Origin of the sequence: Nannocystis pusilla (assembly GCF_026626665.1) — a bacterium.
GTDB classification, from domain to species: Bacteria; Myxococcota_A; Polyangia; order Nannocystales; family Nannocystaceae; genus Nannocystis; species Nannocystis pusilla.
The window spans coordinates 6,460,990-6,517,610 of the sequence record NZ_JAPNKE010000002.1 but is presented as its reverse complement, the minus strand read 5'-3'; the positions used below and the strand labels follow the sequence as shown (position 1 = coordinate 6,517,610).

The 56,621-nt window shown below is 72.3% G+C and carries 55 protein-coding genes and 1 pseudogene (2 of these 56 only partly in view); 29 read left to right on the top strand and 27 right to left on the bottom strand.

Going from position 1 to position 56,621, the window contains the following annotated elements:
• Both OV079_RS28775 and OV079_RS28770 read left to right on the top strand, forming a co-directional pair.
• Positions 1–376, top strand: the 3' portion of a protein-coding gene (locus OV079_RS28775) for a hypothetical protein (protein ID WP_267772156.1). It extends 158 nt beyond the left edge of the window; only the last 376 of its 534 coding nucleotides appear in the window; the start codon falls outside the window, past its left edge; it ends in the stop codon at positions 374–376.
• Positions 373–942, top strand: coding sequence for a hypothetical protein (locus OV079_RS28770; protein ID WP_267772155.1), 570 nt, complete (start codon positions 373–375; stop codon positions 940–942). The genes OV079_RS28775 and OV079_RS28770 overlap by 4 nt, the downstream gene beginning before the upstream one ends.
• A 903-nt stretch (positions 943–1,845) precedes the next feature.
• Here the strand turns inward: OV079_RS28770 and OV079_RS28765 are convergent.
• Complete coding sequence (locus OV079_RS28765) at positions 1,846–2,085, bottom strand: hypothetical protein (RefSeq protein WP_267772154.1); 240 nt, start codon at positions 2,083–2,085, stop codon at positions 1,846–1,848.
• Positions 2,086–2,336: 251 nt separating this feature from the next.
• Between OV079_RS28765 and OV079_RS28760 the strand changes: the two genes are divergently transcribed.
• Positions 2,337–3,071, top strand: coding sequence for a zinc ribbon domain-containing protein (locus tag OV079_RS28760; RefSeq protein WP_267772153.1), 735 nt, complete (start codon positions 2,337–2,339; stop codon positions 3,069–3,071).
• A gap of 133 nt (positions 3,072–3,204) precedes the next feature.
• Here OV079_RS28760 and OV079_RS28755 read toward each other — a convergent pair whose 3' ends face one another.
• The gene (locus OV079_RS28755; protein ID WP_267772152.1) at positions 3,205–3,492 is read right to left on the bottom strand and encodes a hypothetical protein; all 288 of its coding nucleotides are present in this window, start codon (positions 3,490–3,492) and stop codon (positions 3,205–3,207) included.
• A gap of 29 nt (positions 3,493–3,521) precedes the next feature.
• Between OV079_RS28755 and OV079_RS28750 the strand changes: the two genes are divergently transcribed.
• From OV079_RS28750 to OV079_RS28735, 4 genes are all read left to right on the top strand, one after another.
• Complete coding sequence (locus OV079_RS28750) at positions 3,522–4,250, top strand: M23 family metallopeptidase (RefSeq protein ID WP_267772151.1); 729 nt, start codon at positions 3,522–3,524, stop codon at positions 4,248–4,250.
• A gap of 492 nt (positions 4,251–4,742) precedes the next feature.
• Positions 4,743–5,483, top strand: coding sequence for a hypothetical protein (locus OV079_RS28745; RefSeq protein WP_267772150.1), 741 nt, complete (start codon positions 4,743–4,745; stop codon positions 5,481–5,483).
• Between the two features lie 26 nt (positions 5,484–5,509).
• On the top strand, positions 5,510–5,758 hold the full coding sequence (locus tag OV079_RS28740) for a hypothetical protein (protein ID WP_267772149.1): 249 nt from the start codon (positions 5,510–5,512) through the stop codon (positions 5,756–5,758).
• 414 nt (positions 5,759–6,172) lie between these two features.
• Positions 6,173–8,824: a hybrid sensor histidine kinase/response regulator gene (locus OV079_RS28735; RefSeq protein WP_267772148.1), complete on the top strand. Its 2,652-nt coding sequence runs from the start codon at positions 6,173–6,175 to the stop codon at positions 8,822–8,824.
• A gap of 85 nt (positions 8,825–8,909) precedes the next feature.
• Here the strand turns inward: OV079_RS28735 and OV079_RS28730 are convergent, their stop codons facing one another.
• Complete coding sequence (locus OV079_RS28730) at positions 8,910–9,539, bottom strand: hypothetical protein (protein WP_267772147.1); 630 nt, start codon at positions 9,537–9,539, stop codon at positions 8,910–8,912.
• An 80-nt stretch (positions 9,540–9,619) separates the two neighbouring features.
• Entirely contained in the window at positions 9,620–10,807 is a 1,188-nt protein-coding gene (locus tag OV079_RS28725; RefSeq protein ID WP_267772146.1) for a helix-turn-helix domain-containing protein, read from the bottom strand.
• Between the two features lie 252 nt (positions 10,808–11,059).
• Between OV079_RS28725 and OV079_RS28720 the strand changes: the two genes are divergently transcribed.
• The 3 genes from OV079_RS28720 (at position 11,060) to OV079_RS28710 (ending at position 13,310) form a co-directional block, all read left to right on the top strand.
• Complete coding sequence (locus OV079_RS28720) at positions 11,060–11,971, top strand: GAF domain-containing protein (protein ID WP_267772145.1); 912 nt, start codon at positions 11,060–11,062, stop codon at positions 11,969–11,971.
• A gap of 199 nt (positions 11,972–12,170) precedes the next feature.
• Positions 12,171–13,055, top strand: coding sequence for a hypothetical protein (locus OV079_RS28715; protein WP_267772144.1), 885 nt, complete (start codon positions 12,171–12,173; stop codon positions 13,053–13,055).
• A gap of 33 nt (positions 13,056–13,088) precedes the next feature.
• Positions 13,089–13,310 (top strand): hypothetical protein, encoded by a 222-nt coding sequence (locus tag OV079_RS28710; protein ID WP_267772143.1) that lies wholly within the window; start codon positions 13,089–13,091, stop codon positions 13,308–13,310.
• A 34-nt stretch (positions 13,311–13,344) separates the two neighbouring features.
• Here OV079_RS28710 and ggt read toward each other — a convergent pair whose 3' ends face one another.
• Positions 13,345–15,045 carry a gamma-glutamyltransferase gene (ggt, locus tag OV079_RS28705; RefSeq protein ID WP_267772142.1) on the bottom strand — a complete coding sequence of 567 codons (1,701 nt, stop codon included), beginning with the start codon at positions 15,043–15,045 and terminating at the stop codon, positions 13,345–13,347.
• Positions 15,046–15,496: 451 nt separating this feature from the next.
• Complete coding sequence (locus OV079_RS28700; RefSeq protein ID WP_267772141.1) at positions 15,497–17,074, bottom strand: MYXO-CTERM sorting domain-containing protein; 1,578 nt, start codon at positions 17,072–17,074, stop codon at positions 15,497–15,499.
• Between the two features lie 210 nt (positions 17,075–17,284).
• Between OV079_RS28700 and OV079_RS28695 the strand changes: the two genes are divergently transcribed.
• From OV079_RS28695 to OV079_RS28685, 3 genes and pseudogenes are all read left to right on the top strand, one after another.
• Positions 17,285–18,391, top strand: coding sequence for an RNA repair domain-containing protein (locus tag OV079_RS28695; protein ID WP_267772140.1), 1,107 nt, complete (start codon positions 17,285–17,287; stop codon positions 18,389–18,391).
• 34 nt (positions 18,392–18,425) lie between these two features.
• Positions 18,426–19,478, top strand: a pseudogene (locus OV079_RS58780) (2'-5' RNA ligase family protein); the annotation flags it as partial.
• A gap of 178 nt (positions 19,479–19,656) precedes the next feature.
• Positions 19,657–20,259, top strand: coding sequence for a hypothetical protein (locus OV079_RS28685; protein ID WP_267772138.1), 603 nt, complete (start codon positions 19,657–19,659; stop codon positions 20,257–20,259).
• 361 nt (positions 20,260–20,620) lie between these two features.
• Here OV079_RS28685 and OV079_RS28680 read toward each other — a convergent pair whose 3' ends face one another.
• Positions 20,621–21,253: a glutathione S-transferase family protein gene (locus OV079_RS28680; RefSeq protein ID WP_267772137.1), complete on the bottom strand. Its 633-nt coding sequence runs from the start codon at positions 21,251–21,253 to the stop codon at positions 20,621–20,623.
• 82 nt (positions 21,254–21,335) lie between these two features.
• Between OV079_RS28680 and OV079_RS28675 the strand changes: the two genes are divergently transcribed.
• Positions 21,336–22,355: a helix-turn-helix transcriptional regulator gene (locus OV079_RS28675; protein ID WP_267772136.1), complete on the top strand. Its 1,020-nt coding sequence runs from the start codon at positions 21,336–21,338 to the stop codon at positions 22,353–22,355.
• A gap of 289 nt (positions 22,356–22,644) precedes the next feature.
• Here OV079_RS28675 and OV079_RS28670 read toward each other — a convergent pair whose 3' ends face one another.
• Positions 22,645–25,143, bottom strand: a complete 2,499-nt coding sequence (locus OV079_RS28670; protein ID WP_267772135.1) for a DUF4215 domain-containing protein — start codon at positions 25,141–25,143, stop codon at positions 22,645–22,647.
• Positions 25,144–26,245: 1,102 nt separating this feature from the next.
• On the opposite strand from OV079_RS28670, the gene OV079_RS28665 reads away from it, so the two are divergent.
• Positions 26,246–26,704, top strand: a complete 459-nt coding sequence (locus OV079_RS28665; protein WP_267772134.1) for a GlcG/HbpS family heme-binding protein — start codon at positions 26,246–26,248, stop codon at positions 26,702–26,704.
• Positions 26,705–26,728: 24 nt separating this feature from the next.
• On the opposite strand, the gene OV079_RS28660 is transcribed toward OV079_RS28665, so the two are convergent.
• Complete coding sequence (locus OV079_RS28660) at positions 26,729–27,286, bottom strand: NUDIX hydrolase (RefSeq protein WP_267772133.1); 558 nt, start codon at positions 27,284–27,286, stop codon at positions 26,729–26,731.
• Between the two features lie 58 nt (positions 27,287–27,344).
• Positions 27,345–27,866 carry an EXPERA domain-containing protein gene (locus OV079_RS28655; protein ID WP_267772132.1) on the bottom strand — a complete coding sequence of 174 codons (522 nt, stop codon included), beginning with the start codon at positions 27,864–27,866 and terminating at the stop codon, positions 27,345–27,347.
• A gap of 320 nt (positions 27,867–28,186) precedes the next feature.
• Between OV079_RS28655 and OV079_RS28650 the strand changes: the two genes are divergently transcribed.
• Positions 28,187–28,870 (top strand): trimeric intracellular cation channel family protein, encoded by a 684-nt coding sequence (locus tag OV079_RS28650; RefSeq protein WP_267772131.1) that lies wholly within the window; start codon positions 28,187–28,189, stop codon positions 28,868–28,870.
• Positions 28,871–28,873: 3 nt separating this feature from the next.
• Here the strand turns inward: OV079_RS28650 and OV079_RS28645 are convergent, their stop codons facing one another.
• From OV079_RS28645 to OV079_RS28635, 3 genes are all read right to left on the bottom strand, one after another.
• Entirely contained in the window at positions 28,874–29,548 is a 675-nt protein-coding gene (locus OV079_RS28645; protein ID WP_267772129.1) for a glycoside hydrolase domain-containing protein, read from the bottom strand.
• A gap of 148 nt (positions 29,549–29,696) precedes the next feature.
• Entirely contained in the window at positions 29,697–30,431 is a 735-nt protein-coding gene (locus OV079_RS28640; RefSeq protein ID WP_267772128.1) for a hypothetical protein, read from the bottom strand.
• Positions 30,428–30,907, bottom strand: a complete 480-nt coding sequence (locus tag OV079_RS28635; protein WP_267772127.1) for a hypothetical protein — start codon at positions 30,905–30,907, stop codon at positions 30,428–30,430. The genes OV079_RS28640 and OV079_RS28635 overlap by 4 nt, the downstream gene beginning before the upstream one ends.
• Before the next feature lie 678 nt (positions 30,908–31,585).
• On the opposite strand from OV079_RS28635, the gene OV079_RS28630 reads away from it, so the two are divergent.
• From OV079_RS28630 to OV079_RS28620, 3 genes are all read left to right on the top strand, one after another.
• A complete protein-coding gene (locus tag OV079_RS28630) occupies positions 31,586–32,653 on the top strand; it encodes a tetratricopeptide repeat protein (protein ID WP_267772126.1) in 1,068 nt (355 codons plus the stop codon).
• An 88-nt stretch (positions 32,654–32,741) separates the two neighbouring features.
• Positions 32,742–33,254, top strand: coding sequence for a hypothetical protein (locus OV079_RS28625; RefSeq protein WP_267772125.1), 513 nt, complete (start codon positions 32,742–32,744; stop codon positions 33,252–33,254).
• A 65-nt stretch (positions 33,255–33,319) separates the two neighbouring features.
• Positions 33,320–33,739: a hypothetical protein gene (locus OV079_RS28620; RefSeq protein WP_267772124.1), complete on the top strand. Its 420-nt coding sequence runs from the start codon at positions 33,320–33,322 to the stop codon at positions 33,737–33,739.
• 130 nt (positions 33,740–33,869) lie between these two features.
• Here the strand turns inward: OV079_RS28620 and OV079_RS28615 are convergent, their stop codons facing one another.
• The 3 genes from OV079_RS28615 to OV079_RS28605 form a co-directional block, all read right to left on the bottom strand.
• The gene (locus OV079_RS28615; RefSeq protein ID WP_267772122.1) at positions 33,870–35,378 is read right to left on the bottom strand and encodes a right-handed parallel beta-helix repeat-containing protein; all 1,509 of its coding nucleotides are present in this window, start codon (positions 35,376–35,378) and stop codon (positions 33,870–33,872) included.
• Between the two features lie 209 nt (positions 35,379–35,587).
• Positions 35,588–36,733, bottom strand: a complete 1,146-nt coding sequence (locus OV079_RS28610; protein ID WP_267772121.1) for a BPSS1187 family protein — start codon at positions 36,731–36,733, stop codon at positions 35,588–35,590.
• Positions 36,734–36,813: 80 nt separating this feature from the next.
• Positions 36,814–37,512: a glutathione S-transferase family protein gene (locus OV079_RS28605; protein WP_267772120.1), complete on the bottom strand. Its 699-nt coding sequence runs from the start codon at positions 37,510–37,512 to the stop codon at positions 36,814–36,816.
• Between the two features lie 172 nt (positions 37,513–37,684).
• On the opposite strand from OV079_RS28605, the gene OV079_RS28600 reads away from it, so the two are divergent.
• Genes OV079_RS28600 through OV079_RS28590 form a run of 3 tightly spaced genes read left to right on the top strand, consistent with a single transcriptional unit; the run spans position 37,685 to position 39,879 of the window.
• Positions 37,685–37,960, top strand: coding sequence for an RsbRD N-terminal domain-containing protein (locus OV079_RS28600; protein ID WP_267772119.1), 276 nt, complete (start codon positions 37,685–37,687; stop codon positions 37,958–37,960).
• Positions 37,961–37,970: 10 nt separating this feature from the next.
• The gene (locus OV079_RS28595) at positions 37,971–38,858 is read left to right on the top strand and encodes a sensor histidine kinase (RefSeq protein WP_267772118.1); all 888 of its coding nucleotides are present in this window, start codon (positions 37,971–37,973) and stop codon (positions 38,856–38,858) included.
• A 28-nt stretch (positions 38,859–38,886) separates the two neighbouring features.
• Positions 38,887–39,879 carry a hypothetical protein gene (locus OV079_RS28590; protein WP_267772117.1) on the top strand — a complete coding sequence of 331 codons (993 nt, stop codon included), beginning with the start codon at positions 38,887–38,889 and terminating at the stop codon, positions 39,877–39,879.
• Between the two features lie 4 nt (positions 39,880–39,883).
• On the opposite strand, the gene OV079_RS28585 is transcribed toward OV079_RS28590, so the two are convergent.
• The 3 genes from OV079_RS28585 to OV079_RS28575 form a co-directional block, all read right to left on the bottom strand.
• Positions 39,884–41,329 carry a DUF1552 domain-containing protein gene (locus OV079_RS28585; RefSeq protein WP_267772116.1) on the bottom strand — a complete coding sequence of 482 codons (1,446 nt, stop codon included), beginning with the start codon at positions 41,327–41,329 and terminating at the stop codon, positions 39,884–39,886.
• Positions 41,330–41,354: 25 nt separating this feature from the next.
• The gene (locus OV079_RS28580) at positions 41,355–43,442 is read right to left on the bottom strand and encodes a DUF1588 domain-containing protein (RefSeq protein WP_267778666.1); all 2,088 of its coding nucleotides are present in this window, start codon (positions 43,440–43,442) and stop codon (positions 41,355–41,357) included.
• A 317-nt stretch (positions 43,443–43,759) separates the two neighbouring features.
• Positions 43,760–44,137, bottom strand: coding sequence for a hypothetical protein (locus tag OV079_RS28575; protein ID WP_267772115.1), 378 nt, complete (start codon positions 44,135–44,137; stop codon positions 43,760–43,762).
• On the opposite strand from OV079_RS28575, the gene OV079_RS28570 reads away from it, so the two are divergent.
• From OV079_RS28570 to OV079_RS28545, 6 genes are all read left to right on the top strand, one after another.
• Positions 44,112–44,846 (top strand): STAS domain-containing protein, encoded by a 735-nt coding sequence (locus OV079_RS28570; RefSeq protein WP_267772114.1) that lies wholly within the window; start codon positions 44,112–44,114, stop codon positions 44,844–44,846. The genes OV079_RS28575 and OV079_RS28570 overlap by 26 nt on opposite strands.
• Positions 44,847–45,215: 369 nt before the next feature.
• Entirely contained in the window at positions 45,216–45,989 is a 774-nt protein-coding gene (locus OV079_RS56315) for a hypothetical protein (protein WP_267772113.1), read from the top strand.
• Between the two features lie 2 nt (positions 45,990–45,991).
• The gene (locus OV079_RS28560) at positions 45,992–46,429 is read left to right on the top strand and encodes a hypothetical protein (protein ID WP_267772112.1); all 438 of its coding nucleotides are present in this window, start codon (positions 45,992–45,994) and stop codon (positions 46,427–46,429) included.
• A gap of 208 nt (positions 46,430–46,637) precedes the next feature.
• Positions 46,638–47,675 (top strand): serine/threonine-protein kinase, encoded by a 1,038-nt coding sequence (locus tag OV079_RS28555; protein WP_267772111.1) that lies wholly within the window; start codon positions 46,638–46,640, stop codon positions 47,673–47,675.
• 336 nt (positions 47,676–48,011) lie between these two features.
• Complete coding sequence (locus tag OV079_RS28550; RefSeq protein WP_267772109.1) at positions 48,012–48,944, top strand: peptidase associated/transthyretin-like domain-containing protein; 933 nt, start codon at positions 48,012–48,014, stop codon at positions 48,942–48,944.
• 2 nt (positions 48,945–48,946) lie between these two features.
• Positions 48,947–50,155, top strand: a complete 1,209-nt coding sequence (locus tag OV079_RS28545) for a formylglycine-generating enzyme family protein (protein WP_267772108.1) — start codon at positions 48,947–48,949, stop codon at positions 50,153–50,155.
• Here the strand turns inward: OV079_RS28545 and OV079_RS28540 are convergent.
• The 8 genes from OV079_RS28540 to OV079_RS28505 all read right to left on the bottom strand — a co-directional run bounded on the left by OV079_RS28540 (position 50,124) and on the right by OV079_RS28505 (position 56,004).
• A complete protein-coding gene (locus OV079_RS28540; RefSeq protein WP_267772107.1) occupies positions 50,124–50,483 on the bottom strand; it encodes a hypothetical protein in 360 nt (119 codons plus the stop codon). The genes OV079_RS28545 and OV079_RS28540 overlap by 32 nt on opposite strands.
• 630 nt (positions 50,484–51,113) lie before the next feature.
• On the bottom strand, positions 51,114–51,932 hold the full coding sequence (locus OV079_RS28535) for a serine/threonine-protein kinase (RefSeq protein WP_267772106.1): 819 nt from the start codon (positions 51,930–51,932) through the stop codon (positions 51,114–51,116).
• Positions 51,929–52,672: an SMI1/KNR4 family protein gene (locus OV079_RS28530; protein ID WP_267772105.1), complete on the bottom strand. Its 744-nt coding sequence runs from the start codon at positions 52,670–52,672 to the stop codon at positions 51,929–51,931. The genes OV079_RS28535 and OV079_RS28530 overlap by 4 nt, the downstream gene beginning before the upstream one ends.
• A gap of 12 nt (positions 52,673–52,684) precedes the next feature.
• Positions 52,685–52,834, bottom strand: a complete 150-nt coding sequence (locus OV079_RS28525) for a hypothetical protein (RefSeq protein ID WP_267772104.1) — start codon at positions 52,832–52,834, stop codon at positions 52,685–52,687.
• Complete coding sequence (locus OV079_RS28520) at positions 52,816–54,066, bottom strand: DUF4150 domain-containing protein (RefSeq protein ID WP_267772103.1); 1,251 nt, start codon at positions 54,064–54,066, stop codon at positions 52,816–52,818. The genes OV079_RS28525 and OV079_RS28520 overlap by 19 nt, the downstream gene beginning before the upstream one ends.
• A complete protein-coding gene (locus OV079_RS28515) occupies positions 54,063–54,635 on the bottom strand; it encodes a hypothetical protein (protein ID WP_267772102.1) in 573 nt (190 codons plus the stop codon). Before OV079_RS28515 ends, OV079_RS28520 begins: the two co-directional genes overlap by 4 nt.
• Complete coding sequence (locus OV079_RS28510; protein WP_267772101.1) at positions 54,596–55,075, bottom strand: hypothetical protein; 480 nt, start codon at positions 55,073–55,075, stop codon at positions 54,596–54,598. The genes OV079_RS28515 and OV079_RS28510 overlap by 40 nt, the downstream gene beginning before the upstream one ends.
• Positions 55,072–56,004: a DUF2169 family type VI secretion system accessory protein gene (locus tag OV079_RS28505; RefSeq protein WP_267772100.1), complete on the bottom strand. Its 933-nt coding sequence runs from the start codon at positions 56,002–56,004 to the stop codon at positions 55,072–55,074. The genes OV079_RS28510 and OV079_RS28505 overlap by 4 nt, the downstream gene beginning before the upstream one ends.
• A 376-nt stretch (positions 56,005–56,380) precedes the next feature.
• On the opposite strand from OV079_RS28505, the gene OV079_RS28500 reads away from it, so the two are divergent.
• Positions 56,381–56,621, top strand: the start of a protein-coding gene (locus OV079_RS28500; protein WP_267772099.1) for a type VI secretion system Vgr family protein. 1,931 nt of this gene lie beyond the right edge of the window; only the first 241 of its 2,172 coding nucleotides appear in the window; it begins with the start codon at positions 56,381–56,383; the stop codon falls past the right edge of the window.

Sequence of the window (56,621 nt, the reverse complement as noted above, 5' to 3'; positions counted from 1 at the left end):
CGCGGAGCTCGGCGGGAAGTGCTCGCGCCCGGGGGCGGCGCTGCGCGTCGAGACGTATCGCCTGCACGCGGCGGCCGACCGCCCCGGCCTCGCTCCGCGGGCATTGCGGCGGTCCAGCCGGGACCGGGATCGACGGAGTGAGGGCGGCGCATCGCGCCCGCTTCCGCGGGCGACCGACGGCGCGCTCGACCTCGAGGTCCTGGTGGCGCAGGCCGAGTTCACCGCGCAGATGAAGGGCGAGCCGTTCGACGCCGCCGGCTTCCGCGCGTCTCGCGGCCGAGCGCCCGCTGCGGCGGAAAAGGATGACGCCGCGCGAGCCGGCGCGCGGGTCTCCTTGAGAGGGGCGTCGCCATCGCCAATACTGACAGTCGCATGAGCGAAGCGCGACGCAGGGCCGAGACGATCGCCGCGAGGATCCGCGCCGGCAGTCAGTTCTCGATCGAGGGGCGCGAGGTGCGGATCCGCAACGCCGACGGCTCGTCGTCGTGGACGGTCCTGAACATCCAGGAGCTCGCCGAGCTCGAGACGATCCTCGCCGAAGGGTCGCGCGCGGTCGATGTCGCGGGCGTGGGCCGACTGACCGCGAGCTCGCTCGGCTGGCAGGGGACCGACGACGGCGGGGTCCGCGTGCTCGTCGTCGATGTCGAGGACGCGGACCTGGTGTCGACGGTGCAAGCGGCGATGGCTCAGGTCCGCGCGCACCTGGAGGCGGCGAAGCAGCAGCTCGCCGACTGGATGACCCGCAAGGTGCCGCTGTGGCGCGCGGGCGAGGCGCGCTCCGAGGCGAAGGTGCGCGAGTCGCTGCGGCTCGACGCGGTGACCGTGTACGCAGCGGGCGAGGCGACCTTGCTGTTCTCGGCGGGCGACCTGGTCGCGGGACACACCGCGGCGATCGACCTCGACCCGAAGGGCACGCCGGAGTGGCCGCGGCTCGAAGGTTGACGGCGGGTCGCGAGTGATCCGCCGGAAGATCGGTCGGGTCGGCTGACGCTCGCGCGCATCGGTGCGCAGCGGTGAACGCGGCGATGTCGTCGTCGGGCGGACGCAGCCGCCGATGGTGTCACCCACGACCCGTCGGCAGCAGGATGGTCGGCGCGCCCGTGCGCCGAATCGAGCGGTCCGGCTGATTCGTGCGCGCTTCGCTGCAGTCGTGCGTGGACGCGGAAATCGTCGTCGTCGCGGCCGCGGGACGACGGACTTGTGGCACGATCGCGGCCCGATCGTGAGCGAGGTCGTCGAATTCGCGTGCGGGTCGTGCGGCTCGCAGATCCAGGTCGAGGCCCACCTGCGGACCGCGACCTGCCCGTACTGCGCGTCGCCGGCGGTGGTCGAGCGGCCGCGGGAGCCCGGGCGACCGCAGCCGGACTTCGTGCTCGCGTTCATCGTCCCGCACGAGCAGGCGCTGACGGCGGCCCGACGCTGGGTGAGGCGGGCGTGGTTCGCCCCGGAGGCGTTCCGCAAGGCCACGGTCGAGGCCATCCGCGGGATCTACGTGCCCTCGTACCTGTTCTCGGCCGCGGCCCACGCGGAGTACACCGCCCGGATCGGCGAGAACTACACGGTGACCTACACGACCACGGACTCGAAGGGCCGCACGGTCACGCGCACGCGCACGGAGACCGAGTGGCACACGCTCGCGGGCAACTACTCGGCCTACGTCAGCGACGTCGTGGTCACGGCCTCGCGGGGGATCGGCAACCACGAGCTCGAGGGGGTCGAGCCGTTCGACCTGCGCGCGCTCCACCGCTATTCGCCGCGCCTGCTGTCCGGGTGGATCGCCGAGGAGGCGTCGATGACGGCCGAGGTGTGCCGCGAGCTCGCGGTCGCCGAGGCGATGGCCGAGGTTCAGCGGCGCATCACGAAGATCTTGCCCGGCGACCGGCAGTCGGACCTCGAGGTCAGCGCTCGCCTCGCCGACATCGCCCAGATCCTGATGCTCGCGCCGGTGTGGGTGCTGCCGGTCCGCTTCGCCGACGACCGCGTGGTCCGCCTGCTGGTCAATGGCCAGACCGGCAAGGTGTTCGGCCGACCGCCGCGCTCGTGGGCGAAGATCGGCGGGCTTATCGCCCTGATCGTCGGCCTCATCGTCGGGGGGTGGTGCTTGCCAAGCACTGATATCTCCGCGACGTCGGTCGACGCCGCCTGCGGCCGCTGCGAGTCGCCGCTCGAGACCGGCGATCTGCGGTGTGCGGTGTGCGGGCTGCCGACGCCGGGTGAGGTGCTCGTCGGCGCCGTGACGCGCATCGAGCTCCTCCGCTGCGAGGGCTGCGGCGCGGCGGTGTCCTACGATGTCGAGGCGCGCGCCGAAGTGCTCGTTCTGCGGCTCGCAGATGCACGTGGAGCGTCCCGAGGACCCGGTCGAGGAGGCGTCCGCCTACTTGCCGTTCGCGGTCGACCCCGCGGCGGCGGCCGAGGGGTTGCGGCGCTGGCTCGGCACCCTCGGCTTCTTCCGCCCGAGCGACCTCCAGGCGGCGGCGACGATCGGCGAGTTGAAGCCGCTGTGGTGGGTCGGCTGGGTGTTCGACGCCGAGGTGCTGGTCAGTTGGGCCGCCGACTCCGAGGTCGGGTCCCGGCGCGCGTCGTGGGCCCCACACGCGGGGCAGCAGTCGCTCCACCTGCGAAACGTGCTGGTGCCGGCGTCGCGCGGCCTGAGCGCCGCGGAGTGCCGGGCGATCGCCCGCGGTTACCGCGTCGACTCGGGCGGGCCGCCGCCGGAGGCCCGCGCGGGCGTGTTGATCGAGCGCTTCGACGTCCAGCGGTCGGCGGCCCGCCGGGCGATCGCCGAGGGGCTCGAGCGGGCCGCGCTGGGGCACGCGAGCACGTGGGTCCCCGGCAGCCGCCAGCGCAAGCTCTCGGTCGCGGTGCTGCCCAGGCGCCTCAGCTCGGAGCGCCTCGCCTTCCCCGCCTACGTGCTCGCTTACCGCTACCGCGACAAGCTCTACCGCGCGGTGGTCAACGGCCAGGACATGGCGGTGGTCACCGGCAAGGCGCCGCTCTCGATCGCGAAGATCGTCCTCGTGATCGTCGGGGTGCTCGCCGCGGCCGCGCTGATCGTGGTCCTGGCCAGGTGACGCGACGAGACGACCTGCGACAGCGAGTTCGTGGCCCGGTTCTCGCCGCGACAGACATGTCTCAAAGGCCATCTCCGACGCGCCGGCACCTGCAGGGGTTGAACGGGTGTGCGAGATCCGGTAGGTCCGGGCTTCATGCGCCGCGGTCTTCACTTGCTGCTCGTCCTCCTCGCTCCCGCCTGTTATTCGCCGGACCAGGGGGGCGACACCGCGACGTGGTCCACCTCGGCGCGGAGCCGACGAGCGATGGCAGTTCGGACACCACCGCGCCGGGCAGCACCACCGACGCGCCGGAGCCGACGACCGCGTCGACCTCCGGCTGGACGACCGACGCGAGCAGCACGAGCGGTCCGGACTCGACCGGTCCCGATACGTCCGACCTGACGACCACCACCGAGCCCGGCACGACGACGACCACCACCGGCGTGCCCCGGATCCTCGTGTCCGCGCGTGCGCGTGGTGGTGCCGCCGGGCCAGGTCTTGAACGTGCGGCCGCAGCCGTCGACCGCGATGGAGCCGGTGGGGTCGCTGGCCAACGGGGCCATCGTCGACGTGTTGGCGATCGTGCAAGGTGAGGCGATCGACGCCGTCGACACGTGGTATCAGGTCGCCGGCAATTGGCCCGAGGGCTATGTATTCGCCGCATGGGTCGAGTGCACGCTCGACGAGCCGTCGGAGGCCGGGTTCTTCCTGCCGCTCGAGTGCGGCAGCACGGCCACGGTCACGCAGGGCAACTTCGGCCCCTTCAGCCATCAGGGCAAGTCCGCCTACGCCTTCGACTTCGGCCTCACGCTGGGCACGCCGCTGGTGGCGATCGAGGAGGGCACGGTGTCGCACGCCTACGCTGGCACGATGCCGGGCGACCCCTGCTACGACGGCGGCGGCATGGAGTGCATCAACTCGGCCAATTACGTCACCTTGCAGCACCCTGACGGCACCGCCTCGAACTATGCGCACCTGAGCCAAGTCTCGGTGACGGTCGGTCAATACGTCCCGCGCGGCGCCATCGTCGGGCTCACCGGCTCGACCGGCTGGTCGACCGGCCCCCACGCCCACGTCGCCCGCCAGGAGGGCTGCGGTCAGGCGTTCTGCCAGTCGATCGCCGTCCAGTTCGTCGACGTCGTCCCCGACGGTGTCCCCGACGGCGGAGAAGTCGTCACCTCGCAGAACTGTCCCTGATCAATCGGGCCACGACCCGCGAGGCCGGGGTCCCGCATCGACCACCAGCGCCAACCGCTCCGCATCTCTGACGAGAACAGGTCAAGAGCCGTGGGGCGCGGCGCGGGCTCGGATCGAGCTGCCGACACCGCGGTCTCGAAGGGACGGTCGAGCATCACCACCGCGCGCCCTCCGGTGCGAGCGGCACGGCCTCCATCCCTGCGAAGGGACCACCCTGGACGGACCCTTCGAGCCTCCGGCCTGGTCATGAACGAGGCGCCGGGCGCCAGGCCTCCGACCCGATTCATTCGCCGCAGGACATAGTCCCTGTCCGCGCGACCCGCTACTTCGCGGCGCCGCGACGAACTACCTTCTCCTCGGGCTCCGCTGCGAAAGCCAGCACCGCGGGCGCAATCATCCCCTGCCGGATGAACGCCCGGATGCTCTTCGCATCGGTGCTCGTGATGCCCACCGACGCGGCGCCTGCCGCTCTGCTCGAAAAGGAGAACTGAGATGACCACGCAGTACACTATCTACCTCGTCAATAACTCCGCCCAGACCCAGCAGTTCTGGTGCTTCCTGGCTACCCCCGACGAGCTAGCGGGCGATCCGGGAGTCTTCGCCAACTCCAGCATGAGCCTCGCGCTGAGCTCCGGGCAGCCGGGTATCAATACGTTCACGATCCCGGTCCAGTACGTCGTCAGCGCCGGCGCGAGCAACCAGGCCGTCGGCTTCGGCGTCGAGATCGACTCCAGCATCACGAGCAACGCGGCGCTGGGCCAGCTGTGGGAGGCCGACTACGCGAACGCGCCGCCCGACATGGGACCGAAGCTGAAGCTCCTCGATTCCGCGGGGGCCCCGGCGACTGCGATCGCGCTCAAGTCGAACGCGTTCGACGAAGTCACCAACGAGGCGAATGGTTGGTTCAGCAACATGAGCTTCGGGATCGAGACCGCGCGCGGCTTCATCGGCATGACTTGGTCGCCCTCTCCGCAGCAGACGCGGACGCTCACGCCGCTCCTGAAGTTCTACGTGGCCGTCGGCAGCTACGGCAGCAACCAGCTGGCCCGCTGGACCGATATTTCCAACAAGTCCGCGATGTTGCAGGTGCCTGAAAGCTTCCAGCTCAACGAGGCCACCGTGACGTACGGGGCGGACGGCGGCTGGTCCGTGACCCCGGAGCGCCGCCTGCTTCGCCGCCGCGCCGTAGCGTGCATGACGACGCGGCGCGCGACGCCGCGACCCCGCGCGTGAGCCAGGCACCCAGCCAGGAGGACGCGGTGGCCGCGATCCAGTGGAACACGTCATCCGCCGTCGCCGAGACCGGCCCGCTGACGATGTCGGGGACGCTGACGGTGAAGGTCGCGCTCGCCGCGAGTTTCACGGCGTTCGTGCTGGGCGGCATCGTGTTCAAGATCAGTCGGGCGGCGGCGGGTGGCACCACCGTGGAGTTCTCGTACTCCGGCCGGGAGAGCGTCGATGCCGTCAAGTCGCTGTTCACGGTCGGCGCGAAGCTGTTGTTCTCCTGACACGCGCAGATCGGTCCTCGCCCTGACGTATGGAATGCGGCATGGCCCGCACGGACTCCTCCGGCGCGTCGAAACGCCGCCGTGAGCCCGCGCCGCGGGGCGCTCGCGCTGCAGCGAACGCTCGGCGCTGCGGTCTCCTTGCGGTGCGCCCGGCCCGGCCGTGGTTCGCGCGGCGGACACGACCTCGCGCGAGTCCGCGGCCCGGCCGCCCGGGTGCGCGCGGATGAGGTCGCTGTCGGGCGCCGCCACGGCCGCACCGTCGGCGACGCCTGAGCTCGTCGCGGCCCGGGCACGGAGGTTGCCGCTCGCGGACCGAATTTGCCCCCGCTGTGCGTGGCCCGCCGGCCGAATGCCCACACAGTCGTTCGAGGTGATGCGGCAGGAGGAGAAGTCCTGGAAGGCCCCCGCCCATGGATGCTGTACGCTCTGGCGAGCGGCGCGGCCGCGTGGGCCGTGATCGGCTGGCTGGCCCTGTCATCCTCGGGTTCGGGACGCGCGGCGCTGATGCCGTTCGTGCCCGCAGTGCTCGTCTCGGCCGTCGTCGGCGGCCTGTGGCCCGGTCTGCTGACGACGCTCCTGTGCACCGCGGCCGGGGTGGTCTGGCTGCTCTCGGCGGAGACGACGGCCCGCGCCGCCGAGTGGTCGCAGCTGGCCATCTTCGCGGCCACTGCCGTGGGCATCTGTGCCGCGTGCGAGCGTCGACGAGCGACTCGCCGGGGCTCCTCGCTGCAGACGACGGAGGCGCTGCGGCAGCGCGGCGAGGAGATCGAGCGATTGATGGAGCTGGTGCCGGCGGTGGCCTGGCTGGCGCGCGATCCGGAGTGTCGGGAGGTGGTCGGCAACCAGGCGGGCTGCCGCTTGCTGAAGTTGCCGCCCGGCTCGAACATCTCGGCCCGACTCCCGCCCGAGCAGCGCGGGTGGCTCCGCTTCGAACGCGAGGGCCGGGAGCTGCCGCTGGAACGGACGCCGCTGCGCCTGGCCATCGCCACCCGAGCGCCGGTCACCGACGTGGAGGTCGACCTGGTCCTCCCCGATCGGTCGGTGTTCACGCTGCTGGGCAACGCCGCGCCGCTGTTCGACGCCGCCGGCGCGGTGCGAGGCGCGGTCGGGGCCTGCCTCGACGTCAGCGAGCGCCAGCGGCTGCGCGAGCAGCTGCAGCACAAGGAGGAGCGGCTGCGGCTGGCGATGGAGGGCGCCGAGCTCGGCGAGTGGGAGATGGATCTACGGACCCAGCGCGCCGTCTGGTCGCCGCTGACGCGCGAGCTGCTCGGCGTCGCCCCGGACACGCCGATCACGTTCGAGCTGTACGAATCGCGGCTCCACCCCGACGACCTGGCGCGCGATCGCTGCGCCGTGGCGGAGTGCCTCGCCACCGGCAAGTATCAGAACGAGTACCGCATCCCGCTGGCCGGCGGCGGCTGGCGCTGGATCGACTCGCGCGCGAAGCTGGTGCGGGACACGCAGGGGCAGATCGTCCGCCTGTTCGGCGTCGTCAGCGACATCACCGCCCGCAAGGAGGCCGCGGAGGCGCGAGCGCGCAGCGAGGAGCGGCTCCGGCTGATCCTCGAGAGCGCCACGGACTACGCGATCTTCACCGTCGACGCGCGAGGGATCGTGACCAGCTGGAACGCGGGGGCGAAGAACGTGTTCGGCCACGAGGAGCACGAGATCGTCGGCAAGGACGGCGCCGTCCTGTTCACGCCCGAGGACCGGGCGCGCGGGGTGCCGGAGAAGGAGATCCGCGCGGCGCGGCGAGACGGCCGGGCCCACAGCGAGCGCTGGCACCTGCGCAAGGACGGCACCCGCTTCTGGGGCAGCGGCCTGATGATGCCGCTGCGCGACGGCGGCGAGTACCACGGGTTCCTCAAGATCATGCGCGACTGGACGGAGGCGCGGCGGTCCAAGGAGCTGCTGGAACGGCAGGCGGAGGCGCTGCGGCAGGCCGATCGCCGCAAGGACGAGTTCCTGGCGACGCTCGCCCACGAGCTGCGCAACCCGCTGGCGCCGCTGCGCAACGGGCTTGCGATCCTCCGCCGCGCGGGCGTCGACGAGGAGATGGCCGAGCGGGCGCGAGAGATGATGGAGCGGCAGCTCGGGCAGATGGTGCACCTCATCGACGACCTGCTCGACGTGAGCCGGATCAGCCGCGGCAAGATCGAGCTGCGAAAAGATCGCGTCGCGCTGGGGCAGGTGCTGCAGAGCGCGATCGAGACGGTCCAGCCGCTGATCGAGCGCCATGGCCACGAGCTCACGGTCGAGTCGCTGCCGGAGCCGGTGTTCGTCGAGGCCGACGCGGTTCGCCTGGCGCAGGTGTTCGCCAACCTGCTCGGCAACGCCGCCAAGTTCACGCCGCCCGGCGGTCACATCTGTTTGGCGATCGAGCGGCGAGCCGGGGCGGTCGCGGTCCGCGTCAAGGACGACGGCATCGGCATCGAGCCGGAGATGCTGCCGCGCGTGTTCGACCTGTTCGCGCAGGTCACCGACACCTACGAGCGGTCGCAAGGCGGGCTGGGCATCGGCCTGTCGCTGGTCAAACAATTGGTGGAGATGCACGGCGGTACGGTCGAGGCCAGGAGCGGCGGCCTCGACATGGGCAGCGAGTTCACGGTCTGCTTGCCGATCGCCCCGTCGAGCTCGCGGCCCGCAGAGCCGCCGGCGTCGGCCTGCGAGGCGGTGCAGGGCGCCGGTCGCCGCGTGCTGGTCGTCGACGACAACCGCGACGCCGCGCTCAGCCTGGCAGACTTCCTCGAGCTGATCGGCTGCGACACGCGCGTGGCCCACGACGGGTTCGAGGGGCTGCGCCTGGCCGCCGAATTCAGCCCCGAGGTGGTGTTCCTCGACATCGGCATGCCGACGATGAACGGCTACGAGACGGCCCGCCGGATGCGCGCAGAGCCGTGGGGCGAGAAGCCGGTCCTCGTCGCGCTCACCGGCTGGGGCCAGGAGGAGGACAAGGCCCGCGCGCAGGAGGCCGGCTTCGATCGCCACATCGTCAAGCCCGCCGCGCCGGAGGTGCTCGAGGCCTTGCTGGCGGAGCTGCCGGCATCGCCCGTGAACGCGGCCTGATGCGAGACGGGCCCGCGCACGATCGGCGGGAGCGCTGCCCGCCCACGCGGTGCGCCTTCACCCGTGAACGCGAGGGGGCACGCACTCAGGGGCGGGGCGCGGGTGACCAGAGCCGGTCGCGCGAAAGTCCGAGCACCGAGGCGGCCGCGGAGTGAAGCGAGTCGGGGGCCAGCCGCCCGTCGTGTGCGGCGTTGCCCAGCCAAGCCTGGATGGCTCCGCCAGTGCGCTCGAAGCCGTCGGCCTTGAGCAGGCCGTAGAGGCCGGCGGCCAGCACGTGCATGCCGTCGTCGGCGCCTCGCCAGCGCTCGCCGGCGGGCCGGGCGACGCCGATCCGCTCACTGATGAGCTGATCCAGCGCCTCCGCCGTGTCCTCGTCGAAGAGCCCGTCGAGCGTGGTGTACCCGAAGCTGGGGTCGTGCTCGGCGACGATCCGGGTGAGCAGGGGATCGCGGCGCAGCACCTCCAGCGCGTCGCGAATCGCGGGGCTCTCGCCGTCGAAGGGGGGATGGAGGATCTCGTGCGCGGCGATGCGGAGGACCGTCTCGTCGGGATAGTCGAGATGGGAGATGAAGCGCTGGCCGATGATCTTGATGCCGTGCGGCTTGGAGAAGTGCAGCAGGTGAATGGTGATGTCCGGCTGCAATCGACGGCCCAGCAGCCGCTCCTGCTCGGCGATGATGTCCACTCCCGTCAGTCGCTGGCGCAGCGCCGCCACGCGCCGTTCCACCCGGTCGCCGAGGACGCGCCGGCGGAGCGCCGGAAAGTCGGCGGCCGCCAGCGCATCGAACAGGCGTGTCAGCGCCGGCCGTGCGGCGACGAACCAGGCCCACGCCTCGTCGTCCCAGTAGGGGCTGGCGCGGTAGCGAGGAGCAGCTGCTGCTCGGCCTCCGCGAGCGAGCCGCGCAGGTCGGCGAGCGTGTCGCCGGGCCCGGCGGAGAACACCAGGCAGAGGAAAGGGCCCAGCAGGTCGCCGTGCTCCTTCGCGGAGGCCTTGAGCTGCTGGACGATGCCGACGGCCTCGGCGCTGAATCCGGGCAGGAACTGCGCGAGCTCTTCGCGATAGTGGTCGGTGTAGAACGGGTCCCCGGACAGCGGGCCGAGGAAGCAGAGCGCGTCCAGGGCTTCGGAGGCGGTGACGTTCCAGCGGGTGCGTGGGGCCGGGGCAGCGGGGACGAGCGAGCCGCGGGTGGCACAGCCGACCGCCGCGACGAGCGGGAGTCGGCCCAGGGCGAAGAGGCAGTCGCGTCGATTCATTCCTCCCCGAATAGTCGTTCGCGGCCGAGCGTTCTTGAATCCAATTGATCCTCCGGCCTCGGCGTGCGCCGCAGCGACGCCGGCGTCCGGCCCGTCAGCGCGGCCACGTCGCGAGTCATGTGAGCCTGGTCGGCGAAGCCGAGATTCAGGGCGAGCTGCGCCAGCGGCAGCGACGAGCCGGGGATCGTCCGCCATGCACGGAGCGCGCGCGTCGGCCCGGTAGCGCTTGGGTGAGACGCCGTACGCGCGCTTGAAGCCGCGGGCGACCGCCTCCAGCGTGAGACCCGCGGCCTCTGCCCATTGCGTGAGGCGCAGCGACGGGTCCTCGCGCAGCGCCGCGGCGAGCAAGTCCTGCCAGTCTTCGGGCCCATCCGTGGCGGCCACGCATGAGGCGGACAGGAGGCTGGACGCGGCGAGCCGGTCCCGCTCGGCCGTCCGCACCACGGCATCGAGGTCGCGCAGCACGGCGACCGGCACATCCGGTGCATCGATCGGAAGCGGCAGGTTCAGCACCTCGGCCCCGGCGGCGCCAAACTGGTCGGCGTGCGCCTCGAAGGCGCGGTGGAACACCACGGCGCCGGCGCCGAGCCGGAATCGACCCGAGTCTCCCGCTTCGACGTAGCCCCCGGCGACGACGACCGCGGCGTACCCGATCCCGTGACGGTGGCGCTCCAACCGCGTCGATGCCAGGAATCGCTGGGCCACGGCGACGTCGCTGCGTCTCGGCACGGCCTGGGATGATACCGGAGCTCGTTCGACAAGGGGCGCGATCGACGAGCTGGATGAAGCGCGGGCTTCTGCAGCGTGGAGAGCCCTCGAACCCGAGCGAGACGGAGGAGCCTACCGCCTGTCACCAGCGACGACGTCGTCAACGTGGTCCGCGTCTCCCGCTCCGGGCGCAGCACGCGATCGACGCTCGCGCGGCCGCCCGCGAGGCGCCGCCGGCGGATCGCCGGAGGTGATAGGCTCGTGTCGGCCCGCATGTCTCGCGCCGACTCGCTCGACCTCCTGCCGCTGCTCGATCGCTCGGCCGCCGCGCTCGCCGCGGTGCGCGACGAGGCGATGCTCGTCGCGGCCATGGACGATGTGATGACGCGGATCGTCGACTGCGAGTACATCGGCCTGTTCTTCCTCGAGCGCCGGACGGGCCGGCTGCGCCACGCGTTCACGCGCGGCTTCACCGAGGAAGAGCGCCGCGCCGCCGAGCTCACCGCGATGAATCGACACGTCGGCGAGGTGTTCCGCACGCGCACCGTGCTGCACCTGCCCGACGTGCAAGTCGAGGCCGACCCCTCGGCGCGGGTCAATCCGCGGCGGCACCCGGTCCGCTCGCGCCTCACGGTGCCGGTCGTCGGCCGCGGCGAGAGCGTCGGCGTCATCTCGCTCGGCAACGTCCGACCGGCCGCCTTCTCGGACGTCCAGATCGCGCTCGTCAACTTCGTCGCCTCGCTCGCGGGCGTCGTGTACTGGAACCTCGAGGACCTGCGAGCGCTCGACGAGCAGTACTCTCTGGTGAAGACGCAGAAGGAGGAGCTGCTCGAGCTCTCGGCGCCGATCCTCGAGGCCGCGCCGGGCGTGCTCCTGCTGCCGGTCGTCGGGCGCCTCGACGGCGAGCGCTGCGCCCTCGTCGCCCAGCGGCTGCTGCATGCGATCGCGTGCCGCGCCACCCGCGCCGTGGTGTTCGACCTGACCGGCATGGAGGAGACCGGCAGCGCGTCGATCGCCGCGCTCCTCGACGTCTTTCGCGCCACCCGTTTGATGGGCGCAGCGTGCCTGCTCTCGGGCGTGACACCGGCCAGCGCCCGCCGGATCGTCGGGCTCGACCTGCCGCTGCCGACCGAACGGATCTTCCCGACGGTCCACCTCGCGCTCGCGGCTGCGCTGGCGCTGTGAGCCGCACCTCGACGACCCCTCGGTGCGTCGATTCGCAGCCGCGACGTCGCTGCTCACCTGCGCCGCCGGTCCGACGCTCACGGCTCGGCGGCCGCGCGGGGTCGCCGTGCCGCGAGTGATTCGCCGGATGGCGGGTCGAGGCTCGCGCTCGCGCCTGCATGCAGTCGCCGTGCGGCGCGCTCCGTAGTACCGTCGAGCGATGGCTCGTGCCCGACAGCGCGCCGAGTTCGCCCGCCTGGTCGAGGTCCTGGCGCCCGTGGGGTGGCAGGGCGACGAGCGCAGCGTCGAGGCGTGGGTGCTGCGGCTGCGCGAGCTCCCGGACGACGAGGGCGCGCAGCTCGCTCGCAACCTGCTGCGGGCCTATCGCCACGGCCTCTTGCTGCCGGAGCGGTGGGCCGAGCTCACCGGGGCGCCGCCGCAGCGCGCGAGCGACATCGACGACGCGGTGCGGCGATTGTGGGACGCGTTCGCGGCGGCCGGGCTGGCCAAGCCCTACCGGACGGAGGAGAACCTCGGCCGCATCCGCGCGGGCCTGGCCCGGCGCTGGGCCTGGCAGCCGCGCTGGTCCTTGATGAGCCAGGACGAAGATCTGCTGCTGATGGACGACGCGCTGGTGCCGACGCTGCTCGCGGCCGCCGCGGAGCCGGGCGTGCCCAAGCGGCAGTACCTGCTCGAGATCGTCGCCCACCACGCGCGCGACAGCTGCTGCCAGGCGGCCTATCACGGCCAGGAGCTCGAGGCGACGCTGCGACGCGCGGCCGGGTGGGCGCCGCAGGCCCGGGAGGTCGGGGCGCCCGAGCTCGCGGCGTACCTGGAGCGCCTCGGCAGCCACGCGGTCGGCGGACCGGTCGATCGCGCCGGCGCCGAGCAGCGCTTGCTCGACCTCGGCCGCTGCCAGGAGCCGCCGCGCAGCGCCCTCGACCTGCGCACGGTCGAGGGCGGCTGGGATGGCTGGCTCATCCTCTCGGGGCGCAATCGTCGGCTCCGCATCGACGCCGCGACGGGGCGCATGACATCGATCTCGCCGGAGCCCGCACGCAAGCGCCGGGCGCGACGTCCGGGCAAGACGGCGGAGGAATCATGACCGGCCGAGGCCGCGGCGCGAAGGTGGAGAGCGATGAGCGATCCGGAGGACGAGGCGCGGAGGGTCTGCGGCTGCCAATTCGTCGGGCTGCCCGGCCGCTGCCGCGAGCAGGTCTTCGAGGCAGGCCTGTGCCCGTATTGTGACGATGCGCCGCTCCACCGCCATTGTGCGGGGCGCGGGTCGAACGCGGTGGCGTTCACGCTCGAGCCGATCGAGGTGTATTGTTCGGCGTGCGAGCGGGGCCGGGTGGCATGATCGACGGTGACTCGCACGATACGTCGCATGCGCCTCAATCGTCTTCGGCGCGGGTGAGGCCGACGGCGACGCCGTCGCGGCGGGGGTCGGCGACGCCGACGTAGGTCCCGCCGTCGACCGCGATCACGCTGACGTCGCCGACCTCGAGCGGTTTGTCGCGGAAGCGGTGGCCGAGCGCCTCGAGCTCGTCGCGCACGGTCCGGGGGAGGTCGCTCTCCCAGCGGGCCTTCTCGTTGCAGAGGGCGCTGTAGATCCGCGGCTTGGCGATCGCCTGCTCGATGTCGAGGCCGTACTCGAGCAGGTCGAGCAAGACCTGGGCGACGGCGCTGATGATGCGCGGACCGCCGGGCGAGCCGAGGACGTAGACGGGCTCGCCGCCCTGGAACACCAGGGTCGGGGCCATGCTGCTGAGCGGCCGCTTGTCCGGCGCCGGCGAGTTGGGGCGGCCCGGCAGCGGGTCGAAGTCGGTCAGCTCGTTGTTGAGGAAGAAGCCGTAGCCCGGCAGCAGGCGACCTGTCCCGTAGTGCTGCTCGATGGTGACGGTGAAGGCGACGAGGTTGCCCCAGCGGTCGGCGACGTTGACGTGGGTGGTCTGCGGGTCGCCGTTCATCAGCTCGACGGGCGCGAGCGCCGGCGCGGCCCCGGCGATGGCGCCCGGCGGCACCGGGCAGGTGTTCTCGGTCAGGTCGACCATGGCGGCGCGCTTCTGGATGTACTTGGGGGCGAGCCAGCCGGTGAGGGGGATGTCGACGAACTCGGGGTCGCCGAGGTACGCGTTGCGATCGGCGAAGGCGAGGTGCATCGCCTTCATCACCAGGTGGTAGCGCAGGCTGGAGTCGAACGGGTACTGGCCGATGTCGAGCCGCTCGAGGATGTCGAGGAATTGCAGCACCGTGAGCCCGCCGGAGCTGGGCGGCGCGGCGGTGACGATCTCGTAGTCGCCGTATCGGCCCTGCACCGGGTCGTCGACGGTGATCTGATAATGGTCGAGGTCGGACATCGTCATGCCGCCGCCGGCGGCCTGGACCGCGGCGACGAAGGCCTCGCCGATCGGCCCGCGGTAGAAGGCGTCGATGCCCTCGGCGGCGATGAGCCGCAGGGTGTCGGCGAGCTCGGGCTGGACCAGCAGCTGGCCGATCTTCAGTGGTTTGCCTCCGGGCAGGAAGAGCGCGCTGGCGGCCGGGTTGGCGGCCAGGAAGGGCTGATGCTCGACGAGGCTGGCGGCCATGAGCCGGCTGACGATCACGCCGTGATCGGCCAGCGCGATCGAGGGCGCGAGCAGGTCGGCGAGCGAGCGGGTGCCGAACTCGGCCCGCGCGTACTCGGCCCCGGCCAGGGCGCCCGGGACGCCGATGGCGACGCCGAGAGTGCGCCGCTCGGCGAACGGGATCGGCTCGCCGTTCTCGTTCAAGAACATCTTGGGCTCGGCGCTGGCGGGGGCGCGCTCGCGGCTGTCGACGACCGTGACCACGTCGTCCTCGGCGTCGTAGATCATCATGAAGCCGCCGCCGCCGATGCCGGAGAAGCCGGGCTCGGCGACGCCGAGCGCGAACTGAATGGCGACCGCGGCGTCGACCGCGTTGCCGCCCTCGGCCAGGATCTGCGCGCCCACCCGCGCGGCCTCGTTGCTCGACGCGACGACCATGCCGTCCTCGCCGCCGACGATCGGGCCGATCGCGGTGGCGACCTCCGCGGCCGCGGCGTCGGCGGCAAACAACACGAGAGCGGCGGTCACCCCGGAGGTCATTTTAAAAAAGAACGTGCGCGCATGCGGGCTCCTGCCGGCCGTCCGCCGGCGACTGGGAAGATTGCGGAGCGCAGGAGCATGGCACTCGGCAGATCGACAGCAACCCGAGCACGACGCGAGGGCGGGTCGCCGATGGACGCGAGCGACCCGCGGGCGGGCGGATGCGCGAGCGGACGGCCCAGGACGCGTGAGTCTCGAGAGCGAGCGACTGCGATGAATGGGCCGCGACGAGAGCCGGGTGGAGGTCGCTCGCCGCGCCGCGACTCCGAGGATTCACGAGGGCCGGGTCGTGAGGGTCGCGGGCGAGCGACCGCGACGCGTGGCGATCGCGCGAGCGCGGCGCTGTGACGGCGAGCCGCGCTCGTGAATGGTGCGGATGAGCCGCGCGGCGGTCGTCTGTTGCCGCGCGGATTCGCGGAGGCCGAGTCGCGAGCGACTGCTACGATTGGCGGCGACGGCGACGCAGGGCGATCAGAGCGAGCAGCGCGAGCGGGCCGCCGGCGGTGGCGTCGCTGCGGCAGCCGCAGCCGCCGTCGTCGTCGGTCGCGGGCGAGGTGTCGCCGGCGGTGGCGCTGCTGCCGTCGGTGGCGGATTGCGTGGTGTTGCCGGTCGACTCGCCGAGCGACGTCTCGCCGTCGGTCCCGCCCGGGTCGGTGGTGGTCGGGCCGTCGGAGCCGCCGGAGGTGGGCACGCCGGAATCACCGGAGGTGGGCTCGCCGGAATCGCCGGAGGTGGGCTCGCCGGTCGTGTCGCCGGTCGTGGTGGTGTCGCCGCCGCTGCCGCCGGGGACCGGCAGGCCGCCGTTGCAGCCCTCGCCGTCGTACTCGATCGCGCCGATGTCGATCGCGCCGTCGTTGCGATCGTTGCCGCAGTAATCGTCGGTGACCTCGGGCACGGCCAGGCCGAGGTCGACGAACGCGGCGCCGTCGACCAGCGTGAAGTCCTGCGCGGCCGGGTCGGCGAACCACGCGGCGAATTGCTCGAGGGTGGCCTCGACGACGTTGTTCTGCTTGTCGGTGACGGCGCCGTCGCGGTCGCGGATCTTGCCCATCAACAGGTTGTTGTGGACGACGCCGGTGGTCTCGGCGAAGCGCATGTCGATGCCGGCGGTGTTGTAGAGGGTGTTATTGAAGATCTTCGAGTCGGCGCCGGCGTTGACGTAGATCCCGACGTCGGAGCAGTTGAGGATCAGGTTGTTGCGCACGACGCCGCGCTCGTGCTCCGGCTTGCACGCGCCGTCCTCGCAGATCATGTCGGGGCCCGAGCCGCCGCCGCCGAGCGACAGGCCGAGCCGGACCTGGCCGCTGTGGAGCAGCTCGCACACGACCAGGTTGCGCTCGATGACGCCGTCCTTGGCGTGGCCCTTGAGGAAGGCGGCGTAGCTGATGTTGTCGCCGCCGCCCTTGGCGTGGTCGTGGATGAAGTTGCCGCGGAGGATCCACCGCTGGCCGCCGACGACGTCGATCGGGGTGACCGGGTTGGAGGTGTCGCGCGGGGCCTCGTTGAAGAACTCGTTGTACTCGACGACGACGTCGTCGGGGTGCTCGTAGGCCATGTTGGGCCCGATCGGCTCGCCGTTGCCCTTGATCATGGCGTTGAAGCCGTGCAGGCGGTTGCCGACGATGTGGGTGTTGCTGGCGGCGCCGGTGATGTGAAAGGCGTGCTCGCAGTCGCTGTCGGCGGCGCAGATGCCCTCGATGTCGAGGCCCTCGAAGCGCCAGTACGGGGCGCGCACGTGGAAGCCCTCGAGCGAGTCGAGGCGCAGCTTGGCCGCGCCCTGCTCGGCGGCGCGGACGACGATCGGGGCGTCGGCGGTGCCGGCCGTCTCGCAGGCGATCTTGCCCTGATGCACCTCGTAGTCGCCGGCGGCGAGGACGATGGTGTCACCGGGCTGAGCGGCGGCGATGGCGGCGAGGAGAGCGTCGACATCGGCCACCGGCACCTCGGCGGCGTGGGCCGTGGCGCTGGCGAGGGCGAGGACGAGAGACGAGGTCGCAATAAGCGGCGAGCGAAGCATGCGGCGACGGTAACACCGCCGGCCGGGGCGCTGCTGCGCGCACGCCGAGGCGCGCGAACTGCAGCGCGGAGCATGCACGCGCGCACATCGGCGCGCGTGCGCGCGGCCGGCCCCTTGCGCGGGCCGGCGTCCCTGCCTAGCCTCGGGTCCCCGCGCTCTCGCGGCGAATCGGTCATGGCGAAGCAGCGCGACAGACAGGGGCTCCGGCCGGTGCAGGACGTGGTCGGGCGGCTCCGCTTCGACGCGACGTTCGACGTGCGCCGGTTCGTGGTCGGGTACGAGGAGCGCTTCGCCGGGGTGCGCGAGGCGCCGCTCGCCGAGTTCCTGGCCGGCGACAACGAGATCCCGTGGCACCGGATCTTCTTCATCAAGGCCGGCGAGCTGATCGTGTGGGACCGCCGGGCGCGCATCGACCTGGTCTTCGGGTCAGGTGACAGCCCGGCCGCCGATCACGCGGCGATCGCCCGCGCGTGCGCGCCGGCCCCGGTGGCCGCGCCGGCGCCGACGCGGCGCGGCAAGCTTCGCGCGGGCCCGGCGGTGTTCGAGGCGCGGCCGTGCTTCCGCTTCGATCCGTCGCGCGGGGCCTGGCTGCCGGTCGCGGCGACGGGGCTCCACGAGGCGCGGGCGGAGGCGCTGCAGGTCGCGACCTACAACGTGCTGTTCGACCTCTACGAGCCGGAGCAGCTGTACAGCGAGGCACGCGGGCCGGCGTGCGCCGAGCTGCTGCGCGAGCGCGAGGCCGACATCGTCGCGCTGCAGGAGGTGACGCCGCGGCTGTGGGCCGAGCTGCTGGCGGCGCCGTGGCTGCGCGAGGGTTATTACGTGTCCGAAGGGCCAGACGCGGCGGGGCTGCAGCCGTACGGGCAGGTGCTGCTGTCGCGCTGGCCGCTGGCGCTCGAGCTGCACGAGTTCTCGGCGCGCAAGCGGCTGGTGGTCGGGCGCCTGTCGCTGGCGGGCCGGCGGCTGGCGGTCGCGGCGGTGCACCTGACGAGCAACCGCAAGGCCGACGCCGACGACCGCCGCGCCGAACAGCTGGCGGTGCTGGTCGAGCGGCTCGCCCGCGCCGACGTCGACGACGCGCTGGTCCTCGGCGACCTCAACTTCGGCGACGGCGAGGAGGACCAGCAGCTCGCGCGCGCGGGCCTGGTCGATGTGTGGCGCGAGGTCCACCCGCACCACCCGGGCTTCACCTTCGACCCCGAGGCGAACCCGCTGGCGCGGCTGGCCAGCCGCACCGGCAAGGCGGCCCGCTTCGACCGGGCCGCTGCGCTCGCCGGCGGGGGCGCTGGCGCCGATCGAGGCCACGCTGTTCGGTGACAAGCCCTTCGGGACAGGTCCCGAAGGACAGGAGATGTTCGCGTCGGATCACTTCGGCGTGTGCGCGCTGCTGCAGGTGGTCGCCGACGCCGACATGGCCGCGCGCCGGGCCCGGCTGGCCGCGGCGAGCCCGGTGCACCGCAGCGCGCTGGTGGTGATCCCGCCGGCGGCGGCGTGGCCGGCGATCCAGGCGATCCGCGTCGACCACGACCCGAGCCACGGGCGCTGGATGCCGCACATCAACCTGGTGTACGGGTTCGTGCCGGAGGCGCTGTTCGCCGACGCGGCCGCGGCGTTGACCGCGGCGCTGCGCGGGCTGTTGCCGCTGCGAATCGCGCTCAAGGAGGTGCGCCGGTTCGACCACCGCGGCAGCACGACGGTGTGGTTGGAGCCGGTCAGCGATCCGCCCGGGGCGCTGTCGGCCCTGCAGGCGGCCGCGGCGGCGCTGTTCCCCCTGTGCGACGAGCAGTCGGCGCGCGGGCCGGGCTTCGTGCCGCACCTGACGATCGCCAAGCTGACCGGCAGCGAGGCGGAGATCGCGGCCGCGATCAAAGGCTGGCGGGCGAGCTGGCATCCGCTGGCGTTCACGGTCGAGGCGGTGCACCTGATCAGCCGCCGCGAGGACGAGCCGTTCGCGATCCGGGCGACGGTGCGGACCTGTCCCGAGGAACAGGATGATGTGAAGGAGCGGTCGGGGAGCTTGCCGCCGTTCGGCCGCTGGCCGTCGCCGACGCACGAGCGGGTGACCGCGGCGTTCGAGCGGGCGACGGCGGCGGTGCAGGCGGGGTCGCAGCTGCAGGTGGTCGGGTCGGCGCGGCTCGGGGTGGCCGGGCCCGACGGCGACCTCGATCTGGTGTGGGCCGGCGCGGACGGGGTCGACCGCGCGGAGCTGTTCGCGGCGGTGACGCAGCGGCTGGCGGCGGCCGGCGAGCTGCTCGCGGTGCGCACGGTGAAGAGCGCGGGGCTGCCTGTCCTGAAGTGCAGGTTCGAGGGGATCGCGGTCGACCTGCAGTACGCCGGGCTGCCGCCGCCGCTGCAGGGGCGCGCGCTCGGGTCGCTCGAGCCGGGCGAGCTGGCGACGCTCGACGAGGCCAGCCGCCGCGCGGCGCTCGGCTGCGTCGACGCCGACGCGCTGGTGACCCTGGTCGGCGAGTACTACGATTCGAGCGTGTTCCGCGAGACGCTGGCGCGGGTGCGCGGGTGGGCGCGCGCGCCAGCTCGACGCGGGGGCGTGGGGGCTGCTCGGCGGCTACACGTGGGCGCTGGTGACGGCGTGGGCGGTGCGCGCGGCCGGCGAGGCGGGCGTGGCCGCGGAGCCGGAGGCGCTGCTGCGCCACTTCTTCGTGCTGCTGGCCGCGCGCACGCCGGGGGCGGCGATCGCGTTCGGACCGCCGCCGGAGCCGAGGGGCGGGCGCAAGCCGCTGTGGCCGATCTGGACGCCCACGCCGCCGTCATTCAACTCGGCGCGCCACGTGACCCGCTCGACGCTGGTGCTGCTGCACGCGGAGCTGCGCCGCGGGCAGGCGCTGCTCGCCGCGGGCGATCCGGCCTGGACGGCGGCGACCGATCCGTCGGCGCATCCGCGGCGCGTCGAGCTGACGCTGCAGGGTCGCGGCGCGGCGCAGGCGGCGTGCGTCGGCTGGCTCGAAGGACATGTGATGGGATTGCTGCTGGCGCTCGAGGACGCGGGTGCGCGGGTGCGGCCGTACCCGCGGCCGCTGCGGGCCGGCGAGGCGACGTGGGCGATCGGGCTCGAGGGCGGGGAGCCGCCGGCGATCGCGGCGGCGGCGGCCGCGTTCGCGGGGGCGTTCGCGGGCTGGGCGGACCGGCCCGAGGGCGCGGAGCTGCGGGTGCGGCCGGTCGAGTGACGGCACGTTTCACGCGGGCTGATGCGAGCGGTCGCTCGCGTCAGAGGCCACGCGATCCGAGCGACGCTCGCTTGCCCACCATCCCGACTCAAGCCGACCCGCACGTGCTGTGAGGCTCGGCACGCGAGCGCAGAGACCCGATTCGCGCGAGCTGTGAAGCTCGGGTTCAGGGGCGTCTCGGGTCCCCGCGTCGGCTGAACTGCCGGCGCTGCGCCTCGCCGGCGAACGAGGCGGCGGCCGGGGTTCCGCTGCGCCGCATCGGCGGCGCCGAGCCCGAGCGCGCTGGTCACCGCCCGCGGGGTCGGGCGTGGCACTGACGACGGTCGCGCCCTGCTCGCGCGGGCGGGAAGAGGCCGTGGGTCTACTTACCCGCGGCTCCCGCGAGCAATCCCGCGTCCAGCTCGGCGGCCCGCGCGAAGGCCGGATGGGCGCAGGCGCGATCGATGTAGGCGCGGATCGCCGGCAGCTCGGGCACGATGCCGAAACCCGTGGTCCAGCGCAGCGCGGTGCCCCACAGCACGTCGGCGGCGCTGAAGCGTTCGCCGAGCAGGTAGTCGCCGCGTCCGAGCTGTTCGACCAGCGTCTGCAGCATGGCGTCGTAGCTGCCGTAGGCCGAGGTCGAGGCTTCCATCTCGGGGCGTTTCGTCGCGCGGTCGACCACCGCGGGCTCGAAGCTCGCGCCGTAGAACGCGATCCAGCGCAGATAGGTGCCGCGACGCGGATCGTCGAGGGCCGGCGCCAGTCCGGCCGCGGGGAACAGGTCGGCCAGGTAGATGAAGATCGCGACCTGCTCGGTCACCACCGTATCGCGGTGGCGGATGGTCGGCAGCTTGCCCAGCGGATTGAGCGCGAGGAACTCCGGCGTGCGGTTCGCACCGGCCTTGAAGTCGATGAACCTGACTTCGTACGGGGCTCCGAGGGCTTCGAGCAGCACTCGCACGCCGGCCGAACGCGACTGCGGATTGTGGAAGAAGGTGATGATGGACTCGGTCATGATGGGCCTTCCAGGTGGCTGGGGGACGGCAGAGAGACTAGCGCCCATTGCGGACATGTTCTGTCCGCGATAGCTTCGCGGCGTGCTGTCCACCTCGGCCCGCCTGCTGCGCCTCGCCAGTCTGCTGCAATCGCGCCGCCATTGGTCGGGAGCGGCGCTGGCGGAGACTCTGGAGGTGGACACGCGGACCGTGCGGCGCGACGTCGACCGTCTGCGCGAGCTCGGTTACCCGGTCGAGGCCTCGGCCGGCATCGGTGGCGGCTACTCGCTCGGCCGAGGCGCCGATCTGCCGCCGCTGGTGCTCGACGACGACGAGGCGGTGGCGCTGGCGATGGCGCTGCGGGTCGCCACCGCGTCCATCGGCGGCATCGAGGACACCGCGCTGCGCCTGCTTGCGAAGCTCGACCAGATGTTGCCGGCGCGACTGCGGCGGCGCGCATCGGCGTTGCATGCGGTGACGATTGCGCTGCGCATGGGCGAACCGCTGGCGAATGCGGACATCCTGACCGGCATCGCCACCGCGTGTCGCGATTGCCTGACGCTGGAGTTCACCTACCGCGATCATCACGGCGCCGCGAGTCGTCGGCGGGTGGAACCCCTGCGCGTCGCGAGCTACGGCCGGCGCTGGTACCTGATCGCCTGGGATCTGTCGCGCAGCGACTGGCGCACGTTCCGGATCGACCGCATCGTGGCCCGGCCGAGCACCGGCGCCGTCTTCGCCGCGCGCACGCAACCGGCCGATGTCGCCGCGTACCTCGAACGCGGCATCGCCTATGCGCCGTTCGCCTGCCGGGTGACGCTGCGGCTGAGAGGGAGCGCGACCACGCTCGCGTCCCGCATTCCCACCTGGTGCGGGATCCTCGAACCGGACGGCGCAAGCCACAGCCTGCTGCGAGTCGGGGCCGACAGCATCGAAACGCTGGTCGCTCAGCTCGCGATGGTGGGGCAGGATGCGGAGCTGATCGAAGGGCAGGAATTGGTGCCCCAGATGGAATCGGTGCTGAGCCGGCTCGGTACGACGCTCGTGCCGGGCGTCGGACGCACCCAGCCGACGACGACGGCTCGGCGGTCGAAGCCGCGGAGCCGGGCGAAGCGACGCTGACGATGTCCGCGGCGTGATGTGCCGCCCGCGCCGCTTCGCTACCGCTCGTCGGGCCGGCATCGGCTCGACACTCGACGCGTTGCCGCGCGGGTTCTGGAAGGGGCCGGGACGCGCTTGGCTCGGGCCGCGAGCCGGCCAGAAACCGCCTGTCCGCGGGGACATGGCCCACGCGGGCGGCGGCGATGATGTTTTTGGAACATGCCCATGCGGACATGTTCGTTGGGTCATCTATGAAGAGCGAGGGCTTCGCGCGGCTGCGCCGGTGCAGGGCAGCCGCGCGCTTCGCGGCTCAGGGCACGTTGGCGGCGCCCGGGGTCAGAGTGTTCGTGAACTTCCAGTCGACGCCCATCTGGTTGGTGTCGATGCCGTTGGGGATCCGGCTCAGCGAGCCCGCGTTGTTGGCGGAGTCGACGAGGTTGGCGGGGGTGCCCTCGACCAGGTTGAAGGGGCCGACGCCCATGAAGGTCACGCCGTTGATCTCGCCGGCGTAGGACAGGGCGTCGATGTACTGCTTGCTCGGCACGTGCACGAGCGCGACGCCGTCGGGCGAGCCGTTTTGAAGGATGACGCTCATCATGTTGGCGACCAGCTTGAGTTGACCGTTGGGGACGGTGACGTTGCCCCACACCACGACCAGGTACTGGCCCGCGGCGAGGGTGGGGAACGACGCGCCGAGGTCCACCGCCGAGTAGGCCTGGTTGTTGCTTCCGTTGACCGGCACCAGCCAGTGGCCGGCGAGGCTCACCGGTCCGCTCGAGACGTTCAAGATCTCCACGAACTCGGCGTTGTCGGTGCCGGGCTGGTCGTAGTCGACCTCGTTGATCACCAGGCATTGCTTGGGGCAGGGGCCGCCGCAGTCGACGCCGAGCTCGCCGGCGTTCTGGACGCCGTTGACGCACAGGCCGAGGGTGCAGGCGTTGGTGCAGGCGTCGTCGTTGTTGGCGTTGGCGTCGTCGCACTGCTCCTGGCCGGCCCAGACGATGCCGTCGCCGCAGGTCGCGGGCTTGCAGGCGTTGGTGCAGGCGTCGGTGGCGACGGTGTTGGCGTCGTCGCACTGCTCGACGCCGGCGTGGAGCAGGCCGTCGCCGCAGGTGGCGTCGACGCACTCGAGCACGCAGGCGTCGGTGTCGTCGGTGTTGCCGTCGTCGCACTGCTCGACGCCGACGTGGAGGACGTCGTCGTGGCAGGCGGCCGGTTGGCAGGTGGCGAGGCAGGCGTCGCTGCTCGACAGGTTGCCGTCGTCGCAGACCTCGCCGGCGCCGGCCTGGACGAAGCCGTCGCCGCAGGCGGGCAGGGTGCACCCGAGGGTGCAGGCGCCGGTGTTGCTGTTGGCGTCGCCGAGGTCGCACGCCTCGCCGGGTTGCTTGATGCCGTCGCCGCAGCTCGCGGGCTTGCAGGCGCTGGTGCAGGCGTCGTCGTCGCTGGTGTTGCCGTCGTCGCAGCCCTCGCCGGGGCCCTGGTCGCCGTCGCCGCAGACGTTGGCGAGGCAGCCGGCCCTGCAGGCCTTGCCGGGGCCGTTGTTGGGGCCGTCGTCGCACTGCTCGACGCCGGCGTGGACGAGTCCGTCGCCGCAGGTCGCGTCGGCGCAGGCGAGGGTGCAGGCGCCGGTGTCGCTGTTCTGCGGGCCGAGGTCGCAGCCCTCGCCCTCGCTGGCCTGCTCGAAGCCGTCGCCGCAGGCGGGCAGCTTGCACAGGTCGGTGCAGCCGTCGTCGTTGTCGCCGTTCTGGCCGTCGTCGCAGGCCTCGCCCGGGTCGAGGACGGCGTTGCCGCAGGCCTCGAGCTTGCACGCGGCGGAGCAGCCGTCGCCGGGGTCCTGATTGCCGTCGTCGCAGGCCTCGTCGGGGCTCTGGTCGCCGTCGCCGCAGACGTTGAGGGTGCAGTCGGCCTTGCAGGCCTTGCCGGGGCCGTTGTCGCCGCCGTTGTCGCACTCCTCGAGGCCGTCGCCGGTGCTGAAGACGTGGCCGTCGCCGCACACGGCGAGCGTGCATTCGCTGGTGCAGGCGGCGGCGTCGGCGTTGTCGGGGCCGTCGTCGCACTCCTCGCCGGCGCCGGACTGCAGGAAGCCGTCGCTGCAGGTGGCGAGGGTGCAGGTCTCGGTGCATTCGTCGGTGTTGTCGGTGTCGCCGTCGTCGCACTCCTCGGTCGGGCCGACGACCGCGTCGCCGCACGAGGCGAGGGCGCAGGCGTTGCTGCACTCGTCGTCGTCGACGTCGTTGCCGTCGTCGCAGCCCTCGCCCGGGCCCTTGGCCCCGTCGCCGCAGACGTTGTCGGTGCAGTCGGCCTTGCAGCTGTTGCCGTCGGCGTTGTCGGCCCCGTCGTCGCACTCCTCGTCCGGACCGGCGTCGCCGTCGCCGCACACGTTGAGGCCGCAGGTCGCGTTGCACGACTTGCCCGGGCCGTTGTCGGCCCCGTCGTCGCACGCCTCGCCAGCGTCGAGCATGCCGTCGCCGCACACGCCGTCGCCGCCGGTCTCGGTGTCGCCGGTGGTCGTGGTGGTCGTGGTGGTCGTGTCGGTCGTCGTCGCGGTCTCGGTGGTGGTGCTGGTCGGGCCGGTCGTCGAGGTGGTGGGGACCGTGGTCGTCGGCGGGGCCGTGGTCTGGGCGTCGGTGGTGGTATCGGTGCCGCTGCTGCTGGTGTCGGTGTCGGTGCCGCTGGCGGAGGGGTTATTCGGGCAGGCCGTCAGCCACAGGCTTCCGAGCAGGCCGAGGCTCCAGCGCCGGGGCGCCGAGGGACGAGAAACGCTGCCAGCTATGATTCTGAACGCGATGCATCGCGCGGACGCTACCACAGCGACGCTCGCGGCCGGCGACGCTCGCAGGACGGCGATCGCAGGTGTTGGCTCCGCCGCGTCGGCGCCACGCTGTCGTCGCGACGCATTCGCGAGCCGTGGCTGCGGCGCGGTGCAACGGCGGGATCTTCGAGGTGCGGCGCGTGAGGTCGCGGGCCGCCGACAGGCGAGATCGATCTGCGGCCGGCGATAGTCATTCGCTCGCCGGGGATCCGTTGCAGACGCTACACGCCGGGGGGCGAGACGAGGACCTCGGCGGGGGACCCGGTTGACGACGTCGGCGCGTTCCGGCGTGGAGGTCGGGCCGGGGGCGGCGGGGAGAGGCTCGGGGGCGCTGTTCACCCGACGCGTGAGTCGAGGTCGTGCTCGCAGGCGGCCCCGGTCGCGCGACTGTCAGTCAGCTCGACGTCGGGGCGGCCTTGCATCATTGCAGTCAATAATCGTGAGCGAACTCAGGACGAGTCGAAGGCATGTGTGGCCTTTGAGTCAGGCGCCGTAAAATGCGACCGCGGATCGAGGATGACGAATGGTGGTAGTGGGGATTGGGGCGTGAGCGCTCCGGCGACGATTGCGAGGAGTCCGGCGCCGGCCGTCCGGCCGCGGGTGCGCTGCGCAGGTGGGTACGCGGGTCGCCGGCGCTCGGTCGCCGCTCGAGGTGACGGAAGGCCGGGGTGCCGGAGACGAACCAGCAGGGCATGCGAGTCCCGGCGACCGACCACGAGTTCGTGTGGGTGTTCCTGTCGACGGCGCCGGGGCCCCGTCGGCCGGCGGCCTCACTGTTGCTCGCAGACCGCGAGGGGCAGGCGCGATCCGCACGGGCCGGCGCGGTCGCAATCGCGGACCGTCGGGCGGGGGCACCGCCTGGAAACAGTGATAGTCGACGTATTCGCGGGGGGCGGCGCGGGGGCGAGCCGACGGCGCCGCGGCCGGTTCACATCACCGTGTCGAAGGTCGCGCCGGCCCCGCGTGACCCGAGTATGATTCGCCGCGGTTGCGGTGGCGGTGCGCTGACGCGTCGTGAGCGTCGTTTCGGCAGAAGGATCTGCGGGCATGCGGCCAATGGGCGTTACGAATTCGAGTGGCGGCAAGCGGAAGGACGACCATGGAATCGAGCGACGTCAAGTTCAGCGTCTCGCACCTCGCGGCCCAGGCGATCGTGTTCGCAGTGGTCGAGCGGGCGCGGGCGCTCGGGGTGCCGCGATCGGTGGCGGTGCTCGACGCGAGCGGGGTGGTGATGGCGCTGTGTCGCATGGGCGGGGCGCCGCTCGTCAGCTCGGAGGTGGCGCAGAGCAAGGCCTTCACCGCCCTGTTCGGGCCGTCGCCGCCGGGCGAGGTGCTGCCGCCGGGAGCGGCGCGGCTGCCCCGGCTCGGCTCGGTCGGCGCGGGGCTGCCGATCGTGGTCGAGGGGCGGGCGATCGGGGCGATCGGGGTCGGCGGCGGGACGGGCGAGCAAGACCTCGAATGCGTGCAGGCCGGGCTGGCGGCGCTGCGCGAGACCGGGGCGCCGCGGGAGCAGGGCGCAGCTTCGTGGGAGCGCCGCGCGGGGGTGGACGGGCGCTGAGAGGCTGGCCTTCGGGATATGTCTTCAGGGCCAGGCGACCCGGCCTTGGCGCTCGAACCACCAGTAGAGGCCGCAGATGACCATCGAGTTGATCACCGTGTCGCCGACCTGGGGGCGCAGCTCGGCCGGGCTGCACAGGACGATCTCGATGTCCTCGCCCTCGTCGAAGGCGGTCTCGCCGGTGCGGCGACAGCCCTCGGCGAGGACGGTGTAGCAGCGGTTGCCCTGAAAGGCGGCGTTGGGGGCGACCTCGCCGAGGCGGACGATCGAGGCGGCGGAATAACCTGTCTCTTCGAGCAGCTCGCGCGCGGCCGCCTGCTCCGGCGTCTCGTCGGGCTCGATCGCGCCGGCCGGCAGCTCGAGCTCGAAGCGGCGGGTGCCGTGGCGCCACTGGCGGACCAGCACGAGCTGACCCTCGGGGGTCAGGGCGACGAGGTTGACCCAGTCGGGCGCGTCGAGGGTGACGTACGGGCGCAGGCTGCCGGTGCGCGGGTGCTCGGCCTCGATCTCCTGCAGGCGGAAGATCGGCGTGGTCGCCAGCTCGCGGCGCTCGCCGTAACGGAAGGGCTTCAACGTGGTCACGCGGGTGCTCCGCGGCCGACGTTAGCACGGCGCCGCGGGGCGAGGCCGCGAGGCGCGATCACGCGGCGGAGGCGTGGCCGCGCAGGCGCGCGCCGAGGTAGCGGATCGAGTCCCACGCCATGTAGGCGTAGCCGAGCAGCCACGGCAGGTTGGGCGCGTAGAACAGGAAGAAGGTGTAGGGCGACTGGTAGCGCATGTCGGGGTAGCCGGTGACGTGCGCGGCCCAGAAGTAGAGCACCACCGAATAGGCGAGGTACGAGCCGACGAAGAGCTGGAGGATGTGGCGGTAGTACACGCGCTGGACGATGGCCCACAGCAGCCAGACGTTGACGATCTGGGTGATGAAGACGTTGATCTGCTCGAGGCCGATCGCCATCGGCGTGATCTTGTCGTAGTACGCCCGGTCGGCGTCGCCGTAGATCTGGAACAGCCTGGCGAACAGCTCGTGGTCGGCGCGGGCGACCAGGCTGTCGTTGTAGACGATCCAGTAGAGCTCGAGCGAGAAGGCGATGCAGAGGAAGAACGCCAGCAGGCCGATGATGACGCGGTCGCTCGTGGACATTTTGTCGGGCGTGGACATGGCGGGCGGAGTCTAGAGGCCCGGCGCGCGGCGTTGCCGACCGGATCACACCGCGCGCCGCGGGACGCCCCGATGAGAAGAGCCGCGGCGCGCCGAGGATCGGCCCGCGAGCGCGTCGTGGCAGCGCGAGACGAAGCAACTGCCCCGCGACGGCGCGGATGGGTCGCACGTGCTCATGCGCGACGCGTGCGAAGGGGTCGCGGCGATCGCGGGTCGCCGGCTCGCTGCACGAAGACGGGACGCGCTTGACCGCGAGGGGCGGGCGTGGTGCGGGGCAGCGCGAGCGGGCCCTCGTCGGTGACCGCGCTATGCTCGGGCCCGTGGTCGTCCACCCCGAGGAGTTCTTCCAGCTGCCGCTCTACTTCGACCTCGGCGCGACGCTGCTGTTCGGGCTCAGCGGCGCGCTGCTGGCGGCCCGCCGCGGCTACGATCCGGTGGGATTGTTCGTGGTGGCGCTGGCGACCGGGGTCGGCGGCGGGCTCCTGCGCGACGGGCTGTTCCTGCAGCAGGGCCCGCCGGTGTGCGTGCAGGACAGCCGCTATTTGCTGGTGGTGCTGATCGCCAGCGTGTTCGGCTACTTCTTCGCGACGGCGCTCGACCGGATCCGCGGGCTCCTGTTCGTGGTCGACGCGATCGGCCTCGGCACCTACGCGGTGGTCGGGGTGCAGAAGTCGCTGGCGCTCGGGCTCGGCGTCGGCGCGGCGGGCTTCATCGGGGTGGTCAACGCCGTCGGCGGCGGGCTCCTGCGCGACGTGCTGGTGCGCGAGGAGCCGTTCCTGTTCAAGCCCGGCGAGTACTACGCGCTGGTGGCGGGCGCCGGGGCGGCGCTGTTCTGCGGGCTGACCGTGGCGCTCGAGTGGCGGCCGCCGCGGGCGGCGGCGGCGGCGATCGCGGTGACGTTCGCGCTGCGGGTGGTGTCGCATCGCTACGGCTGGACGACGCCGCCGGCGCGCACGGGGCCGCACCCGCGCGTGCAGGCGCCGCTGCGGCCCGACCGCGAGTGACGATCAGCTGACGGGCGGGTCGCTGCGGCCGATCCACCACGTGGGCAGGTCGCCGAGCTGGTCGGGCTGGATCGCGTCGTGATCGATGTGGATGCCGTTGACGAGATCGTTGGCCGGCGGGAGCTGCAGCATTTGATAGCCGCGGCGCTGGACGTCGACCTCGGTGATGCCCGACTTCCAGTAGTTGCGGAACTTGAAGCCGCGGTAGAGCTGGGCGCTCGTCAGCGGCAGGCGGCCGACGTAGAGGCCGGGCGTGAAGCCGGCGGCGGCGACCGCGGTGTACCAGGCGTTGCCGTACGTGAGGATGTTGTTGGGCGGCGCGCTCGGGTCGACGCCCTCGACGTCGGTCCACACGGTGAGCTGCGCCGGGGCGCCGAGGTCGGCGAGGTGGCGCGCCGCGAGGGCGCCGTCGCTGCTGCCGAGCGCCGCGGTCGGCGACCAGCCGGAGCGGCGGACGTGCTGGACGATCATCAGCGCCAGGCCGGCGCCGAGGATCCCCAGGGCTTCGTCGCGCGAGATGTCGGACTCGCCCTCGGTGGCGCTGTGGCTGACGTAGCGCACGCAGAAGCGATAGCCGTCGGCGACGAACTTGCGCGCGACGTCCGGCGTCACGACGACGTTGGTATCGAACCCTCGCGCCGCCGCGGCGCGCTCGACCACCCCGAAAGAGTCACTCATCTTTCAAAAATCCTCCCTCGCGCTCATGATGCGACGAGCGAGGGCGGCGGCGTCAAGCCGCGATTGCGCGCCCGGACATGGCGCGCCCGCGAACGCGGGCGCGCAGCCGCCGGGGAATCGGCGTTATCGCCGGCCCGCGGCGCTGCCCTCATTGGGGGATCGGCGGCGGCGGTTCGAAGCCCTGGACGATGTAGATCCGGTCCTGCCCGGCGCCCCAGGTGAGGAACATGAAGTCGCCGGTGAGCGGCTCGAAGTAGGCGCCCCACGGGCTCGGGAAGTCGAGGTAAAAGTCCTTGCGCGACTCGGGCAGCGGGTCGCCGAGGTCGTCGACCCGGTAGACGCCGACGGTGCCGGCCGACCACTCGGAGACGATCAGGTGGTCGACCTCGAACCCGGGCGAGCCCTTCGGCACGTAGGCGAAGCCGCCGGGGCCGAAGGGGAGCGTGGCGGTCTGCTGGGCGTTGGCGAGGGTGTAGGTGTCGCCATTGGCGGTGCGGTCGAGGTGATACCATTTGCCGCCCGGCCAGGTGATCGTGCGCATGCCGCCGGGGTCGAGGAAGCCCGGCGGGACGAAGCCGAGGCCGCTGACGGAGTTCTCGACGCCGAGCCCGGCCATGTCGGTGGTGACGGCGGGCACCATCTGGCCGGGCAGCAATTGGCCGATCTGGTTGATCGGCCAGGCGGTGTAGAACATCAGGCCCGACTCGACCAGAGCCAGGTTGGCGTCGACGTAGGGGGTGTCGGCGACGAGCTGGGCGACGCCCTTGAAGTTGACGATGTGGTCGCAATTGCCGCGCACGACCTCGATCGCCCACACCTTGCCGGTCGCGGTCTCGGAGTCGCCGGCGACGAGGAGGAGGTTCGGGTTTTCATGCGAGATCACGCAGCCGCCGAGGCGCGAGTCGGTGGGGATGCCCGGGACCTGGCCGAGCTCGTACGTTTTGTAGAATCGGCGAACTCGGGCGCGAGCACGACGTCGGGGCCGGCGGGGATCGGCGGCTCGTCGCTGCAATCGATCGGGCCGCCGGTGGTGGTTCCGGGATTGCCGGTGGTCGTGGTGGTGGAATCGTCGGTGGTCGAATCGGTGGTGGTGCCGGGCTCGTCCGTGGTCGCGGTGGTGGTCCCGGGGTCGGTGACGGTGATCGCGGTCGTCGCGGTGGTGCCGGTGGTCGGCGGGTCGGCGGTGGTCGAATCGGCGGTCGCCGTGGCGGGGCTCGTGCCCGTGGGGTCGCCGGCGGTGCCTGCGGTCGGGTCGCCGGTCGGGTCGCTGGTGTCCGTCGCCCTCGTGCCCTGATTGCCAGGACAGGCCGCGACGGCGAACCCCGCCACCACCACTGCGATCGTCGTGTGCCTCTGCATCGCCCGCGAGTCTACGCGAGGGCCCGCGCAGGGCCGCCTATTTGCACATAAATGGGGGATCCACGGCATTTTGTCGAGTTGTGGTCCGCGCCCCCCAGATGGCCGCGGGGCCGGCGTAGATTGCATCATCGACAGCCGCGCGGCCCGTCGGCGGCCCGGCGGTGCTGACATTGCGGCGTCGCGAATGCGAGGAGCTCGCGGAGGCTCGACCTCGCCGCGGCGGACAGGTGTCACGCGCGTCGAGTCGTCGCCGTCGGTCGCGGGGCGCGCACGGCGTCGCTGCACCGACACGCGCTCGCCGACGTCGGCGCGGCGCTTGCGAGCGCCGCGCAACTGCGCGAGCGCGAGGCCCGGCGGGCACGCGCGGGGCGCGATCGAGCGGGGACGCCGTCGGGCGAGCGAGGGTGGGCTGCGCCGGATTGTTTCGCTGCGTCGCCGGTATCCGCTGGGCGCCGAGCGGCATACAAGGGCCGCATCGGCGCTGCGACGAGATTTTCGTTGACGTGGCCGCGGACCTGGTCTTTTCATGGCGGGGTGCGCCGCAGGGGTCGCTGTTTCCGTTTCGATTTCATCCTCTCGCTCGCGCTCGCGGCGGGCTGTCACAAGGAGTCGACCCAGACGCCGACGGGCGACGACTCGTGCTTCGGCGCGCAATGTGTCGAGCAGGCCGAAGCGGCCATGTTCTACAAGGATTACGACAACGCCCGCGAGCCGCTGACGGCGGTGTGCGAGAAGAACGACGGGTTCCAGTGCTTCCGCCTGGCCGAGCTGTACCAGCAGGGGCGCGGCGGGCCGGTCGACCTGGCCAAGGCGGCGGAGGTGTACGAGAAGTCGTGCGCGAACGACTATCCGGAGGCGTGCGAGCGCCGCTCGGACATGGCGCGCGAGGGGACGGGCACGCCGCAGATCGAGCTCGAGTTCGCCAAGAAAGCGTGCGCGGGCGGGCGGCCGGCGGCGTGCACCCGGGCGGGCCAGCAGTTGCACGCCGGCCGCGGGGTCGAGGCCGACCTGACGCAGGCGATCGAGATGTACCAGAGCGGCTGCAAGCTCGGCGACATCGACGGCTGCACCGGCGTCGGTGATCTGCTGTTCTCGCAGGACTCGGCCGACGCGAAGATGCGCGGGGTGAACGCGTACATCAACGCGTGCGTCGGGCACAGCGCGTACGGCTGCTTCAAGGCCGCCATCGCGTTCCACGACGGGACCGGCACCAAGCGCGACGTCGCCAAGGCGGAGCAGCACTTCGCCAAGGCGTGCGAGTGGCAGATCGACGACGCCTGCCACGTGGTCAAGCAGCTGAGCGCGTCCGGGGGCAAGCCGGTCGAGCTCGAGCTGACGACGAAGGTGGCCGAGCTGGGCGCGGGCGGGCTGCAGGCGCGCGACATGGCGTGCCGCATGGTCGAGCAGGGCGAGCCGGCGCTGGCGAAGGTGGTCGCAGGGGTCGCCAAGGGCAAGGACTCGCTCGACTCGTGCGCGAAGGAAGGCGCGGCGCTGGCGGTGAGGTGGGAGTTCGAGGACGGCAAGCTGCTGCAGGCCAAGGTGGTCGGCAAGGCGCCGAAGAAGGTGAAGGAGTGCGTGGCCTACGTGCTGCGCAAGAAGGCCAAGTTCTCGCACTCGGGCGCCTGCTCGGCGGTGTTCCTGGTCGGCGACCCGGACGGCGCGGCCAAGTCCCTGGCCGCGCGGGCGAACGCGCCGGCCGACGACGGCCGGGTCCACGTCCGCATGAGCGCCGAGGACGAGGAATAGCGCGCTCGCAGGAATTCGCGCGCCGGGCTCGCGGATGAGCCCGGTTGCCGGCCGGTCGTCGTCGGGGTACGGTCGGTGTATGATTGGCTTGCGACACCGCTCATTCGTGGCCGCGCTCGCGCTGCATTGCATTGCGACGAGCACGGCCTGCTCCGACACCGGCAAGGGCACCGACACCGACGCGTCGACGTCGACGACGACGAGCACGACGACGACGACGACGACGACCGGCCCGACGACCGAGGCGACGACGACGACCGGCGACGGGACCGATGCGACGACCGAGCCCGGGACGACGACGCCGACCACCACCGACGGGACGGGAGATCCCGAGTACCACCGCGAGTGCCAGCCCGGCGACTTCGTGTGCGACGGCGACTTCGGCTGCGAGGACGCGACGCTCCCCGGCGAGTGCTACAAGCCGTGCACGCCCGACGGCGAGGTCGGCGCGCTCGACAGCGAGTGCGACGAGCCCGAGCGGCCGTTCTGCAGCCAGGTCGGCCTGGCCGACGGCGGCGACTTCTCCTGCAACTCGTGTGTCCACATCTGCATGGCCGAGCCGCAGAACCAGTGCGAATTCGGGGCCGACGAGTGCCCGTAGCGGCGGTCTCACGTGCAGACGGCGTCTGCGCGCGGGGAAGCGGGGGCGGCTATACTGCGAGTCGTATGCGCCGCCTCGCCGTCCTCGCTGCCCTGCTGAGCGCCTGCACGATCCGCGAGCCCGGCAACGGCAGCGACGGCGACGTCACCTCCGAGACGTCGAGCGAGACGAGCACGAGCACGAGCACGAGCACGGGCGAGCCGACCGGCGGGCCGCCGTACGAGCGAAACTGTCAGCCGGGTGACTTCGTGTGCGACGACTGGGGCTGCGAGGGGGCGGCCGAGGCCGGCGAATGCTACAAGCCGTGCACCCCGAGCGACGGGATCGGCGGGTTCGACAGCGAATGCGACGAGCCGGAGCGGCCGTTCTGCAGCCAGGTCGGGCGCGCGTTCGGCGGCGACTTCGACTGCAACGGCTGCGCGCACGTGTGTCTGGCCGAGCCGATCAATTGGTGCGAGTACAGGGAAGACCAGTGTGACGCCTAGGTGCGCGGCCCGGGGGAGCCGCGCGTTGCATGGGGCCCTCGAGGACATGTTTAAGAAACATGTCCTTCGAGGCATGCCCGAGGCTAGCGGCGACGGCGGCGGGCGGTAAGGCCGAAGATCGCGAACGCGGTCAGCAGCGCCCGGGGCCGCCGCCGGCGTCGTTGCGGCAGCCGCAGCCGCCGCCGTCGTCGTCGACCGAGCCGCTGTCGGTGTCGGTGTCGGTGGCGGCGCCGCCGGTCGCGTCGGTGGTGCCGAGGTTGCCCTCGGTGGTCGGCGCGGAGCCGGTGGTGCCGGTGTCGCCGTCGCTCGTGTCGGCGCCGGTGGTGGGGTCGTCGGTCGTGGGGCCGCCGGTGGTCGGGCCGTCGGAGGTCGGGCCGGCGGTCGTGTCCGGGTCGGGCGCGGTGGTCGAATCGTCGCCGGTGGTCGAATCACCGGTGGTCGAGTCGTCGGTGGTGGTGCCCTCGTCGACGCCGAACTCGTAGGCGCCGATGTCGGGCGCGCCGACGACCGGGCGGCCCTCGGTCTGGGTCGGGTGCAGGTACTGCGAATCGGGGATCAGCAGGGCGTCGAGGACCTCGCCGGCGTCGATCCCGGGCGCGCCGTCGAGCAGGTGGTAATCGTAGCCGGAGCGGTCGACCAGGCCGGCGTCCTCGGTCTGCAGGTTGCCGAGGTCGACGATCTTGGTGTTGGGGTCGCCGGTCTTGATCGGGGTGCCGGGGCCGACGAAAAGGTTGTTGTAGACGTTGACCTCGGCGCCGGCCGGGGCCTCGACGAACGTCGCGGCGGGAGCGCCGTCGTTGACGAAGGTGTTGTGGCTGACGAACAGGCGCAGGTCGGGGTTGGTGCCGCCCTCGCCCTTGTAGAAGACGATGCGGTACTTGTTCTCCGCCATCGGCCCCTTCTGGATCAGGTTGCCGATCACGTACGAGAGGCCGCCCTGGGGCAGGTCGATCAGCGCCGAGCCGTTGCCGTCGGCCTCCTCCATCAGGCGGTTGTAGAGGATGTGGTTCTCGAGCGCGCGCGACTTGAGGGCGTGGCCCGACTTGGCGTGGTGCGAGTAATTGCCGCGGAACACGAACTTCGGCGCGGTGCCGATGTAGACGTTGTGCTCGTAGCCGGCCTCGCCGTTGTAGGCGAACTCGGAGTACTCGATCGTCATTGCGCCGTCGCCGGCGAGGATGCCGTTCTGGTTGTCGTGGAAGTAGCAGTTGCGGACGGTCAGGTCGGTGCCCTGGGCGCGGATGCCGGCGCCGTTGTTGCCGTCGCCCTCGCTGATCTTCGAGCCCGAGAACTCGAGGTTCTCGACGGTGACCGGGCCGACCCCGGCCTCGACGACGAAGATGCCCTTCTTGTTGGGCGGCGGGACCGTGGCGCGCAGGTGCGGGCGGGAGTCGCCGACGCCGCGGATCGTCAGGTCGCCGACCTTGATCGAGGAGATGTCGTCGACGTACTCGCCCGGATCGATCTCGATGACGTCGCCGCTCTTGGCCGCCCCGACCGCTTCCTTCACGGTCTTGTACTGCTTGTCGGCGCCCACCGTCAGCGTGGCGGCCAGCGCCAGCGACGGCGCGAGCAGGCCGAAGACCGCGGCGAAGGTGACGGCGGTCGAAACGTGCGCGTAATTGAAAGAGGTACGCATGTCGTCAGTCTCCGGCCATTCGTGTGCCCGTCCCACCCGCCGACGTCAAGGGTCTCCCCGTTCGGAGAACGTGCGGCGCTCGCGGCCTGGGGTCCTTCCCTGAGGCTTTCTCGGCCCCAGGTGCGGGCGGCGAGCGGCGTCGACGCGGGCGGCTTCGCCATGTCCCGAGAGACAGATGAGATGTCCCCGGGGACATGTGTCCGCAACGCTCAGTCGGCGCCGTACATCGCGCGCCAGACCGGCTCGAATACGTACACGTCGCCGTCCTTGGGCGACGCGCCGCCGGCCTGGGTCGAGCCGTGGCCGTCGCCGGTGGCGGCGGAGGTGACGAGGCGATGCGAATCCATGTAGGGCGGGGCGGCGCCGTCGACGACGAACGGCTCGCCGGGCAGCATCATGTCGGCGAAGCTCTGCAGGTGGCCGGGGTGCTGGTCGTCGCCGGTGTGGGTGAAGCCCCAGAAGCGGTCGATCGGGGTCAGCGGGTCGCCCTTCAGCCAGGCCTGGTCGCTGTCGAGCGGGCCCGACAGCATGACCACGCGCTCGACCGCGCGGTTCATGCCGATCACGCCCGAGCTGCTCGCGCCGTGGGAGATCCCCGAGATCACGATCTCCGACCAGCGCGGCTTGCCGTCCTCGATGAAGTACTGCCAATCGCCGCCGGGGTGCAGCGCCTGCAGGTGCTCCAGCATCTTGACCACGCGCGTCTCGATGCTGTCGGGCGGCGGGATGTCGATGAATTCGTGGTGGTCGACGCCCTCGAACGCCTCGAGGCGGCAGCCGCCGATGTCGTCGCCGCAGTTGCCGACGCCGTAGTCGCTGACGTAGCACGGGTGGATCACGTGGAAGCCCATGCGCGCGAGCACGACCCCGTGGGCCTGCGAGCCGCAGGTGGTCGGCGCGCCGGCGCCGTGCAGGTAGACGACCAGGCGGCCCTGCAGCGGCGCCGTGGTGTCGAGCTCGGCGAGCTGGTTGCCGAGCGCGAGCGCGGCGGCCGGGTCGGCCTCGTCGGCCTTGAACGAGAACTCGTAGAGCTGCGGATCCGACACGTCGACGTTCGGCCCGCTCGGCATGGCCTCGGTGGTGGTGCCGGTGGTGGTCGCGGTGTCGTCGCCCGTGGTGTCGACGGTGCCGGTGGTCGGAGCGGCGGTGGTGCTCGTCGGCGCGCTCGAGCTCGAGGTCGAACTCGTGGAGGTCGTGGTGCTGTCGTCGCCCTCGGTGGTCGCGGTCGAGGTGTCCGTGGTGTCCGGCGCGGAGGACGAGCCCGTGGTCGTCGTCGTGTCGGTGGCGGTGTCGACGGCCTTACTGCTGCAAGCGGCGAGCAGCGCCGCCGCGCAGATCGATCGCGTGCGTGGCATGCGGCGAATATGCCAGAGATGGTCGCGCACGGGTGCGCGGGGCTCGTCGTGGTCTCACCGAGTTCGCATCCGTGCGATCGTCACACCGCAATTGCGTACATCGGGCTGGTGCGGCCGAGGCCGCCGTGCAGGTCGCGCACGCGCTCGAGCCACGCGACGACCGGATCGTCGCGCTCCAGCAGCGGCAGCGTCGTCACCGAGGCGACCCATTGCATGAGGCCCGCGGCGATGTAGTCGGCGTACCCCGCCCGCTCGCCGGTGAGGAACGGCTGGCCCTGGACGGTGAGGCGCAGCGGGTTCAGGGCCGCGCGCACGTCGTCGAGCCGGTGCTCGCGCCCGGCCGCTGCGGCCTCGAGGCTACGGCCGAGCCGCTGCTCGCGGCTCTCGCGGAAGTAGGCGCGATCCTCGTGCCGCGCGTGATCGTGGATGTCGAGCGCGAGCATCGGCATCAGCAGCGGCACGAGGGCGCCGAACAGCCAGGCCTCGGTGAATCGACAGAGGGCGCGCTCGGCTGGCCCTTCGAACAGGCGCGGGCTTTCGGGGTAGCGAGCGTCGAGGTAGTCGGCGATGGCCCACGAGTCGGCGACGACGTGGCCGTCGTCGTCGAGGATCGGGACGGTCCGATGGGCGCCGTCGTAGAGCCGCGGGATGGCGGTGAAGCCCTGCGGGCGCGCCTCGAACTCGAGGCCCTTGTGGGCCAGGGCCCACTTGCTGCGCCAGCAGTACGGGCTGAGGCGGCGATCGTCGAGGCAGGCGAGGTCGTGGAGGATTCGTGGCACTGCACGCCATGGTGGCGGAAGCGGCGACCGCCGACAAGCACGCGGCGCCGGCCTCGCCGGAGGCGGGCGGGCCGGTGGCGGGCCGCAGACTCGCCTGCGCGTCCGCGCGTCGGGGTCGTTCACGGCGGGGTCGGTCGGCGCGCCGGCGAGCCTCCGCTACCCTGGCCGCACGATGTCGACGTGCTCGCAGCAGGCTCATGCGCTGGCCGATCGGCTCGAGCGCGAGCAGCAGGTGATCGTCGAGCGCTGGCTGCGTCGCGTCCGCGCGCGCAACGTGGCCGGGCGCCCGCTTCCGGCCCCGGAGCTGGTCGACCGTCTGCCGGAGTTCCTGGACGAACTGGCCGCGGCGCTGCGGCGCGGGGCGGCGGAGGAGCGCGGCGGAGCCGAGGCGCCCACGGCGGAGGTGGCTCGCGAGCACGGGACCCAGCGCTATCGCCACGGCTTCTGAAATCCGCGCGGTGGTCGACGAATACACGCTGCTGCTCGATGTCCTGTTCGACCTGTTCGCCGAGACCGAGGGCCGCCTCGACGTCGAGGTCCTGCGGGTGTTGATCCACGTGGCGTCGATGGGGGTGGCCGCCGCGGTCGAGCAATTCTCGACGGAGCGCGAGGCCGACGTGAAGTCGGCCCAGGAGGCGCTGCTGAAGGCGCACGAGTACGAGGCGCAGCTGATCGGCGTGGTGTCGCACGATCTGCGCAATCCTCTGACCATCATCGTGCATTGTGCGGAGCTGATGCTGCGGACCGAGCACCTGCCGGCGCCGGCCTGTCGCCAGCTGCAGCGGCTGCGCGGCGCGACCGACCGGGCGATGCGGCTCATCGGCGACCTGCTGGACTTCACGCAGGCGCGCAATCAGGGCCGGATCCCGGTCAAGCCGGTGGCCGTCGACATGCGGCTACTGCTGCGGCAGGTGATCGAGGAGGCGATGCTGACGCATCCGGGCCGCACGATCGAGCGCGCCGGGCCGGACGTGCGCATGGTCGGGCGCTGGGACCCCGACCGCATCGCCCAGGTGCTGACGAACCTGCTGGACAACGCGCTCAAGTTCAGCCCTGCTGATTCGCTGGTGCGGGTCGAGTCGGACCTGGCGGCCGACCGCGTGATCGTAGCGGTCCACAACCGCGGCGAGCCGATCCCGCCGGAGCGGCTCGCCTCGGTGTTCGAGCCGTTCCAGCGCGCCGACCCGGACGCGAACCCGCGGGCGTCGCTCGGGCTCGGTCTATACATTTCGCGGCAGCTCGCGCAGGCCCACGGGGGCGACCTCACGGTCGAGTCGTCGGCGGAGGCCGGAACGCGCTTCACGCTGACGCTGCCGCGCGGGTGCACGCGCGACGGGGCGGGCTGAGGGGCGGCGAGGTGGTAGTATCGCCGGAATGAGTCCGGGTCGCGCGCGCAGGGGGATGGCGATCGTTCTTGGCGGGGTGCTCGGCGCTTGCGGGGGCGACAAGGGCTCCGACACCGAGAGCGGGGCCACCGAAGGGACGTCCACCGGCGTGACCGAAGGTACGTCCGCCGGCGGGGCCGAGTGGCGGCGGATCTGCGACGGCTCGCAGGAGCTGCGGCTGGCGGTGCGCGTGAACGGGAACGAGTTCGTCCAGACCACGAGCATCGCCCACGAGCTCGGGACCAGCTATCTCTACGTCCGCGGCGATTGTCGCTACTGGGTGGCGAGCCGCTCGCGGCCGTCGCAGCCGTCGCAGTTCCACGCGGAGAACTGGCAGCTCACGCGCACGGGGGTGCTCACACCGGAGCTCGAGCAGGCGCTGTCGCTGTCGCTGCTGTACGACCGGTGGCCGGCGGTGGCCGGCGATTACGGTTCGCTCGACGAAGGCGCGAGCAACTACCTCTATTCGGACGGCGAAGCGAGCCTCCGGTGCAGCCACGATTGTTCGTGGGGCGTCGATCCGCCGCTGGAGTTCGCCGGCGTCAACGAGGCGGCCAGGGGATGGTTCGAGTCGCTGTGGGACGCGGGCGAGCCGATGGCGGCGAGCGAGCCGGTGGCGATCGAGCTGATCGCGCCCGTGGTCGAGAGCGACCTGCCGGTCACGGAGACGTGGACCTGCGCGGTGCCGTGGCCGTTCGCCCTCGACCCGGCCAGCATCTCGCACGACGGGCAGACCCACGTCGGGCCGATCGCGTCGCGGCCGATCGTCGACCCGGCGCTGGCCGCGGAGCTGCGGGCGCTGCGGGACGCGCAATTCGCCGACGAGCCGCCGGACGCCTGCAATCCGCTGCTCATCAGCGATTCGTGGGTGTTCTTCCTGCCGTCGGCGCCGAACCTGCCGTTGCTGATGTGGATCCGCGACCGCCTCCCGCTGGAGGCGGAGGACGGCGGGGTGCCGTTGCCGCCGCCGCCGCCGCCGTGAGCCCTCAGCCCCACACTTCGGCGAGCGGGCCCTCGGCGATCCGCGTGTTCGGGTCGGTGTGGCCGAAGTCGTCGGTCGGCAGGCCGGCGCCGTGGAGCAGCGAGTTGAACATGTTGGAAGTCTGACGATTGTTCTCGTGGCCGCTCTTCGGGTAGGTGACGCTGCGGCCGTCGGTCTTGAAGCCCATGTTGTTGCCGCCGAGCAGCAGCATGGCCCACTCCTCGGCGTTCGAGTGGTGCTGCTCGCCGTTGTCGGACATGTAGAGCAGGAGGGTGTTGTCGAGCATGGTGCCGCCCTGCTCGGGGTGCGCGGCGAGGGTCCGGGCCATGCGCGCCATCTCGGCGACGCCGCGGCTCGTGACCTCGTGGAGCACCTCGTGGAACTCGGGGCTCTCGCCGTGGCGGAGGTCGTGGCCGCCGAGCACCTGCTTGCCGGGGTAGAGGTCGACGAGGGTCGGGTATTGCAGCGACCAGTAGTAGGCGCCGGCGCCGAACGTGACGACCGCGACGTTGGTGAGGCCGGCGAGCAGCGAGGCGGTGGCGATGTCGGCCTGCAGGCGCAATTGCTCGAGCGGGTCGTCCGACGCGTAGGGGTCGGGGTCGGCCTCGCCGGGACCGAGCGGCTTGACCGCCTGCAGCGCGCCCTTCATCCCGACGATCTGGTCGTTGCGCGCCAGCATGGTCAGCAGCGAGGCCTCGTAGGTCTCGAGCTTGGCGCGGCCGCGCTTCGAACCGGCGAATGTCTTGAGCTCGCGGCTCACGTCCTCGAGCGCGAACTCCAGCAATTGCTTGCGCGTCTCGAACTCCTCGCCGGCCTGGCCAGAGGCGACCGAGCCGAACAGCGAGGCGAACGAGGCCGCGGGGCTCAGCAGCACCGGCGCGGGCTTGCCGGCGTCGAAGGCACAGCTGGCGTAATTGAGCGGGGTGGTGGCCGCGCCGACGCCGATGCGGATGGCGTCGAACGGGGTGTTGCCGCGGACCTCGGGGATCGCCGAGAGCACCGTCTCGAGGGTCGGTCCGGCCGGCCCGCCCGCCGCCCGCGAGGCGCTGAGCGCCCCGAAGTCGGTCGAGTGGCCGCCGCCGACGTAGGTCGCCGACAATCCGAGCACCAGGCAGGCGCGCTCGACCAGGGAGATGTCGTCGTCGACGCCGGCGAGGGCGCCGAGCGAGCGCGCCTCGGCGAGCGGCGCGGCCGGGACGAGCACCGGGTCGTCGTGCCCGTAGTCGCGGTTGCTCTCGATCGGCTTGCCGGCGTAGCCCTCGAGCGTCTCGAGCGTCAGCGGGTCGCGCACGCAGGCGGGGCGGATGCCGTTGCCCTCGAGGAAGATGACGACGCGGCGCGGGTCGCCGTCGGCGGCGCGGCTGCGCCGGCCGGTCAGCGCGGCGCCGCCGAACAGGCCGGCGCCGGTCAAAAGACCCGCGGTGGTGAGGAAGTTACGACGTGTGAACATGGCAGGGTCTCCGGGTCGTCGCCGCTCACTCGGGCACGCGGTACTGGAAGCTGTCGCTGTTGAACAATGCGATCAGCAGCTCGCTGAACGCGCCGCCGCTCTCGTCGTAGGCGGTCTCCATGGCCACCAGGGTGCAGCCGTCGTGCATCGTCTCCTCGCGGCCGGCGAAGAAGCGGAAGACCTGGCGCATGAAGCAGCGCTTGGCGTACTTCGAGCCGGCGAGGCGGGTGCTCAGATCGACGGCGCTGTTGACCGCGCCGTCGAGCTCGGGCGCCGGCATGTTGGCGAGCACGCTGGTGCCGTTCGGCGGGCCGCCGTGATCCTCGACGCGGAGGAAGCCGGCGTGGTTGTAGATCTCGAACGGATAGCCCAGCGGGTTCATCATCTGGTGGCAGCCGTTGCAGTACGGGTCGGCGTCGATCTGCTCGGAGATCCGCTGGCGTGCCGACTGCTCGCGCGACGCCTCGGTCAGCATGGCGGCGACGTTGATCGGCAGGTCCGGGATGTTCTGACACAGCAGCTCCTCGCGGATCCACTTGCCGCGGTGGACCAGGTTGGGGTCGTTCTCGAACGACAGCGAGTGCGCGCCGAGCCACGCGGGGTGGGTGAGCACGCCGGCCCGCTCGCCCTCCGGCAGCTGCTTCCAGCGGGCCTCGCGGGTCTGCGGGGTGATGCCCGAGACGTTGTAGACGCGGGGCGATTCGGCGGTCGAGTTCGACACCGACGATTCGCCCTCCTGATAGCCGTCGTTGGCCGGGGTGTAGAACATCCGCGAGGTCAGCAATTGCGCGTAGACGTCCTGGTCGCCGGCGACGATCCGCGCGATCATGTCGTCGAGCTGGGTGACGAGGGTGTTCTCGTAGCCGTAGATGCCGCTGACCAGGTTCCAGTAGCTGAGCTCGACGACGCCGCCCATCCACCCCGAGGTCTTGGCGACCTCGACCTTCTCCGGCTTGTCGGCGAGGCCGCCGTAGCCGAGCCACTCGCGGAAGAACGCGCGCACGCCGGTGGCCATCCAGTACTCGCCCTGGTTCTCCCACCAGCGGCCGTCGTGCGGCTCGAACAGGAGGTCGCGGCGCTCCTCGTCGAGGCCGCCGAAGTGGGCGCGGACCAGCGTGGCGACGACCTCGGGGTCCTTGATCGTGCCGTCGGCGGCGGCGTCGAGGAGGTCGCCGAGGTCGCCGTCGATGTCGCCCTTGGTGAAGCCGGCCTCGTAGGTGCGATTGACGCTCGGGACGCCCGCGGGGGAGCGCGTCAGCGCGTAGGCGATCGCCTGGGCCAGCTCCCAGTCGCCGAGGCGCAGGCGGCCGTGCTCGTCGGGCGCACCCTCGCCGAGCTCGGGCCGGTGCAGCGCGGCGGCGGTCATCCACGCGGCGGCGGCGATGCGCCTTATCGTCGCCGGCCGCGACTCGACCCCGGCCTCGGCCGCCAGCACCGAGCCGGCGAACTCGCGGAGGGCCGCGAATTGTTCGTCGTCGACGGGGCGGTAGACCGCGCCGAATTCGAGGTAGCGGCGGACGAAGTAATCGACGCACTCGGAGGCGGGCGCGGCGTCGTTCAGGAAGCACTGACACTCGGGGTCTTCGATCACGGTGCGCACGCGGCCGACGTCCCACTTGCCGATCGTCCACGAGGTGCCCGAGCCGCCGACGACGTCGAGGTAGAGCGAGAGGACGCTGGGGTCGAGCGCCTCGTCGTCGCTGTAGGTCGAGTAGCGGTGGGCGGCCCGCGGGTACAGCGGGTTGTTGGCGAGGTCGGTGCCGGACCAGGTGCCGACGCTGCGGGTCCACTCCTGACGGTCGATCAGGCGCAGGTCGGCGGGCGGCAGGGCGGGGCGGTCGTCGCAGGTGAACAGGGCGTTCTGATCGAGCGCGTTGCCGGACGGCTCGCCCGGGGGCTCGCCGGTGTCGCCGGTGTCGCCGGTGTCGCTGGTGCCGCTCGAGGTCGGGCCGGGGCCGCTGGCGCCGGTGGTCGGGACGTCGGTGCCGGTGGCCGTGCTGGCGGCCGCGTCGCCGGTCGTGCTCGGGTCGCCCTGGGTGGCGACATCGCCGCCCTGCGGGCAGCCGAGCGCGAGCGTCACCGGCAAGAGCAGCGTGCGCTGGATCGTCGACATGGTGGGCACGAAAGCGACACTATCACGCGCTCCGGCGCGTGATCGGCGAGGCGCGCGGCGAGGCCGGGAGTTTTGCCGAGGGTCGCGGCTCCCGTGGGCGAGATGCTGAGGCGCGGCCGCGCGGCGGCGCCCGGCGATGACGACCTCTGCGCGCAGGCGACTGCTCACATTCGGGCGCGCCGCGCGCGCGGGCAGGCCGCGATTCGAACTGTGATGATACGTGTTTCGCGACGAGCGCCGCGAATGATGCCAGCAGGCCCGAAATTTCGTGGGAGGTCGCGGGCGGCCTGCGTGAACAGCCGTTCATGGTCGGCGGGTCAATCGGGCCGGGCGGCCTGGCGGGGCGCCGGCTGGGCGGCCTGGTGACCTTGCGCAAGGGTCGACCGCAACGGCGGGCACGTGCCCGCGCGCGGCTCGGCTATCGTCCGCGCCGCACCATGGACGAGACCGCGACCGCCGCCCGCCTGCGCGCCGAGAACGACGAACTCCGGGCCCGCGTCGCCCGCCTCGAGCGCGAGGCCGCCGAGGCGCAGCGCGTGCACGAGGCGCGGCTGAAGCTGGCGGCGGCGCTCGAGGTCATCTTCCGCGGGATGCCCGACCTGTTCTTCCAGCTGCGCCTCGACGGCACGATCACGCACTTTCTTCGCGAGCCCGACGACCCCGCTGTACGTGGAGCCGGAGTTCTTCCTCGGCAAGCGCATGCAGGACGTGCTGCCGCCCGAGATCGGGGCGCAGTTCGAGGCGACGTTCGCGACCGCGGCCGGCCCGGCGGGCAAGGCCCGCCTCGAGTACGCGCTCGACATGGGCGGCGCGACCGAGTGGTACGAGGCGCGGGTGATCCGGGTCGGCGAAGACGGCCTCATCAAGGTGGTCCGCAACATCACCGAGCAGCGGCGCGACCGCGAGGCGGTGCTGCGCCTCAACGCCGAGCTCGAGGCCCGCGTGGCCGAGCGGACGGCGGCGCTCGAGGTCGCGGCGGCCGAGCACGTGGCGCTGCAGCAGCAGGTGATCGAGGCCCAGCGGGCGACGCTGCTGGCGCTGTCGACCCCGCTGGTGCCGATCGCCCGCCACGTGGTGGCGGTGCCGCTGGTCGGCGACGTCGACGCCGACCGCGCCGGCCGCCTGCTCGAGGCGATCCTCGAGGGCGTGCAGGCGCGGCGCGCGGCGTTCGTGCTGCTCGACGTCACCGGGGTGCCGCGGGTCGACGAGGTGGCCGCGCGGGCGCTGGCCGACGTGACCCGCGCGGTGCGGCTGCTCGGCGCAGAGCTGGTGCTGACGGGGATCGGGCCGGAGGTGGCGCGCGTGCTCGTGGAGCTCGGGGCCGACTTCGGCGGGGCGCAGACGCTGCCGAGCCTCGAGCACGGGATCGCGTACGCGATGCGGGCGGCGCCCGGGCGCAAGTGAGGTCGAATCGCGTGAGGTGACATTCGCAGGTGCGGTGATTCGGGGCGGACGGTGCATCGGGCCGGACGAGGCGAATCATCGCACTCGTGGAATGGCGAGGGTCGGCGCGGCGAGCCGGTCGATGGCTCCGCGGCGGGCGAGGCCGATCGTCGCACCTCGCGGCGCGGCGGTGGTTCGCGGGCGCGCGGCGCTCCGGTCGCGAGGCCTTCGCATGGGGGTCGGCGCGAGCGAGGGCCTCGCGTGCGCCCGGGGAGCGGTGCGGAGGTCGGCATCGCGGCGAGGGGCGGGCGGGAATACGCGCAGGAGCGGCGCGGTTGGACGGCCATGCTTCGACAGCCTCGTGGATTGGCGTGGGTCGTGGGTGCGGGTGTGTTCGCAGCGACGGGCCAGGCGCTCGCGGTCGAGGAATCGCTCGACGTGCGGGTGCGCTACGCGATCTTGGACGAGCAGGGCGAACCGCTGCGGACGCTCGACGACGTCGACCGCGAGCGCTTCGTCAACCGCGCCCGCTGCGAGTGCGGGGTGCCGATCGCGGCCGAGCTGCAGGCCGACGGCGGGGTGGGCACGGCGGCGCGGACGATCCTCGGGTTCGTCGGCAACCGCTGCGCCGGGCGCGAGGCGGCGGAGGGGCGCAACGGTCTGTGTGGCGTGCTGTTCGAGGAGCCGGCGGCGGTGCTCCGGGCCGGCTTCTCGGCGCTGTTTCACCCGGCGTTCTTGAACAGCTACGTCGCCTCGTCGCAGCGCGAGGTGGGGTCGCCGTACACGACGCTGGCGCGCGGCTGCGAGGGCGAGGGCCAGGGCGGAGTGTGGCTGTGCGACCCGCAAGCCGACGGGGCGGAGGGCTGTCAGGAGGGTGACTTCGTGTACGACGCCGAGGCCGCGGGCGAGCCGCTGCGCTACGACTTCGAGCCGCCGTGGGAGCTGCCGTACGACCTGCGGGCCGAGCCGCAGGTGGGCGGTGTGCTGCTCAGCTGGAGCTCGCCCGATTCGCAGGACATCGCCGGCTTCCGCGTGCTGTGCGAGACGGAGTGGCAATACCCGCCGGAGCTGTCGTTCCCGGCGCCGGCGCGCGACGAGGCGGCCGACGGGACGAGTTACTACACGGTCGACAGCGTGTGCGGCGGCGCGCCGCATACTGGGTGAAGGTGGCCGAGGACGGCCTCGGCCTCTGCGGCGACGGACGCGTCGATCCGGGCGAGGAGTGCGACGAGGGCCATCAGAACTCCGACGATGGCCTGTGCAGCGATTCGTGCGAGCTGTGCGTGAGCCCGCAGATGCAGCGGCTCGACTGGAGCCGCGTGTGCAGCGGATTCATCGCGCCCGACCAGACGTCGGTGCTCATCACGGGGCTCGACCCCGACGAGGTCTATCACTTCGCGCTGGTCGCCCACGACGCGGCCGGCAATGCGCGGGCGCTGGGCCAGCTGGCTTCGGAGACGCCGTACGTCGCGTGGGAAGCGGACTTCGTCGACGACGGGGGCGTGTTCGGTTGTAGCGTCGGTCCGAAAGGACATGGCTCATGGGTCATGTCCCTGGGGCTGTGTGGCTTGCTGGGGTGGATCGGCCGGCGGCGCCGGCGATAGCGAATCGGGGTAAACCTCGACGCGACCGGCGGCCGGGGCCTGAATTGCGGCGAGGGCGACGCGGGGCGGGTATTGCGCGCGAACCGGCCCGCGGGCCGCATGGCGCTGTCGCGTCCGCTCCGCCGCCGCGAGCGGGCCTTCATGAGCCGATCGCGCCCGGGTGCGCCGCACCGGTCGACCCGACCGGCTCCAGCCGTACGATTGCCGCGTGGCCGGGCACGAAGCAGGCACGATCGTCGCGGGGCGTTACCGCCTGGGGCGCGTATTGGCGCAGGGCGGGATGGGCAGCATCTGGGTGGCCCGCCACCTGCAGCTCGATGTCGACGTGGCGCTGAAATTCATGGCGCCGGAGCTCGCCGATTCGACGGAGCTGCGGGCCCGCTTCGAGCGCGAGGCGAAGGCCGCGGCCCTGCTGAAGAGCCCGCACGCGGTGCAGGTCCACGACTACGGGATCGAGGACGGCGCGCCCTACATCGTGATGGAGCTGCTCGAGGGCGAGGACCTGGCGAGCCGGCTCGCGCGCGAGCGGCGGCTGTCGCTGGCGGCGACGCGGCGGATCGTCGAGGACGTGGGCAAGGCGCTGCGCCGGGCGCACGAGATCGGCCTCATCCACCGCGACATGAAGCCGGCCAACATCTTCCTCGCGCGCCAGGCCGGCGACGAGGTGGTGAAGATCCTGGACTTCGGGATCGCCAAGTCCACGGGCGTCATCGACGGTGACCAGCCGACCCACGCGGACGCGGTGCTCGGCTCGCCGCGGTACATGAGCCCGGAGCAGGTCCGCAGCAGCACGCAGGTCGATCACCGCACGGACCTGTGGTCGCTGGGCGTCATCGCGTTTCGCTGCCTCACGGGCAAGCTGCCGTTCCGCGACGGCGAGATCGGCGACGTGTTCGTGTCGATCTGCACCGCGCCGATCCCCCGCGCCTCGGAGGTCGCGCCCGACCTCGGCCCCGAGGTCGATCGCTTCTTCGCGCGCGCGCTGGCCAGGCCGCTCGAGGAGCGGTTCCAGAGCGCGACGGAGCTGGTCGAGGCGTTCGCGGCCCTGCCGGGCGCGGGCGAATCGGCGGCCCTGCTGGCCGCGGGCGAGCGCGCGGCGAGCCGCAGGCCCGGCGCCGATGGCAGTCACAGCGCGGCCGAATTCTGCCGACGCTGCCGGCGACCGGGACCCTGGCGGAGGGACCCGCGGGAGGCTCCGGTTCTCGCCTGCGAGTCGCGTTATTCGTGGTCGGGGGATTGTCGGTGATCGGGCTGGTGGCCGCCCTGGTTTGGGGGGTCTCGCCTCCGGCCGCGGAGCCCCCGGCGGCGGAGCCAATCGCAGCACCGACGAACGTCGCGCCTGCGCCTCCGGCGCCATTGCCCGCACCAGCCTCTGCCGAATCGCCGCAGCCTCCGCCCCAGTCCGCTCCGCAGCCGACTGCGCCGGCTCCGGCGGCCAAGCCGGCGCAGTCGAACCATAAATCGCGGCGTACGGGCGGCGCCTCGCGTCCGAAACGAAGCGATGATCTCCTCGACCAGATGTGAATCGATCCGGCGACGCGGGCTGACTGCGGCCCTCGCGTGCGCCGTCTGCCTGGCGGACGTGGGCCCGGCTGTGGCCGCGCCCGCGAGCGGTGACAAGGCGGCCGCCGAGGCGCTGTTCAAGGAGGGCCGCGCGCGGGTCGAGGCCGGCGACGACGCGGGCGGCTGCCCGAAATTCGTGGAGAGCATGGCGCTGTATCCGTCGACGGGCACGGCGCTCAATCTGGCCAAATGCCACGAGCGCGCGGGCAAGCTGGCGTCGGCGTGGGCGGCCTATCAGGCGGCGATCGAGCACAATGACGAGACCCGGGACGCGCGCCGGCGCAAGGGCCTGGAGGCGCTCGCGCGCGAGGGGATCGCCGCGCTCGAGCCGCGGCTGCCGCGGCTGCGCGTGGTGGTCGAGGTCGCGCCGGCCGGGGTGGCGATCACGCGCGACGGGCAGCCGGTCCCGGACCGCGAACTGGGCGAGGCGGTGCCGATCGATCCGGGACAACACGAGATCGGGGCCAGCGCGCCGGGGCATCAGCCGCTGCGGCGATCGGTCGAGCTCGTCGAGGGGAAGACCGAGACGGTGACCTTGAAGCTGGCGCTGGTGCGCGTCGAGGAGGCCGACGCGAAGGGCCGCAAGAAGGGCGACAAGGTGCCGGCCTGGGCGTGGGCCACCGGCGGGGTGGGGCTGGGGTTGATGGGAGCTTCGGTGTACTTCCTCGTCGACAACCGGGCGGCGATCGCCGATCTGAAGGCGCATTGTCAGGATGTCCCGGGCGGGACGTATTGCGACCCGGGTTACGACTTCGCGGCCGACAATGCGCGCAAGAATCGGGACCTCGGTCTGTTCATCGGTCTCGGCACGGTGGGCCTGGCGGCGGTGACGGTGGCGATCGTGGAGATCGCACGGACGAAGGCAGGCAAGCGGAGAGCGCCGCGCAGGACGACTGCGACGCCGTGGCTGGCGCCCGGCGCGGGCGGGCTCGGCGTCGTGGGGAGGTTCTAATCATGATTCCCAGGCGAATCGCTTGTGTGGTGGTCGCGCTGTCGGCGGGGTGCTTTCCCGACGTGGAGCCGAACGTGCTGGCGTTGCCGCATTGCGAGGGGGTGGAGCCGGCTTGCGGCGCGGCGGGGGATGACGATTGCTGCGCGAGCGGGGCGGTCGCGGGCGGCGGGTTCGACCGCGTGAACGACCCGGCGCTGCCGGCGACGGTGGCGAACTTCGAGCTCGACCGCTACGAGGTGACGGTTGGCCGGTTCCGCCAGTTCGTCGCCGATTACCCGCGCAACCGGCCGATGCCGGGGGCGGGGGCTCACCCGCGCATCGAGGGCAGCGGCTGGCAGGCGGAGTGGGACGCGATGCTGCCGGCGGACGCGGCGGCGCTGCAGCTGGCGCTGCAGTGCGACCCGAACTTCCGCACGTGGACCGACGCGCCGGGCGACAAGGAGATGGCGCCGATCAACTGCGTCTCGTGGTACGTGGCGTTCGCGTTCTGCGCGTGGGACGAGGGCCGGCTGCCGACCGAGACGGAGTGGAACTACGCGGCCGCCGGGGGGAACGAGCAGCGGCCGTTCCCGTGGGGGGAGGCGGCGGCCGATGATTCGCGCGCGAACTTCGGCTGCGACACGGCGGTCGACGCGTGCCTGCTGCCGACGGTCGGCTCGACGCCGGCGGGCGACGGCAAATGGGGGCACGCCGACCTGGCCGGCAACGTGGCCGAATGGGTGCTCGACTATCACGGGACGATGGGGCCGATGTGTCGCGACTGCGCGATCCTCAAAGACGAGACGTTCGGCCGCGAGGCCCGCGGCGGCGATTTCTCGCACCCCGCAGAGCAACTAGCGACGAGCTCCGCCTCGGCTTCGCGGCGGACGCCGGGCAGACGTTCCTCGGGTTCCGCTGCGCGCGCTGACCGGCGACGAGCTCTCGTCTCGGCCTCGCGGCGGACGCTGGGCAGATGTTCCTCGGGTTCGGCTGCGCGCAATGATGTGTCTTTAGACATGCCCTTGGGGTCATGTCATAAATCTTCTTCGTCGGCGCGCTACGTCCACAACGAGATCAGCAGGGCGACGAGCGCGAGGCCCAGCGAGATCAGGCAGAACAGGGCGGGCCAGAACAGCCCGGACCTGCGCGCGGCTGGACGTGTCGCGGTGGGGACGGGGGCCGTGGCGACGGAACGGCTCGCTACTGCGGGGGGCGGAGGTCTCGCGCCATGAGGACGGTGCGATCGTCGTCCTCGCCGCGCACGATCGCCGATGCCGGCTCGCGTGGCGCGGGGCGAGGCGGGGGAGAGGGCTCCGGCGGCAGGACGAGGGTCGGGTCTGCTGCCTGCGAGCGAGTCGGCAAGGCCTGCGTGCGATCGATGCGATCGGCGACTGTCCCGTCGACGAGGATCGGGTCGCCCGGCAGCGTCGGTCGCTCGCTCGCCGGCACGACCTCGGTACGGTCGACGAGGGTCCTGTCGACCCTTGCGATCGTCGGAGCGTCCGGGTCATCCGCGGCCAGAGATCCGGCGCGGTCGGGCTCGTCGAACGGAGCGATCACCTGCGGGGCTCGGGATCGATTCGGGATCAAAGGCTCGGTGCGGTCGGGCCTGTCGAGCGGATCGATCGCCTGCGGGGCTTGGGATCGATGCGGGGCCAGAAGTTCGGTGCGGTCGGGCTTGTCGAGCGGATCGATCGCCTGCGGGGCTTGGGATCGACGGTCGGGCTCGTCGAGCGGATCGATCGTCTGCGGGGCTTGGGATCGACGGTCGGGCTCGTCGAGCGAATCGATCTTCTGCGGGGCTTGGGATTGATGCGGGGCCAGAGGGTCGGTGCGGTCGAGGGGGTCGAGCGGAGCGTTCGGGGGTCGGGCGGGGGAATGATTCGTGGCGGGAGCGTCGGTTCGCTCGCTCGATCGTGCCGCTGCGTTCGGCCGTTTTTGTGGCGAGCCGGGTCGTCCCCGGGTGCTCGGGCGGGTCGGCGCGATCGATGAGTGACGCTGGCTTCGCGGGCCTCGTGGTGCTGCGCGGCTCGAGCCGCAATCCTCGGTCCGGGGCCGAGGGCAGGCTGACGATCGTCGTGCGATCTTCGGCGCTCTCCGGGAGCTCGCCGTGCTGCGTGGGCTCGTCTTCGGCGGTGGGTGGCGTCGGTGCGGCGGAGGTCCGCGGCGTCAGGCCGGGGGAGCGGCGGATCAGCGCGAGGTGCTGCGCCATCTCGGCGACATCTTTAAAAGGCGCTGCGAGGGCTGCGGCGCGAGGGCGCGGATGATCAGCGCCTCGACCTGCGAGGGCAGCGGGGTCGCCGGGGCGAGCGCCGAGGGGCGGGGCGCGGCGCGCAGGGACGTGACCGCGCGCGCGGCCTTGAAGGCGGTCGGGCCGGTGAACGGATGCACGCCGGTCGTCAGCTCGAACAGCAGCACGCCGAGAGTGAACACGTCGGAGCTCGCGTCGCCGGGGGCGCCCGCGAGCTGCTCGGGGGCGCGGTACTCGGCGAACATGCCGTGCTCGTCGGCGGGGACCGGCTGCACGCCGAGCTCGGCGATCCCGAAGTCGAGCACGCGGACCTCGTCGGCGGCAGTGACGCGGATGTTGCCGGGCTTGAGCGCGCGATGGGCAGCGCCGGTGGCCGCGGCGAGGGCGGACAGGGCCTCGGTGCACGCGTGGACGATGGCGAGCGCGCGCTGCCACGAGAGGGGACCCGCGCGGCGGCGCAGCTCGGCGAGGTCCTCGCCGGCGACGCGTTCGCCGGCGAGGAACGGCGGGCTCTCGGACGTGCCGATCAGGACCCGCGGCAGCGCGACCGCGGGGTGCTGCACGCTCGCGGCGGTGCGGAGGAGGATCGCCAGGCGGGTCAGCTTGTCGGCGGCGATCGGCGCGACGTCGAGGACCTTGACGGCGACCTCGCGGCGGGTCTGCCGGTCGTGGGCGACGAACACCTGGCCGAGCCCGCCGCTGCCGAGGCGCGCGCGCAGCTCGAAGCGATTCGCCAGAGTGTCCGCGATCGAGCTCACGCATCACCTGCCGCGTCGAGGTTGTCGCGGAGGATCTCGAGGAAGTGTTGCCCGGCGCGGGCAGCGTCGGCGCCGACCACGATCTCGAGCCGCCGCATGTTCGGTGGCCGCTCGAGCAGCACCGCCAGGTCGGCGCGCTCGAAGGTGTGCAGGCCCGGCTGCGACGGCAGGGCGCGTGTCAGGCCGAGCCGCTCGCAGATCGCCGCGGCCTCGGCGAGGCGCGATTCGTCCGCGGGGGTGACGATCTCTTGCTGCTGGAACGCGCGTCGGTCGACGGCGCCGAACAGGAACGCTTGCCGTTGCAACATGGCCGTCCACGAGCGGGCGACGACGTGGGCGCGCGCCTCGACGAAGTCCGCGGGGTCGCCCTCGTCCTCGAAGGTGACGAGGGGCGGGTCGTCAGGATCGCCGCGCCGCAGATCGAGGAACCAGTCGCGGCGGATATCGCGGCCGATGCCGAGGTCGATGCCGATCTTGAGGAAGCGGTCGGCGGGGTACGAGGGCGGCGTGGCAACCAGGTGCGGCCAGAGCTCGGCCGCGCGGCAATCGGCGACCGGCAGCGCCGAGAAGCTGCCGCTCGAGCCGCCCATCGCCTGCAGGAACTCGACGTATGCGCGCGGCAGCGGCCGCGGGCACAGCTCGGCGAGCTCGTCGATGTCTTCGGGGGTGGCGCCGCGGAGCTCGGCGCGCAGCTCGGGGACGCGGGCGTCGAGGAAGGCGAGGATGGGCGAGAACGACATGGGGACACCGGTCTAGGGGCAGTTGCGGTTCTCGCGGTCGCACAGGGTCAGCGGCACCAGCGATTGGCAGGTGAGGCAGGAGGGCACGGTCTCTCGCGGATCGAAGGAGGCGGTGCGATCGATCCGGTTGACCCTCTTGAAGGTCAGATAGTAGAGCGCCACGCGCAAGGGGTGCCACTTGTCGATATGGCGGTAGCGGAGGTGGACCTGGTGGGGCTGGACAGGCGCGAAGAACATCTCGGTGATCGCCGCGGGGATGTGCTGCTGGTTGCGGGTGACGAGCTTGGCGGCGGCGCACTTGCCCGGGGGTTGTAGTGCGGCTCGCCGTTGTCGTTCCGGCGCTGCGCGTCGTCCCAGCGGTCCTGCAAGGCCTGTTGATTGGCGGGAGTCACCGCCGGGTTCGCGGCGGCGTACTCGGCCACCGTCGATTCGTCGTCGCACAGCGTCCAGCCCAGCTCCGCCACGACCTTCTTGAACCCCGGGAGCGTCTGCCCCGACATCGCGGCGAAGATCTGATTCGACTTGCAGACCATGACGCCGATCATGTACCCGCCGTGAGGCGTGGTCCTCTTGTGTACGGCCGCCTTGCCGTTCGCCTCGCCGAGAGCCCGCATCTCGGTGGCGACGGCCCGGATGCCCTTGTCGTGCTCCTTCAATTGCTTCTTCTGCTCCTTGGTGCGCGTCGGCCGAGGGTTCGAGGGCCCCGCCTCCGGCGGGTCGGCGAACGGGTCGGCCTGCGACGAGCTGCCCGGCGCCGCGTCCAGTCCGTTCTCGTACGCCTGCTTGTCCGCCTTGAGCCGATCGACCTCGGTCGCGAGTCGGTTCTGTTCGGTGAGGTTGGCCTGGTATTCGCCATAGGCCTGCTGGAGCGCGTCGTAGAGCTGGCGCGCGCGGCGGTGGCTGTCGGCGGTCTCGTGGACGCGGTGCCGCTCGGGGCCCTGCTGGCAGATCGGGCACGGCTCGGTGGAGTCGTCGCCGTAGGCCCAGCCGGTGCCGCCGACCTGCGTGAAGGCGGTGTTGAAGGTGTTGCCGTTGTGGCCGACGGCGTCGCTGAAGCGGGCCACGCCCTTGCCCTCGACGCGGACGTCGAGGCTGGTCGACAGCCACCTCAGCTTGCCGCGGATCCGGCTGGAGATGACGCCGCCGCCGGCGGTGCCGGGCTCGTCGCCGGTGCTGGTGGCGATGAACGAGGCGGCGTGCGCGATCGGGGCGCCGGCGATGCGGGTCCGCCGCGCGCCCTGGGCGAGGTCGATCGAGCGCGCGACGTTGACGTAAGGCACCGGCACGGGGCCCGCAGGCGTCGGGGTCTTGCACACGTCGGGCGGGCCGGCGATGTCGGCGAGGCCGTCGCGCTGGTGGACGATCGTGCGGCCGTTGGCGAAGGTCTTCGTCATGAGGTCGCTCCGGGGTCGGTGGCGGCGACGTCGAGGACGCAGGCGCCGAGGGCTCCGTCCTCGCCGCCGGCGTACAGCAGGGCGCGGCCGGGGTGCGCGCGCAGGCGGTGCAGGGCGAGGGCGAGGGCGAGGGCGGGCGCGGCGGCCCCGGTGTCGCCGAAGCTGTCGCAGGCCCGCAGGTGGACCAGCGGCTCGGGCATCAGCGGGGCCTGGCGCAGCGCGGCGTAGCTGAAGGCGCGCGCCTCGAAGACCTCGCCGGTCTGGCCGCTGGCGACGCAGCGCGGCCGCGAGTCGGCGACCAGCGGCTGGCGCGCGAGCCGGGCGAATACGTCGCCGAGGCCGTCGGCGAGCGCCTGCACGCGCTCGGGGCCGCGGCCGACCTGTCCCAAAGTGCATGCTGTGATTCGCGCCAGCGGGCGCTCGCCGGCGGGAGTCGGACCGTGCGCGAGCAGCAGCGCCCCGGCGGCCTCGCCGGGGATGAGGCCGTCGCGGCGCGAGCCGAGCACGCGGTCGCGCTCGCCGAGCTTCTTCAGGGTGGCGTCGTCGCACAGGCTGTCGGCCGCGAGCACCAGGGCGAGGGCGGGGCGTCGCGGGCGACCGCGGCCAGGAGCTGGAACATGCCGGCGCGGCCGCCTCGCACGACCTCGCGCAGCTCGAGCGGCACGGGGGCCTCGCTGCGCAGCGCCTCGACGATCGCGGCCTCGTCCACCGGCGCGTCGCCGGCCGCGGGCGCGGCGACGTAGAGCGGCAGCGGCGACGTCGACGAATGCGCGGCGAGGCAGTCCTGCACGGCCCAGCCGGCGAGCGCGGCGATCCGCCGGCTGCGCTCGCACGCGGGGTCCATCCGTGCGAGGCGGGAGGCGCGGAGCGGGTCGCCGTGGCGGTCCTCGTGGGTCGTCTCGGCGAAGCGGACGATGCCCGCGCGCGCCGCGGCGAGGGTCGTCGGCGCAGTCAGGCCGAGCGGGGTGCCCAGGCCGAGGCGCATCAATGCGAGCTCCGGCGTGTTCATGGGGCCTCCCATGATTCGAGGGTGCGGACGTGGACGCCCTCGAGCTCGAGCCAGTCGTCCGCGACGGCGAAGGAGGTCCGCCAGTACAGGGTGAAGCGGCGGACCTCCGTCGCCAGGGCGACCGCGTCGAGGGCCATGGGCTGGGCCTGGCGACCTCGCCGGCGCTGCAGGGTGGCCCGCAGGCGGAGGCGGGGCAGGCGAAACGCGATCGGTCCGTCGGGGCTCACGCCCTCGAGCCGCACGGGTTCGTCGCCGACGAGCCCGGGCGTGGCCACCAGGCCGGGAGCGGCGGCGTTGAAGAAGCGCGGGTCGAGATCGGTCGGCCACAGGGGAGCGCGCTGCTCCATCCATTGCGAATCGTAGGTGCCGGCGTGACCCAATCGGGGCTGCCATTGAGGGGCGATAGGTCCGAACCCGACGGGCGGGGGGCGATCCTCCCAGCGCTCGCACGGAGCGTCCTCGGCCTCGATCGCGGGGAGCGGCTGGCCCTCGGCCGCCTGCGCCGAGCGGTAGCCGCGGCCGACCGGATTGCGCGGATCGTCGGGGCCGCCGGCGCTGTATTCGTAGCGCAGCGGCAATTGCGTGAATGGCCGGGGGGCCGACGGACGCAGCCCCGTGAGCCCGCGGGTCCACACGCGCTCGCCGGTGATCGTCGCGGTGACGTGGCACGGGCCGACGCGGACGTCGACGCGCGAACGCTCGGCAGGTCGCCCACCCGGGGTCCAGGCGAACCCCTCGAGGTAGATGTCCGTGCCGGGGCGATCATACGTGGTCTGGCCGGCGATCCGCAGGCTCGAGGCTCCGGGCTCCCCCCAATAGATGTCTTCGATCGGCGCGGCGACCTGCTCGTGAGCGACGCGCGTGGCCTCGTCCATGACGAAGGTGCCGGCGAGGCAGACGACCAAAACATCCCGGCCGTAGCGATCCACGGATGGGCTCGCCTGGGCCGCGAAGGGGGTCCATTGTGGAGGACGGTCATGCTGCCTCCGGTCGGCCCGCGCGCGCTCGAATATGCACACTCATGCGGTCGTCACCGCTTGTCCTGGCACATGCTGCGGCGCTCGGCACGAGGCCCGGCGCGAGAATTCGTCGGCGTCGCACCAGGAGGCCGAGGCGCGGGCGGACGCGCCGCGCGGGCGCGAGGAGAGCAACTCGCGCATCCGCAGTCGGCGGACCTCATTGTGCATCCGCTCGCCCCCAGCGCGACGAATCATGCGTGAGGCCCGCCCTGCCCGCGGGCTGGCGAGCCCGAGCGCGCGACCGCGGCGGCTTGCCGTCATGGCGATCCATGTCACGTTGTCGGCCGTGTCCTCCGATGGCCTGCCGGCGCTCCTCGGCAATCGCGCGCTGTTCACGTTCGCCGTCGAGGGTTGCGGCGAGGAGCTGCGCGTGGTCCGTTTCACCGGTCGCGAGGCGATCTCGGCGCTGTTCGAGTTCCGCATCGAGCTGGCCGCGGCCACGATCTCGCTCGACGAGCTGGTCGGCAAGCCCGCCGTGCTGACGATCGAGGGGCTGCACGCCACGCGCCACGTGCACGGGCTCGTGT

Bases quoted from the DNA above. Each gene is read 5' to 3' on its own strand.
- OV079_RS28655 (WP_267772132.1), bottom strand. From the start codon at position 27,866: ATGTCCACGCCCGACAAAATGTCCACGAGCGACCGCGTCATCATCGGC.
- OV079_RS28735 (WP_267772148.1), top strand. From the start codon at position 6,173: ATGCTGTACGCTCTGGCGAGCGGCGCGGCCGCGTGGGCCGTGATCGGC.
- OV079_RS28645 (WP_267772129.1), bottom strand. From the start codon at position 29,548: ATGAGTGACTCTTTCGGGGTGGTCGAGCGCGCCGCGGCGGCGCGAGGG.
- OV079_RS28700 (WP_267772141.1), bottom strand. From the start codon at position 17,074: ATGCTTCGCTCGCCGCTTATTGCGACCTCGTCTCTCGTCCTCGCCCTC.
- OV079_RS28630 (WP_267772126.1), top strand. From the start codon at position 31,586: ATGTTCTACAAGGATTACGACAACGCCCGCGAGCCGCTGACGGCGGTG.
- OV079_RS28580 (WP_267778666.1), bottom strand. From the start codon at position 43,442: ATGTCGACGATCCAGCGCACGCTGCTCTTGCCGGTGACGCTCGCGCTC.
- OV079_RS28635 (WP_267772127.1), bottom strand. From the start codon at position 30,907: ATGCAGAGGCACACGACGATCGCAGTGGTGGTGGCGGGGTTCGCCGTC.
- OV079_RS28665 (WP_267772134.1), top strand. From the start codon at position 26,246: ATGGAATCGAGCGACGTCAAGTTCAGCGTCTCGCACCTCGCGGCCCAG.
- OV079_RS28520 (WP_267772103.1), bottom strand. From the start codon at position 54,066: ATGACGAAGACCTTCGCCAACGGCCGCACGATCGTCCACCAGCGCGAC.
- OV079_RS28590 (WP_267772117.1), top strand. From the start codon at position 38,887: ATGAGTCCGGGTCGCGCGCGCAGGGGGATGGCGATCGTTCTTGGCGGG.
- OV079_RS28585 (WP_267772116.1), bottom strand. From the start codon at position 41,329: ATGTTCACACGTCGTAACTTCCTCACCACCGCGGGTCTTTTGACCGGC.
- OV079_RS28765 (WP_267772154.1), bottom strand. From the start codon at position 2,085: ATGAGGCCGACGATCAGGGCGATAAGCCCGCCGATCTTCGCCCACGAG.
- OV079_RS28530 (WP_267772105.1), bottom strand. From the start codon at position 52,672: ATGTCGTTCTCGCCCATCCTCGCCTTCCTCGACGCCCGCGTCCCCGAG.
- OV079_RS28710 (WP_267772143.1), top strand. From the start codon at position 13,089: ATGAGCGATCCGGAGGACGAGGCGCGGAGGGTCTGCGGCTGCCAATTC.
- OV079_RS28620 (WP_267772124.1), top strand. From the start codon at position 33,320: ATGCGCCGCCTCGCCGTCCTCGCTGCCCTGCTGAGCGCCTGCACGATC.
- OV079_RS28600 (WP_267772119.1), top strand. From the start codon at position 37,685: ATGTCGACGTGCTCGCAGCAGGCTCATGCGCTGGCCGATCGGCTCGAG.
- OV079_RS28545 (WP_267772108.1), top strand. From the start codon at position 48,947: ATGATTCCCAGGCGAATCGCTTGTGTGGTGGTCGCGCTGTCGGCGGGG.
- OV079_RS28615 (WP_267772122.1), bottom strand. From the start codon at position 35,378: ATGCGTACCTCTTTCAATTACGCGCACGTTTCGACCGCCGTCACCTTC.
- OV079_RS28610 (WP_267772121.1), bottom strand. From the start codon at position 36,733: ATGCCACGCACGCGATCGATCTGCGCGGCGGCGCTGCTCGCCGCTTGC.
- OV079_RS28745 (WP_267772150.1), top strand. From the start codon at position 4,743: ATGACCACGCAGTACACTATCTACCTCGTCAATAACTCCGCCCAGACC.
- OV079_RS28510 (WP_267772101.1), bottom strand. From the start codon at position 55,075: ATGAACACGCCGGAGCTCGCATTGATGCGCCTCGGCCTGGGCACCCCG.
- OV079_RS28680 (WP_267772137.1), bottom strand. From the start codon at position 21,253: ATGACCGAGTCCATCATCACCTTCTTCCACAATCCGCAGTCGCGTTCG.
- OV079_RS28715 (WP_267772144.1), top strand. From the start codon at position 12,171: ATGGCTCGTGCCCGACAGCGCGCCGAGTTCGCCCGCCTGGTCGAGGTC.
- OV079_RS28770 (WP_267772155.1), top strand. From the start codon at position 373: ATGAGCGAAGCGCGACGCAGGGCCGAGACGATCGCCGCGAGGATCCGC.
- OV079_RS28720 (WP_267772145.1), top strand. From the start codon at position 11,060: ATGTCTCGCGCCGACTCGCTCGACCTCCTGCCGCTGCTCGATCGCTCG.